General features: G+C 75.0%; 17 protein-coding genes (1 of these 17 running past the window's edge). 15 read left to right on the top strand and 2 right to left on the bottom strand.

Translation table 11 applies throughout. The features are described from left to right. Positions 1 to 101 precede the first annotated feature (101 nt). Together LPU43_RS20945 and LPU43_RS20940 are read right to left on the bottom strand one after the other, a co-directional pair. The gene (locus tag LPU43_RS20945; RefSeq protein ID WP_229402190.1) at positions 102 to 782 is read right to left on the bottom strand and encodes a lytic polysaccharide monooxygenase auxiliary activity family 9 protein; all 681 of its coding nucleotides are present in this window, start codon (positions 780 to 782) and stop codon (positions 102 to 104) included. 155 nt (positions 783 to 937) lie between these two features. After that, the gene (locus LPU43_RS20940; RefSeq protein ID WP_229402189.1) at positions 938 to 1516 is read right to left on the bottom strand and encodes a hypothetical protein; all 579 of its coding nucleotides are present in this window, start codon (positions 1514 to 1516) and stop codon (positions 938 to 940) included. 642 nt (positions 1517 to 2158) lie between these two features. On the opposite strand from LPU43_RS20940, the gene LPU43_RS20935 reads away from it, so the two are divergent. The 15 genes from LPU43_RS20935 to LPU43_RS20860 form a co-directional block, all read left to right on the top strand. After that, entirely contained in the window at positions 2159 to 3082 is a 924-nt protein-coding gene (locus tag LPU43_RS20935; RefSeq protein WP_229402188.1) for a DUF4034 domain-containing protein, read from the top strand. A 235-nt stretch (positions 3083 to 3317) separates the two neighbouring features. Beyond that, entirely contained in the window at positions 3318 to 3872 is a 555-nt protein-coding gene (locus tag LPU43_RS20930) for an RICIN domain-containing protein (RefSeq protein WP_229402187.1), read from the top strand. 323 nt (positions 3873 to 4195) lie between these two features. Then, positions 4196 to 5506, top strand: a complete 1311-nt coding sequence (locus tag LPU43_RS20925; RefSeq protein WP_229402186.1) for an MFS transporter — start codon at positions 4196 to 4198, stop codon at positions 5504 to 5506. Positions 5507 to 5640: 134 nt separating this feature from the next. Continuing rightward, positions 5641 to 6726 carry a prenyltransferase gene (locus tag LPU43_RS20920; protein WP_229402185.1) on the top strand — a complete coding sequence of 362 codons (1086 nt, stop codon included), beginning with the start codon at positions 5641 to 5643 and terminating at the stop codon, positions 6724 to 6726. Between the two features lie 67 nt (positions 6727 to 6793). Further along, complete coding sequence (locus LPU43_RS20915) at positions 6794 to 7249, top strand: Fur family transcriptional regulator (protein WP_229402184.1); 456 nt, start codon at positions 6794 to 6796, stop codon at positions 7247 to 7249. Continuing rightward, positions 7246 to 9522, top strand: a complete 2277-nt coding sequence (gene katG / locus LPU43_RS20910; protein WP_229402183.1) for a catalase/peroxidase HPI — start codon at positions 7246 to 7248, stop codon at positions 9520 to 9522. The genes LPU43_RS20915 and katG overlap by 4 nt, the downstream gene beginning before the upstream one ends. A gap of 149 nt (positions 9523 to 9671) precedes the next feature. Then, positions 9672 to 10895, top strand: coding sequence for a S1 family peptidase (locus LPU43_RS20905; protein WP_229402182.1), 1224 nt, complete (start codon positions 9672 to 9674; stop codon positions 10893 to 10895). Between the two features lie 256 nt (positions 10896 to 11151). Further along, positions 11152 to 11736, top strand: coding sequence for an NADPH-dependent FMN reductase (locus LPU43_RS20900; RefSeq protein ID WP_229402181.1), 585 nt, complete (start codon positions 11152 to 11154; stop codon positions 11734 to 11736). Positions 11737 to 11928: 192 nt separating this feature from the next. Further along, a complete protein-coding gene (locus LPU43_RS20895; RefSeq protein ID WP_229402180.1) occupies positions 11929 to 12912 on the top strand; it encodes a Gfo/Idh/MocA family protein in 984 nt (327 codons plus the stop codon). Continuing rightward, complete coding sequence (locus tag LPU43_RS20890) at positions 12909 to 13868, top strand: Gfo/Idh/MocA family protein (protein WP_229402179.1); 960 nt, start codon at positions 12909 to 12911, stop codon at positions 13866 to 13868. Before LPU43_RS20895 ends, LPU43_RS20890 begins: the two co-directional genes overlap by 4 nt. A gap of 224 nt (positions 13869 to 14092) precedes the next feature. Beyond that, entirely contained in the window at positions 14093 to 14281 is a 189-nt protein-coding gene (locus LPU43_RS20885) for a DUF5988 family protein (protein ID WP_229402178.1), read from the top strand. A 45-nt stretch (positions 14282 to 14326) separates the two neighbouring features. Beyond that, the gene (locus LPU43_RS20880) at positions 14327 to 15520 is read left to right on the top strand and encodes a cytochrome P450 (protein WP_229402177.1); all 1194 of its coding nucleotides are present in this window, start codon (positions 14327 to 14329) and stop codon (positions 15518 to 15520) included. 38 nt (positions 15521 to 15558) lie between these two features. Next, positions 15559 to 30333 (top strand): type I polyketide synthase, encoded by a 14775-nt coding sequence (locus tag LPU43_RS20870; RefSeq protein ID WP_306416157.1) that lies wholly within the window; start codon positions 15559 to 15561, stop codon positions 30331 to 30333. Positions 30334 to 30367: 34 nt separating this feature from the next. Beyond that, positions 30368 to 46168 (top strand): type I polyketide synthase, encoded by a 15801-nt coding sequence (locus LPU43_RS20865; RefSeq protein ID WP_229402176.1) that lies wholly within the window; start codon positions 30368 to 30370, stop codon positions 46166 to 46168. Between the two features lie 45 nt (positions 46169 to 46213). Next, on the top strand, positions 46214 to 48058 hold the beginning of the coding sequence (locus LPU43_RS20860; RefSeq protein WP_373321768.1) for a type I polyketide synthase. It continues 3681 nt past the right edge of the window; the window shows 1845 of its 5526 coding nt (coding positions 1-1845); it begins with the start codon at positions 46214 to 46216; its stop codon lies off the right edge, out of view.

The following is a 48058-nucleotide window of genomic DNA, read 5'->3' as shown; positions in this document are numbered from 1 at the left end:
GCCCTGAAGGCGGGGGTGGCTGGGGAGCGCCCGGAAGGAGAGCCCGGCCCAGGGCGCGGACGCCCTGGGCCGGATCGTGCTGCGGCTGCCGGTCCTGCCGGTCAGACGATGGTGACGTCGCTGCACCACATGTAGGTCTGGTCCATGTGCGACGCCTTCCAGATCACGAAGAGGACGTGGTTGCCGGTGCGTCCGGGGACCGAGACGTTGAACGAGATGTTCTGCGCCGGCGCGTAGCGCCCGGTCGTCGTGACCAGGTCGAGGTTGCCCCAGCCGACGCGCTGGGTGGCCGGGTTGAACCCGGGTTTGGTGACGTAGACCTGGAAGTAGTCGGCGCCGTGGCTGGCCTGGTCGTACATCTGGACCGTGAAGTTGCGGCCGACGGTGGTCGTCTTCCACGCTCCGGGCTGGTTCAGGGCGTCGTTCCTGGAGAGGGCGTTGCTGCACAGTTGTCCGTCCGGGGTGCGGGACTGGTACTGGCCGCCGAGGCCGTCCCGCAGCGCGCTCATCCAGTTCCACATGGTGTCGGGGTTGGCCTGGAACGCCCGCCAGCACATCGGGTCCTGCTGCTGCATGGCCGGGTTCGTGTGCTGGCTGCCCCAGGTCTTCCAGCACTGATAGGCGCGGGTCGCCGGGTTGATGATGGTGCCGTGGGCCTGGGCCGCGCTGGTCCAGGGCAGCGTGGCGGCCACCACGGCGACCAGGAGGACGAGCACCTGGAGGGACTGGCGGCCGGCCGACCGGGATGGTCCGCCAGCATGACTGGGCTTGGGTGAAAGCACGGTTCATCCTCCGTTTCTCGGTACTGGAGATCGAGATGGGAACGCTCCCAAGCAACTATTGCATTTGTAACCTGAAATATCAACATTGATCTATCTATGGTTCGTTTTGGATCCAGTTGACCGGAGCCGCCACCCCGTCCGGCCCTCCGGCCCGGTCACAGCCCGGCTGCGGTGTCGTACCGGCGGCGCAGGTCGGCCATCTCCGACCGCTCCAACGCCTCCCGCTGTGCCAGCTCCGCGTACCTGTCCGGGAACATCTGTCGTAGCCGGTCGACGAACATCACGTCGGCGGTCGCCTCGACCACCTGGATGCCCGGTGGATCGGTGGACATGTCCATGATCAGCGGGCCGGCCAGCTTGACCGCCACGTCCCAGGGGCGTCCCCGCTCGGCGACCCCGCAGAGGTGGAAGCCGTAGACGGTCCGCACGTCGGCGAGCGCGGTGACCTCGGCCGGTTCGTAGCCGTAGACGCGGATCCCACAGACCACCGGCGGCTTCTCGTCCTTGGTGGCCGCCTGCTGAGCGCCGTGCCCGGCGTGCTGGTGCTGCCCCGGGTCCGCCTGTTCGAGCGTGGTGCGCATCCGGGCCACGATCTGTCCTTGCAGGTCCGCCTGCGCCGGCTCGGGAACGGCTCGGTCGGCCAGTACGACCGCCCCGGCCGTCACCGCCAGGACCACCGCCACCCCCGCCAGGCGGTGCCGGTACCACCCCGCGAAGCTCTCTCGAAGAGTCATGGTTGCTTCTCATCTCGTCGCCGGTTCTCGTGCACTGGCAGACCGCATCGGACGTCCCCGGTGTGTCAGACGTCGAGGGCGTCGGCCGTCGCGGTGACACGGGTCCGGGGGATACGTACGGCGGGCAAGGATGCCGGCTCGGCAAGGTGCCCGTCGTCGTGCAGATGGCCCGGCGATGCGGCAGGCGGGCGTCTGCCGAGGCGACGCGCTGCCGGCGTTGCGATGCTCCCGTGCTGGCCGTTCCCAGCACGGTTGCCCCCGTGCTGCGGCGATGTGAGCTATTGCATCACGTCCGGATCCGCTCCGGCAACATCGACGGTCGTCAGTGAAAATTCGGGCCGGTCGGCTGTCGGGAGCAAAGGCGGGCACCCGGACGAGGCCGAGATCGCGGTCCGGCCCCCTCGCGCCACCCATCGGTGGGATCCCCCCGCTCCGCAGCGGGCCCGAGGTGGCAGAGGGCCCACTCGCATCCGACTACGGTCAGCCCGGCAGTGAGGATGCACAGGCGCGGGGCGTGACCAGGGGTGATGCGCGGTGCAGGTCGGCCCCACCGAATTCGATCACCTAGTATCGGCCGCCGGTGGGCGTACAGGATGGGAGTTGGGTTGCGTGTGGCCGTTCAGGAAGCGACCGAAGGACCCGGTGCTGGACCCGACCTACGGTGACCCTCACCGGAAGGCCCTGATCCGGGCGCTGGAGAAGCGCAGGTGGAAGTTCGCCCGGGAGCTGTTCGACATGGCGACCGATCCGGACGAGATGGCCTACCTCATGGAGGCGGCCGGCGGGGTCGACGGGATCCAGGACTGGATCGGCGAGTGGATCGACGCCGAACCCGACTCGACCCTGCCCGTGCTGGTCGCCGGCTGCCACGCCGTGCACTGGGCCTGGGAGGCGCGCGGCGGCAAGCGGGCGAAGTACACCAGCGCCGCCCAGTTCAGGGGCTTCCACGAGCGGTTGCGCTACGCCGAGGCGGTGTTGCACAAGGTGCTCGACCGCGAGCCCGACAACGTGACCGCGCGGGCCTGGCTGGTCACCAGCTCCCGAGGGCTGGGCGTCGGGGCGGTGGAGGCCAGGGAACGCTTCGAGGCGGTGATCCGCCTGCACCCGGGGCACGTGGTGGCGCACGAGCAGCGGTTGCAGTATCTGTGTGACAAGTGGTGCGGCAGCCACGAGGAGATGTTCGACTTCGCCCGGGGCGTCGCGGCGACGGCCGGGCCCAACAGTCTCCTGCACGAGCTGGTGGCCGTCGCCCACCTGGAGAAGTGGCTCACCATCGAGGCGGGGGAGGACAAGGAGTACATGCTCTCCGAGGAGGTCTGCGCCGAACTCCTCGCCGCGGCGGACAACTCGATCTTCCACCCGGACTACGTGCCCGCCGGCCCCGGCTGGGCGCCCCGGCTGGCGACCTTCGCGATGGCGCTGGAGCTGGCCGACGAGTTCGACGCCGCCTGGCGCGCGTTCGCGCTGCTGGACGGAACGGTCACCGAGTGGCCGTGGCAGATGATCGGCGACCCGGTCGAGCGGTTCGTCGCCTCCCGCGACTACGTGAACGACAACCTCGGCTGACGACCCGGGCGGAGTCGGAGGGCGCCAGTTCCGACCGAGGTCCACCAGGCCGCCCTCCCCGGGGGCCGCCGCGCCGCCGCACTCCCGGTAGGCGAGTCGCCGGGGTGCCGCCGAAGGGGTGAGGCCCGGCTCCGTGGCGGACGGACGGGAAGGTGTCCGAAAAATCTCGTTGGCTCGTGAACCTGCCGATTGGCCACAGGCGTGTTAGGGATGTCAGCTACGGGAGGAGAATCGTATGTCCAAGGTGAAGTGGGCCACCGGCGCGGCGGCACTGGGCTGCGCCGGCGTCCTCGCCGGCACCGCCCTGAGCGGGGCCCCGGCCGGCGCAGCCGGTGGCGTCCTCTCCGGCAAGCGCGAGGTCACCATCGTCCGGGTGCAGGCATTCGAGGGGGCGCTGTCCCTCGACGGGGGAGCGCTGGTCGAGGTCGACGACGACAGCGGCCGTCAGCTCTTCGTCCTGACTCCGATCGGCGGTAGGAAGTACCTGATCAAGTCCTACGGCAAGCGTGACGGCCACCCCGCCAACGACGACCCGGCCTGCTGGCAGGTCTACCAGGAGGGCTCCCGACCGCTGACCGTCGAGGGCGCGGTGTGCGACGCGGCCAAGAAGACCCAGCAGTTCTCCATCACGTCCCAGGGCAACGGGACGTACGCGATCAGCAACCGCTCGGCGTACCTCCAGTACTTTCCGGCCCGGGGCCTGATCCTCGAGGAGCTGGGCGACGCCCCGCTGCTGAGCACGTTCCGGCTCATCGACAACGGCCCCGCCCGGCCCCCGATCGGCGGCTGAGCGGCACCGGGAGGCGGCCGACGGGCCGCCTCCCGGTGGTGCCGGTGCTGCGCACGGCCCCCTCAGCGACACCATCCGGTCCGCCGATCAGGGCCGGCCCGCAAGGCAGCCGGCGGCTGAACGGCACCGGCCGCCTTCCGCCGTCGCGGCCCGGGGCGGGTCGACGCCGCGCTCTCCGTGCTCCGCCGCGCCGCAGTTCGACCAGCGCTGTCGTTGGTGGGACGTTGACAATGCCCGATTGATGGGACATTCTTCCTGGTGTCAGGGAAGGTCGATCGTCATTCCATCGGCATGGTCTGCGTCGATTCCACCGTCGAGGGTGCATGTCTGCTGAGCCGGGCCGTCAGACGAAATGGTGGTCGTTCGCTGCCGAACGTCCGAACTTCCTCAGGCTGTGGAGCGCGCAGTCCCTCTCCGTCCTGGGCTCGCAGGTCAGCCTCATCGCGTTTCCCCTGACCGCGCTCTCGGTGCTGGAGGCCAGCGCGTCGGAGGTCGGCATCCTCTCCGCGCTGGAGCGGGCGCCATTTCTGCTGTTCGGCATCTTCGCCGGTGTGCTCATCGACCGCTGGCGATCGCGTCGGGTGCTGGTCATCACGGACTGGATCCGCGCGGTGGCACTGGCGCTGGTGCCGGTTCTGATGCTCCTGGACGCCCTGACCATCGAGTGGATGTTCGCCGTCGCCTTCGTCGTGGGCGCCTGCACCGTCTTCTTCGACATCGCCTACCAGAGCGCCCTCACCTCCCTTGTCCGCCCCGGCGAGCTGCTGACGGCCAACCGGTGGCTCGAAACGAGCCGCTCCGTTGCCAACATCTCCGGGCCCGGCTTCGCCGCGGTTCTGCTCAAGGTCGTGTCCGCCCCTGTCGCGATAGCTGTCGACGCGCTGTCGTTCGTGTCGTCGGCCCTGTTCCTGCACGCGATCCGCGCCCCGGACGACAAGCCTCCGACAGCGGGCGACGCGTCGATCTGGCGAGACCTGAAGACCGGGCTCCGCTTCATCTTCCAGACCGAGTTCCTCCGCTGGAACGCCATTCTCGCCGCGTCCTGGAACCTGCTGCACAACGCCCTGCTAACCATCTTCTTCATCTATCTCGCACGCGACCTGGAACTGAGCAACACCACCATCGCCGTCCTCGTCCTCGTGGGAAGCCTGGGCTCCTTCCTCGGTGTCCTGGTCGTGACCCGCGTCAACCAGTGGCTCGGCCTGGGATGGTGCATCGTGCTCTCCCTGTGCACGGGCGGCGTCGGCGGCATCCTCCTGGCGGCCTCCGGTGGGTCGTCGCTCCTGGCCATCGCCGTCATCACGCTCGGGTACACGCTGATCAACGCCGCCGAGCCGCTCTTCAACATAAACGTGATCAGCATCCGCCAGATGATCACCCCGACGCACCTCATGGCCAGAACGGCGGGCTCCATCCGATTCGTGGTGTGGGGAACCCTGCCCATCGGTGCGCTCGTCGCCGGCTTCATGGGAGACACGCTCGGCGGCCGGACCACGATGGTCGTCATCGGCCTGGGCTTCCTGATTCCGGTGGTGCTGGCGCTCGTCTCCCCCTTCCGGCGCATCCGGACGGTCTCCGATGTCGGCGTCGACGACGGCGCGCACGAGGCCAGGGAGGGAGCGTTGGGTGTCTGACCCTGCCGGTCCGGGCCGACGCCGGCCGGGTCGAGGCCGGATGTCCCATTCGCGACTGACGCGGCCGGGGACGGGTCCGTCCTCCGGGATATAGGCTGCCGTCACGGTCCGACCACGGGGGAGGCGTCCGACCCATGACCTCGATACGGGACTCCCAGCCGATCCCGGCAGCCCGGCGATCCGCCGCCGAGCCCACCGCCGGGCGGGACGCGACGGACTGGCGGGGATTCCTCCGGCTGGCCCGGCTGCGCTTCCTGCTCTACAACGTCCTGCCGGTGGGCCTCGCCGTGGCGGTGTCGGTGCACCAGGGCCACCCGCTCGACCTCACGTGGTACGCCGTCGCGCAACTCTTCGCGTGGACGGTCCACGTGATGACGCACTACTGCAACGAGTACTTCGACCTGGAGGCCGACCGGGCGAACGTCTACTTCACCCCGTGGACGGGCGGCAGCCGGGCGCTCGTGGACGGGTCGGTCGCCCCCGTCGTGTCGCTCGGCACCAGCTTCGTGCTGCTCGGCGCGTCGACGCTGATGGTCGCCGTCATGCCGTCCTGGCAGGCGCGCGTGCTCGCCACCGCGGCCGTGGTGCTGGCCTGGTTCTACACCGCCCCGCCGCTGCGGCTGAACTACCGGGGCGCGGGGGAGGTGACGGTCGCGGCGATCCTCAACGGCCTGTGGCCCGTCGTCGCGGCGGTGCTCCAGGCCGGTGCCGTGCCGGTGCTGCTGCTGGTCGTGCTGGCGCCCACCGCGGTGCTCCAGGTGGCACGGATGATGGTGATGAACCTGGGGGACCGCCGCTCGGACGAGATGGTCGGCAAGCGCACGCTGCCGGTCATCGTCGGCTACCGGCCGGCCGTGCGCCTGATCGTCGGCGCGCAGGTGCTCGCGTACGCGCTGCTCACCGCCCTCGCGCTGCTCGGCTGGCTGCCGTGGCCGGTCTGGGCCGCGATGGCCGCCACCGCGCCGCTGTCGGCCTGGCTCGTCCGTCAGCTCCGGGGCGGCGCGATGCGCGACCTCGACCCCGGGCGGATGACGCCGGTGGTGTTCTGGGCGTCGAACCACGTCTCCCTGATCGTCGCGGCGGCGATGCTGGGCGTGCTCCTGGACGCCGCGCGCCGCTCCGCCGACGCCGGCGCGCTGGCGGTGCTCGGCGCGGTCCTCGCCGGCTACGGGGCGCTGTTCGCCCACCGCCTGTGGTTGGCGCGCCGACTGCCCCGCTGACGCGGCACGCGGCGGGAAATCCAGAGAATTCTTGATCCGTTCCAAAAGACTGGGTTATGTTCGTCCCGTGCCGTCCGACTTCGAGGCTCAGCTACGGGCGGTCTCGTTGCGCGTGACCCGACCCCGGTTGGCGGTGCTCGCCGCGCTGCGCGACCATCCGCACGTCGACACCGACGCGGTGATCGCGTTGGTGCGGGCGGGCCAGCCCACGGTCTCCCACCAGACGGTGTACGACGTGCTGCGGGCGCTCACCGACGCCGGTCTGGTGCGGCGCATCCAGCCGGCCGGCGCCACCGCCCGGTACGAGTCACGGGTGGGGGACAACCACCACCACGTCGTGTGCCGCTCCTGCGGCGCGATCGCCGACGTCGACTGCGCCGTCGGCCGTGCCCCCTGTCTCACCGCCTCCGACGACCACGGCTTCGCGGTCGACGAGGCGGAGGTCGTCTACTGGGGCACCTGCCCCGACTGCGCGACCGACCGCAATCCCCGGCGATCCGCCAGTTCGGAAGGAAGTACATGAGCGACACCCAGGACCACACCTTCTCCAGCGCCCAGGGCGTGGACAGGAAGGAGGCGGCCGGCTGCCCGGTCGCGCACGACTCCGTCACCGCGCAAGGCAGCGAGAGCGAGAACCCGGCGATCGACTCGCCGACGCCGAAGACCGGCGGTCGGCCGCGCACCAACCGGGACTGGTGGCCCAACCAGCTCGACCTGTCGGTGCTGCACGCCCACTCGTCGAAGGCCAACCCGCTGGGGGAGGGCTTCAGCTACGCCAGGGAGTTCGCCAAGCTCGACGTCGAGGCCCTCAAGCGGGACATCGTCGAGGTCCTCACCACCTCGCAGGACTGGTGGCCGGCCGACTTCGGCCACTACGGCGGCCTGATGATCCGGATGAGCTGGCACGCGGCGGGCACCTACCGCATCCACGACGGGCGCGGCGGCGCGGGCGACGGCGGGCAGCGGTTCGCCCCGCTCAACAGCTGGCCGGACAACGCCAACCTGGACAAGGCCCGCCGGCTGCTCTGGCCGGTGAAGCAGAAGTACGGCCAGAAGGTCTCGTGGGCCGACCTGCTCGTGCTCGCCGGCAACGTCGCCCTGGAGTCGATGGGCTTCAGGACCTTCGGCTTCGGCTTCGGCCGGGAGGACGTCTGGGAGCCCGAGGAGATCTTCTGGGGCCCGGAGGACACCTGGCTCGGCGACGAGCGCTACGTCTCCGAGAAGGAGATGGCCCCGGAGGTCGGGGCGACGGAGATGGGCCTGATCTACGTCAACCCGGAGGGCCCGAACGGCAACGCCGACCCGCTCGCGGCGGCGCACTTCATCCGCGAGACCTTCGCCCGGATGGCGATGAACGACGAGGAGACCGTCGCCCTCATCGCCGGCGGCCACACCTTCGGCAAGACCCACGGCGCCGCCGTCGCCGACAACCACGTGGGCCCGGAGCCCGAGGCCGCGCCGCTGGAGGCGCAGGGCCTGGGCTGGCTGAGCACCCACGGCAGCGGCAAGGGCGGGGACACGATCACCAGCGGCCTCGAGGTGACGTGGACCGACGTGCCGACGCAGTGGAGCAACCGCTTCTTCGAGATCCTCTTCGGCTACGAGTGGGAGCTCACCACGAGCCCCGGCGGCGCGAAGCAGTGGGTCGCCAAGGACGCCCCGGAGATCATCCCGGACCCGTTCGACCCGGCGAAGAAGTACAAGCCGACGATGCTCACGACCGACCTGTCGCTGCGCGTCGACCCGGCGTACGAGAAGATCTCGCGCCGCTTCCTGGAGCACCCGGACGAGTTCGCGCTGGCGTTCGCCAAGGCCTGGTACAAGCTGCTGCACCGCGACATGGGCCCGGTCAGCCGCTTCCTCGGGCCGTGGGTGCCGCAGCCCCAGCTCTGGCAGGACCCGGTGCCGGCCGTCGACCACGAGCTCGTGGGTGACGCCGACGTCGCCGCCCTCAAGGAGCGGGTCCTGGCCTCCGGCCTCACCACCGCCCAGCTCGTCTCCACCGCGTGGGCCTCGGCCGCGAGCTACCGGTCCACCGACAAGCGCGGCGGGGCCAACGGCGCGCGCGTCCGTCTCGAGCCGCAGCGGAGCTGGGAGGTCAACCAGCCCGAGCAGCTCGCCACCGTCCTGGAGACCCTGGAGGGCATCCAGCGGGAGTTCAACGCCGCCGGCGGGGCGCGGATCTCGCTGGCGGACCTGATCGTCCTGGCCGGCTCCGCCGCCGTCGAGAAGGCGGCGCGCGACGCCGGCGTCGAGGTGACCGTGCCGTTCCGTCCGGGCCGCACCGACGCCAGCCAGGAGCAGACCGACGTCGAGTCCTTCCGGGTCATGGAGCCGCGCGCCGACGGGTTCCGCAACTACCTGCGCCCCGGCGAGAAGACCCAGCCGGAGGTGCTGCTCGTCGACCGCGCGTACATGCTCAATCTGACCGCGCCCGAGATGACCGTCCTGGTCGGCGGCCTGCGCGCCCTCGGCAACAACGTCGGCGGCACCCGCCACGGCGTCCTCACCGACCGGCCGGGCGTGCTCACCAACGACTTCTTCGCCAACCTGCTCTCCCCGGGCACCCGGTGGAAGGCGTCGGAGTCCGACGAGCACGTGTACGAGATCCGGGACCTGGCGACCGACGAGGTGAAGTGGACCGCCACCGCGGTCGACCTGATCTTCGGCTCCAACTCCCAGCTCCGCGCCCTGGCGGAGGTCTACGCCAGCGCCGACGCGCGCGAGAAGTTCGTCGCCGACTTCGTCGCGGCGTGGACGAAGGTCATGGAGCTCGACCGGTTCGACCTCGCCTGATCCGCCCCTCCCCACGACGGCCCCGGTCGATCCACCAGTGATCGACCGGGGCTCGCCCGTTGCGGGCGAGGAAAGCGGGAGCCGGCTGTATTTTCCCCGACGCCGCCCCCTCCTCTACCGGTAGTCAGCCTTCCAGGGGAGGAACGCGCATGAGAAGAATCCGGCTGTTGACGGGCGCCGTCGTGCTGGTGCTGTCCGCCACGACGCTGGCCGCGCCGGCGTACGCGGCCGATCCGGCCGCCGACACGGGACGGGACGAGTCCTTGGCCGCCGTCCTCGCCTACCGCACCGTGTACCCGACGATCTCGGAGAGCGCCGCCAAGGTCGCGGCCAGCCAGCAGGAGGCCCGCAAGCAACTGCACGACCAGTTGGCGAAGGAGCCCCAGACGTACGGCGGGGGCCACTTCGACCCGCTGTCCGGGGTCACCCACGTGGCCCTGACCACCCAGGCGGGCGCGGACCGCGCGGTCGAGGTCGGGCGGTCGCTCGGGCTCAGCGTCAGCGCCAAGGTGGTGGAGCGCAACTACGACCAGTTGGAGGCGCTCGCCGAGCGGCTGCGCGTCGGCACCGACGAGCTGGCCGTGGCCGCCAAGGGCCGGGTGGGCGTCGAGGTGAGCACCAACACCGTCACCGTCGCCCTGACCGCCCAGGAGGAGGCCGCCCTGTCGAAGGGGGCCGTGCCGAGCTGGGTCACCATCGTCCCGGCCACCACGGACGCCGTCGAGGAGGACGTCTGCACGTCGCGGGCCAACTGCAACGACAGCCTGCGGGCCGGGCTGGTGATCCGACGCACCGGCGGCGGCTGCTCGCTGGGCTTCACGGCCCGCAGCAGCGGCGTGCGCTGGGCGCTGACCGCCGGCCACTGCGGGGGCGGCACGACGACCAACTGGTCCACCGCCGGCACCCCGATCGGCCCGATGAGCGCGGTGAACGCGCTCAACGCCGGTGCGGTCGACGCCGGGGCCATCCAGGTCACCAACTCCACGTACGCGGCGGACACCCTGGGCCGGATCGCCATCTCCGGGTCGAGCTGGGTGCGGGTGAACGGCTGGGCGCAGACGATGTCGGCCATCTGGGTCGGCGACGTGGTCTGCGTCTCGGCCCGGTACGCGGCCCCCGCCACGTCCGGCAACCCGTGCGGCGTGATCACCAGGACCAGCGACGCGGCGGTGCGCGGACTGACCCGGTACGAGGGGTACGACCCCTGCCCCGGCGACAGCGGCGGCGGCGTCTACTGGCTCACGTCACAGGGCAAGCGGTTCGCGTTCGGCCTGCACAGCCGCAGCACGGCGGGGTGCAACGCGTCGCCGCGCCGGGCCTGGTTCAGCGCGCTGCCGAGGTTCTGGCCCGGCCTGTCGTACGACGTGGCCTGACGGTGGGCCGGCTCCTTCCGGCCCGGCCCCTGTCGATTTGACCGGCGACGGTCGTCGACGGGAGCCGCCGGCCGGGCCGGGAGGGCCGCTCACCTGCCGCCGGGCGCGTCCGACGGCGGGCGCGTGAGGGACGTCGGGGACGGACGTTCGTGGGACGTGGGCGATCAACTCTTGACCGCAGCATAGATCGACGTCATAACGTGTGGTGTCGCCGGTGCTCCGCGCCGTGACGACCATCGACGTCGAGAGGACAAGCATGTCGACCGAACCGCTCCGCCTCGCCCTGATCATCGGCAGCACCCGGGAGGGGCGATTCGGCCCGACCGTCGCCCGGTGGTTCCTCGACCGGGTCAAGCAGCGTGACGACTTCGCGGTCGACGTGGTCGACCTCGCCGAGCACGAGCTGCCCTTCGTGATGACGAGCCAGTTGACGCCGGAGGGGGCCCGGGCCCTGGGCGAGGTGACGCCGCGCCTCGAAGCCGCCGAGGCGTTCGTGGTCGTCACGCCGGAGTACAACCACAGCTTCCCGGCGTCGCTGAAGAACCTCGTCGACTGGCACGGCAAGCAGTGGCACGCCAAGCCGGTGGGCTTCGTCTCGTACGGCGGGCTCTCCGGCGGCCTGCGGGCCGTCGAGGCGCTCCGGCCGGTCTTCGCCGAGGTGCACTCGGTCACCGTCCGGGCGACGGTCAGCTTCCACAACGCGTGGGAGCAGTTCGGCCCCGACGGCGAGCCGGTCGACCGGGAGGGCGCCGGCGCGGCGGCGACGTACCTGCTCGACCAGCTCGGCTGGTGGGCCACGACGCTGCGTGCGGGGCGGGAGCGCCGACCGTACGTCTCCTGATCGGCCGGCCGTCACCCGATCCCGGTCGGTGGGCGGCGCGGACGGCGGCGCGCCGGAGGACGAGGGCGCGCCGCCTGCGGGACTACCCACGTTGGTTATGGCCCCTGACGAGTGGCGTGGGCGAACCTGATCAGGCTTGGAGCACCGCTGGGTTCACCCGCTCCGGCATCTGACGAAGGGGCTGGGCACGCCATGCGGCAGCTTGAGGTGGCACTGATCGGCGCGGGTCTGATCGCGCGCCTGCACCTGCAGGCTTGGATCGCCGCCGGGGCGGCGGTGCGCGTCCACTCCGACGACGGCCGGGCCGCCGACCTGGCGCGCGAGTTCGGCGCGACGGCGGTCGGCTCCCTGGCCGAGGCGCTCGACGGCGCGGACGCCGTCGACATCTGCACCCCGACGGGCAGCCACCACGGGATCGCGCTGGCCGCGATCGCGCGGGGCGTCGGCGTGGTGTGCGAGAAGCCGCTGGCGGCCACCACCGCCGAGGCCGAGGAGATCGTCGCGGCGGCGGAGCGGGCCGGGGTGCGGCTCTATCCCGCCCACGACGTGCGGTTCGCCCCGGCGTTCGCGCGGCTCCACGAGCTGGTGGCGGCCGGCCGCCTGGGCGCGGGCTCGGTCGCCCGGTTCCTCGTGTCCGCGTACCACCCGAGGCCCTGGACCGGGCACGCGTCGGCGCGGTCGGGCGGGATCCTCACCGACCAGATGCTGCACGGCGTCGACCTGGCCTACTGGATCTTCGGCGACGTCGTGCGGGTGCACGCCTACTACCAGGGCGAGATCGCCACGCCGGCCCCGCAGGGGGCCGTCGCCGCCGGCACCGTCGTCCTCACCCACGCCAGCGGCGCGCTCAGCCAGGTCGTGGCCCGGTGGACGGCCACGCCGAAGCCGCCGGTCCGGGTGGCGTTCCACGTCTCGGGCACCGGCGGGACCGTCACCTACGACTCCGAGTGGCCCCAGGAGGTCCGGGTGGTCGACGGGGAGGCCGGGAACTTCGGCTACTCCGGGGAGCTGCCCTTCGTCTCGGAGATGCGCGAGTTCGCCGAGGCGTTCGCGGGAGGGCCCGAGCCCCGCCTGGGGGCCCGGGACGCGTTGGCCGCGGTCCGCATCACCCAAGCTGCGGCCGAGTCCGCTTGGACGGGTCGCGCCGTGGAACTGCCTATCAAGGAGGTCTCATGAAGGTCGCCGTACTGTCGTTCGCCCACGAGCGCGCCGAGACCTACGTCCGGCTGCTGCGCGACCTGCCCGGCGTCGACCTGGTCACCGCCGATCCCGACGCCCCGCCCGGTGACCCGGCGCGCGGCCGGGCCCTGGCCGACCGGCTCGGGGTGACCTACCTGGACGACTGGGACGAGGTGTTCGCCTCGATGCCCGACGCCGTGGTGGTCACCAGCGAGGCCGACCGGCACGTCGAACTGATCGAGCGCTCGGGCGAGGCGGAGGCGCACGTGCTGTGCGAGTACCCGCTGGCCACCAGCGCGAAGGACGTCAAGGCCATCATGGACTCCTGCGACATGGGGGGCGTCCGCCTCAGGTTCGCCTCCCCGGCCTACTTCAGCGAGGCGTTCGCCGCCGTGCGCCGGGGCATCGCCGAGGGCGTCGTCGGCACCCTGACGACCGTGCACGGGTCGTACACCACCCGGCCGGGGGCGGGTGGCGGGGCGCTGCGCGCCAACCTGCCGTACCTGCTCGACCTGGTGGACGCGGTGCTCGGCGGCGACCCCGCCGAGCAGGTGTACGCGCAGACCAACGAAGCGCTCAGCGCGGAGCCGGGCGTCGAGAGCGCGGCGGTCGTCGCGGTGCGGTACCGCGGCGGGGTGGTCGCGTCGTTCGACTGCAGCCACAGCCTGGCCGCGGACGGCGGGCCGGCCGTGACCTTCGTCGGCGACCGGGCGAGCGTCGAGTACGACGCCTGCCCGCGCCTGCTCGGCGGGTTCGACGCCGCCACCGGCGACGAACGGCGGGAGCCGGGCGGGGTCGACCTGTACTCGGTGATGGTGAAGGACTTCGTCGCCGCGTTCGAGACCGAGCAGGGCAACGGCCCGGACGGCGCGGCCGGGCTGCGCGCGGCGCGCATCGTCGAGGCCGCCTACGAGTCGGCGCGCACCGGCCAGCCGGTCCATCTCGGCCGGTGAGGGCCCTACCAGCGTGAGGGATGTCGGGTCGTCACGGCTCGTCTAGGCTGAATTTAGGAATAGCGACCTGCATCGTTGCAGGTCAATTGCAAGCCGACTGGTCGTATCTCCTTTCAAGGCAGAGCAAACCATTTCGGGGTGGTCGCGTCGTGCCCGCGTGCCGGGGCGGTGCGGCCCGGCGGGAGTCGGAGATCGTGATGAGCGCGACATCAGTGAGGATCAGGTTGAGCGGCGGTCCGGCCGAGCTGGCGGCGGCGGACCGCAGTGTCCCGGCGGGGGAGCTGGGGCAGACGCTGAAGATTCGCCACGGGGCCGGCTACGAGCATTTCGTCCGCGACGGGGAAAGCGAGACGGTGGACGGCTGCGAGGTCGCGGTGTTTCGGTGGACGTACCGCACGAGAATCGCCGAGTGACGATTTCTCCGCCCGCCCGTAACTGTCCTGAGTGAGAAGGATTCCATGACCGAGGCCATTTCCTTCGAGGTGCCGTGGGCGCGGACCGACAAGTTCGACCCGCCCCCGGTCTTCGACTCGCTGCGCAGGGAGAGCCCGCTCGCGCGGATGGTCTACCCGGACGGGCACGTCGGCTGGATCGTCTCCAGCTACGAGTTGGTGCGCGAGGTCCTCAGCGACCCGCGGTTCAGCCACAGCTGCTCCGTCGGGCACTTCCCCGTCACGCACCAGGGGCAGGTGATCCCGACCCACCCGGAGATCCCCGGGATGTTCATCCACATGGACCCGCCCGGCCACACCCGGTACCGCCGCCTGCTCACCGGCGAGTTCACCGCCCGCCGGGCGGGCCTGCTGGCGGCGCGCGTCGAGTCCTTCGCCGCCGAGCAGGTCGAGGCCATGCGCGCGCACGGCGCCCCGGCGGACCTCGTGCAGACCTTCGCCCAGCCGCTCGTCCTGAGGTCGCTCTCCGAGCTGGTCGGCCTGCCGTACGAGGAACGCGACCGGTACGCGTACGCCCCGGCCCTCTTCCACGACCAGGACGCGGACCCGGCGGAGACCGCCGCCGCCTACGAGGCGGTGGGCGCCTTCTTCGAGGACGTCATCGAGCGCAAGCGCAAGCAGCCGGAGGACGACCTCATCAGCCGCCTCGTCGCCGACGGGGAGCTGACCACGGAGGAGCTGCGCAACCTCGTCACGCTCATGCTCTTCGCCGGCTACGAGACCACGGAGAGCGCGCTCGCCGTCGGCGTCTTCGCGCTGCTGCACCACGCGGACCAACTGGCGGCGCTGCGCGCGGACCCGACGAAGCTCAACGCCGCGATCGAGGAGCTGCTGCGGTACATCACCGTCAACCAGTACGAGATGCACCGCACCGCGCTGGAGGACGTCACGCTGAAGGGCGAGGTGATCAAGAAGGGGGACAGCGTCACGGTCTCGCTCCCCGCGGCCAACCGTGACCCCGCCAAGTTCGGGTGCCCCGCGAAGCTGGACATCGACCGGGACACCTCCGGCCATGTCGCCTTCGGCTTCGGCATCCACCAGTGCCTCGGCCAGAACCTGGCGCGCGTCGAGCTGCGCGCCGGCCTGTCGGCCCTCCTCCAGGCGTTCCCCGACCTCCGGTTGGCCGTACCGGCCGACGACGTGCCGCTACGGCTGCGGGGGTCGGTCTTCGGGGTGAAGAGCCTCCCCGTCGCCTGGTGAGCGTTCCTCTCAGCGAGCAATTCGAAAGGACCCGCGGCATGGTGCGCGCCGATCTCATCAAGCCGCTGCCCGTCGTACTGCAGGAGAACGCGGCCCGTTCTCCCGACAAGGTGGCCTTCGCCGACGACCGGCGGGCGGTGACCTACGGCGACCTCGAGGCGCGGACGCGCCGGCTGGCCGGACACCTGGCGGGCCTCGGCGTCCGGCGCGGGGACCGGGTGGCCATCTGCCTGGGCAACACGGTGGCCGCCGTGGAGTCCTGCCTCGCCATCGTGCGCGCGGGCGGCGTCGGGGTGCCGCTCAACCCCGCCTCGTCGCTGCCCGAACTGGAGTACCTGCTGGCCGACAGCGGCGCCACGGTGGTCGTCACCGACGCCGCGCGGGCCGACCGGCTCCCGTCCGCGCCGCAGCTCACGCTGCTGGTCACGGGCGACGGCCCGATCCCGGCCGGGGCCCACCCGTACGACGAACTGGCCGTGCGCGAGCCGGCCCGGCCCGCCCGCGACGACCTCGGCCTCGACGACGTGGCCTGGATGTTCTACACGTCCGGCACGACCGGCCGGCCCAAGGGCGTCCTGTCGACGCAGCGCAACTGCCTCTGGTCCGTCGCCTCGTGCTACGTGCCGATCCCCGGGCTGACCGAGCGGGACCGGGTGCTCTGGCCCCTCCCGCTGTTCCACAGCCTCTCGCACATCGCGTGCGTCCTCTCCGTCACCGTGGTCGGCGCCACCGCCCGGATCATGGACGGCAGCTCGACGCAGGACGTGCTCAGGGCCCTCCGCGAGGAGGCACCGACCTTCCTGGCCGGCGTGCCCACGACGTACCACCACCTGGTGCAGGCCGCCCGGCAGGCCGAGTTCACCGCGCCGAGCCTGCGGATCGGCCTGGCCGGGGGAGCGGTCCTCGGCTCCGGCCTGCGCCGGGACTTCGAGCAGCTCTTCGGGATTCCACTGATCGACGCCTACGGCAGCACCGAGACGTGCGGGGCCATCACCATGAACCCGCCCGACGGGGCCCGCGTCGACGGCTCCTGCGGCCTGCCCGTGCCGGGCGTCGACGTCCGCATCGTCGACCCCGCCACCGGGGAGGACGCCCCGGTCGGCGCGGAGGGGGAGGTGTGGGTCCGGGGGCCGAACGTCATGGTCGGCTACCACGACAGCCCCGAGGCGACCGCCGCGGCGATCCCCGACGGCTGGTTCCGCACCGGCGACCTGGCCCGGCGCGACGACGCCGGCTACCTCACCATCTGCGGCCGGATCAAGGAACTCGTCATCCGGGGCGGCGAGAACATCCACCCCGCCGAGGTGGAGGCGGTGCTGCGCGCCGTACCGGGCGTCGCCGACGCGGCGGTGGCCGGCGCGCCGCACGACACGCTCGGCGAGGTGCCGGTCGCGTACGTGATCCCCGGCCCCGACGGGTTCGACGTTCAGGCCCTGCTGGCCCGGTGCCGCGAGCAGCTCTCCGCCTACAAGGTGCCCGAACGGGTCCACGAGGTCGAGAGCATCCCCCGGACCGCGTCGGGCAAGATCCGCCGCAACCTCCTGGCCGACCAGCCCGGTCGGCTCGTGTACGCGGCGACCGAGTACCACGACGCCCTCACGCCCCCCGACGAGCCCGACCCGGCCGTCGCGGCGGCGCTGGCCGACCGACTCTCCGGGCTGACCGAGCGCGACCGCACGGCGCTGCTGGAGGAGCTGGTCCGCACGCAGGCCGCCGCCGTGCTCGGCCGCCCGGGACCGGATTCGCTCCCCGCCGACCGCGCCTTCCGCGACCTGGGCCTCACCTCGGCGGCCGTCGTCGAGCTGCGCAACCGGCTGACGGCGAGCACCGGGCTGCGGCTGCCCACCACCGTCGTCTTCGACCACCCCACCCCGGCGGCTCTGGCGGCCCGCCTGCGGGCCGACCTCCTCGGCGACGCCGGGCCGGACGCCGAGCCGGTCCCGGCGGCGGACCCCGACGAGCCCATCGCGATCGTCGGCATGGCCTGCCGGCTGCCCGGCGGCGTGGCGGGGCCCGACGACCTGTGGCGGCTCGTGGCCGACGGGGTCGACGCGGTCTCCGACTTCCCCGACGACCGGGGCTGGGACCTGGACCGCCTCTTCGACCCGGACCCCGGGCGCGCCGGCACCTCGTACACCGACCAGGGCGGCTTCCTGCGCGACGCCGGGATGTTCGACGCCGCGCTGTTCGGGATCTCGCCGCGCGAGGCCCTGGCGATGGACCCGCAGCAGCGGTTGCTGCTGGAGACCTCGTGGGAGGCGCTGGAGCGCGCCGGCATCGCCCCGCTGTCGCTGAGGGGCACCGACGTCGGGGTCTTCACCGGCGTGTTCGGCCACGGCTACGGCGTCGGCGCGGACGCGCCGGAGCTGGAGGGCTTCGGAAGCACGGGGTCGGCGTCGAGCGTGGCGTCGGGCCGGGTGTCGTACGTGTTCGGCCTGGAGGGGCCGGCGGTGACCGTGGACACGGCGTGCTCGTCGTCGCTGGTGGCGGTGCACCTGGCCGCGCAGGCGCTGCGGTCCGGCGAGTGCTCGATGGCGCTGGCCGGCGGCGCGACCGTGATGGCCACCCCCGGGACGTTCCTGGAGTTCTCCCGGCAACGGGCGCTCGCCCCCGACGGGCGGTGCAAGGCGTTCTCGTCCACCGCCGACGGGACGGGCTGGGCCGAGGGCGCGGGCGTCGTCGTGCTGGAGCGGCTGTCGGTGGCCCGCGAGCGCGGGCACCGCGTCCTCGCCGTGCTGCGGGGCAGCGCGATCAACCAGGACGGCGCGTCCAACGGCCTGACCGCGCCGAACGGCAGGGCCCAGCAGCGGGTGATCCGCCGGGCGCTCGCCGCCGCCGGCCTGACGGCGGCCGACGTGGACGCGGTCGAGGCGCACGGCACGGGCACGGTGCTGGGCGACCCGATCGAGGCGCAGGCGTTGTTGGCGACGTACGGGCGGGGGCGGGATTCGGGGCGGCCGTTGTGGTTGGGGTCGTTGAAGTCGAACATCGGGCACACGCAGGCGGCGGCGGGTGTGGCCGGTGTGATCAAGATGGTGCAGGCGTTGCGGCACGGGGTGCTGCCGGCGACTCTGCACGTCGACGCGCCCACGCCGGAGGTGGACTGGTCGGCCGGCGCGGTGGAGCTGCTGACCGAGGCGCGCGAATGGGCGCGTGACGGCCGGCCGCGTCGGGCGGGGGTGTCGTCGTTCGGGGCGAGCGGGACGAACGCCCACGTGATCATCGAGGAGGCGCCCGAGGAACCCGCCGCCGAGGACGCCGTGCCCCCGGGCGTGGTGCCGCTGGTGGTGTCGGCGGGGACCGCCGCGTCCCGGGCCGCGCAGGCGAGCCGCCTCGCGGCGTTCCTCGACGCCGACGCGCCCCTGGCTCAGGTGGCCGGGGCGCTGGTGTCGGGCCGGGCGGTGCTCGGCGAGCGGGCCGTGGTGGTCGCGGCCTCACGCGAGGAGGCCCTGACCGGGCTGGGCGCGCTGGCCGGCGGCGGGACCGCGCCGGGGGTGGTGACCGGCAGCGTGGACGCGCCGGGACGGGTGGTGTGGGTGTTCCCGGGTCAGGGCTCGCAGTGGGTCGGCATGGGTCGGGAGCTGCTGGACTCGTCGCCGGTGTTCGCGGCGCGGATCGCCGAGTGCGCCGAGGCGCTGGGGCCGTGGATCGACTGGTCGCTGGTGGACGTGTTGCGCGGTGAGGTGGATCTGCTGGACCGGGTGGATGTGGTGCAGCCGGCGAGTTTCGCGGTGATGGTGGGTTTGGCGGCGGTGTGGTCGTCGGTGGGTGTGCGGCCGGATGCGGTGGTGGGTCACTCGCAGGGTGAGATCGCGGCGGCGTGCGTGGCCGGCGCGTTGTCCCTGGACGACGCGGCGCGGGTGGTGGCGTTGCGGAGTCGGGCCATCGCGGCGACGTTGTCGGGTCGCGGCGGCATGGCGTCGGTGGCGTTGTCCGAGGAGGACGTGGCCCCCCGGTTGGAACCCTGGGCGGGCCGGGTCGAGGTGGCGGCCGTGAACGGGCCGTCGTCGGTGGTGATCGCGGGCGACGCCGAGGCGTTGGACGAGGCCCTGGACGTCCTGGCGGGCCAGGGTGCGCGGGTGCGGCGGGTCGCCGTGGACTACGCCTCCCACAGCCGGCACGTCGAGGACATCCGCGACACCCTCGCCGAGGCGCTGGCCGGGGTCGAGGCGCGGGCGCCCCGCGTGCCGTTCTACTCCACGGTGGCGGGGGAGTGGGTCGCGGACGCCGGGGTGGTCGACGGTGGGTACTGGTATCGGAACCTGCGCAGTCGGGTGGGGTTCGGGCCGGCGGTGGCGGATCTCGCGCGCCAGGGTTTCGGGGTGTTCGTGGAGGTCAGCGCCCATCCGGTGCTGGTGCAGTCGATCGCCGAGGTCGGTCAGGTGGTGGCGACGGGTTCGCTGCGCCGCGACGACGGTGGGCTGCGGCGGTTGCTGCTGTCGATGGCGGAGCTGTTCGTGCGGGGCGTCGCCGTCGACTGGGCCGCGCTCCTGCCGCCGGTGTCCGCGCGGGTCGACCTGCCGACGTACGCCTTCGACCGCCAGCACTACTGGCTCCTACCCACCCGGTCCGCGACGGACGCCGCGTCGCTGGGACAGGCCGCGGCCGACCACCCCCTGCTGGGCGCGGTCGTCAGCCTGCCGAACTCGGCTGGATTCACCGCCACGTCGCGGTGGTCGCCGCGCTCGCAGCCCTGGCTCGCCGACCACGCCGTGGCCGACGCCGTCCTCGTGCCGAACGCGACCCTGGTCGAGGTGGCCATCCGGCTCGGCGACCTGGCCGCCACCCCCGTCCTCGCCGAGCTGACCGTCGACGCGCCCGTGGTGCTGCCCCGCAGCGGCGGCCGGGACATCCAGGCCGTCGTCGGCGAACCCGACGGGACGCGCCGCCGTGCCGTCGACATCTACTCCCGCGCCACGGACGCCCCCCTGGACGCGCCGTGGACGCGCCACGCGCACGGCACGCTGGCCCCCGCCACCCCTGCGGCCACCCCCGCCGACGCCGGGGCCGCCGCGACCGACGTCGGCCTGGACGACGCCGCCTCCCGCGACGCCGACCGCTACGGGCTGCATCCCGCGCTGCTCGACGCCGCCGCCCGCACCGTCGTCCCCGACGGCACGCTGCCGTCCGTGTGGACCGGGGTGACCCTCCTGGCGTCGGGCGCCACCGCGCTGCGGGTGCGGCCCGGCGCGACGTCGGAGCGGGGCACCGCCCTGGCGCTGACCGACCCCACGGGGCGGCCCGTCATGACCGTCGACGCGGTCCTCGGCACGCCGTTCTCCCCGGAGCAGGCGGGGATCGGCGGCGCGCTGCCGCACGACGCCCTGTTCCGCGTCGAGTGGGCCCCGCTGCCGCTGCCCACCGTGGAGCGCGCCCTCGACATCGTGCCCGTCGCCACCGCCGGGGACGTCGCCGCGTCGGCCGCCGCCGCTCCCGACGTCCTGCTGTACGAGGCCGTCGCCGCAGACCCCCGCGCCTCGGTCGACGCCGCCCTGGCCCTGCTCCAGGCGTGGCTCGGGGAACCGGCCCTGGCGGCCACCCGGCTGGCCGTCGTCACCGGGGACAGCGACGAACTCGCCGCCGCCGCCGTGTGGGGCCTGGTGCGCTCGGCGCAGTCCGAGCACCCGGGCCGGATCGTGCTGGTCGACCTCGACGACGCCGCCCGCCCCGCGCTGCCCGCCGCGCTGGGCAGCGGCGAGCCGCAGCTCCGCCTGCGCGGCGGCGTCGCGGCGGTGCCGCGCCTGGCCCGCGCCGTGCCCGACGTCGCGGGGGAGCGCCGCCCGCTCGACCCCGACGGCACCGTGCTGATCACCGGCGGCACCGGCACGCTCGGCGCGACGACCGCGCGGCACCTCGTCGCCGCGCACGGCGTCCGGCACCTGGTCCTGGTCAGCCGCCGGGGCCACGCCCCGGAGCTGCGCGACGAGCTGACCGCGATGGGGGCGTCCGTCACCGTCACTGCCTGCGACACGGCAGACCGCGCCCAGCTCGAGGCCGTCCTGGCCGCCGTTCCGGCCGCCCACCCGCTCACCGCCGTGGTGCACACCGCCGGCGTCCTCGACGACGGGGTGCTCACCGAACTGACCCCGGAGCGCGTCGACACCGTGCTGCGGCCGAAGGTGGACGCGGCGCTGCACCTGCACGAACTCACCCGGGGCCTGGACCTCGCCGCGTTCGTGCTCTTCTCCAGCGCGGCGGGCGTGCTGGGCAACCCCGGGCAGGGCAACTACGCGGCGGCCAACGCCTGCCTCGACGCGCTCGCGCGGCAGCGGCACCGCCTCGGCCTCCCCGCCGTCTCGCTCGCCTGGGGCTACTGGTCGACGGTCAGCGCCATGACCCGGCACCTGGGCGCCGCCGACCTGCGCCGCAACCGGCGTACGGGCATGACGGGCCTGGCCGCCGCCGAGGGCATGGCCCTCCTCGACGCCACCCTGACCGCCGCCGACACGTTCGTGGCGGCGAAGCTCGACGTGCCCGCCCTGCGGGCGGCAGCGGCGGCCGGCGAGCCCGTCGCCCCCCTGCTGCGTGGCCTGGCCCCGACGCCGCGTCCGGCGGCCGCCGGCGCGCCCGGCCCCGCCCCGCTCGCCGAGCGCCTCGCCGCCCTCGCCGACGCCGAGCGCGCCGAGGCCGTGCTCGACCTGGTGCGGCGGCACGCCGCCGAGGTGCTCGGGCACGCCTCCGCCGACGCAGTCCACCCCGGCAGGAGCTTCAAGGACGCCGGGTTCGACTCGTTGACCGCCGTGGAGCTGCGCAACCGGCTCTCCGCCGCGACCGGGCTCACCCTCTCCCCGACGATGGTCTTCGACTACCCGAAGCCGGCGGCGCTCGCCGAGCACCTGCGCGCCCTGCTCCTCGGCGGCCCGGCCCGCCGCGCGGCCGAGCCCGCCGCCCCCGCCGCGACGCCCGACGAGCCCATCGCGATCGTGGCGATGGCCTGCCGCTTCCCCGCCGGGGTGCGCAGCCCGGAGGACCTGTGGCGGGTGGTGGCCGAGGAGATCGACGCCGTCACCGAGTTCCCCCGCGACCGGGGCTGGGACACCGAGCGGCTCTACCACGCCGACCCCGACCACGCCGGCACCACGTACGTGCGCCACGGCGCCTTCCTCGACGACGCCGCCGGGTTCGACGCCGCCTTCTTCGGCATCTCGCCCAACGAGGCCCTCGCGATGGACCCGCAGCAGCGGCTGCTGCTGGAGACGTCGTGGGAGACGTTCGAGCGGGCCGCGATCGACCCCACGACCCTCGCCGGCGAGGACGTCGGCGTCTTCGTCGGCGTCAACAGCCACGACTACAGCATGCGCACCCACCGGGCGTCCGGCGTCGAGGGCTTCCGCCTCACCGGAAGCTCCGGCAGCGTCATCTCCGGCCGCGTCGCCTACCACTTCGGCTTCGAGGGTCCCGCCATCACGGTCGACACCGCCTGCTCCTCGTCGCTCGTGGCGCTGCACATGGCCGCGCAGGCGCTGAACCGGGGCGAGTGCACGATGGCGCTGGCCGGCGGCGTGATGGTGATGGGCACCGTCGAGACCTTCGTCGAGTTCTCCCGGCAGCGCGGGCTGGCCCCCGACGGCCGGTGCAAGGCGTTCGCGGACGGCGCGGACGGCACCGGCTGGTCCGAGGGCGTCGGCGTGCTGCTGCTGGAGCGGCTGTCGGAGGCCCGCCGCCGGGGCCACCAGGTGCTCGCCGTGGTGCGGGGCTCGGCCGTGAACTCCGACGGCGCGTCCAACGGCCTCACCGCGCCGAACGGCCCGTCGCAGCAGCGGGTCATCCGCCGGGCGCTGGCCGCCGCCGGGCTCGACGCGGCCGACGTGGACGCCGTGGAGGCGCACGGCACGGGCACCACGCTCGGCGACCCGATCGAGGCGCAGGCGCTGCTCGCGACGTACGGGCAGGAGCGGCCCGCCGACCGGCCGCTGTGGCTGGGATCGGTGAAGTCGAACATCGGGCACACGCAGGCGGCGGCGGGCGTCGCGGGCGTGATCAAGATGGTCATGGCCATGCGGTACGGCCTCCTGCCGCGCACCCTGCACGTCGACCGCCCGTCGTCCGCCGTGGACTGGTCGGCCGGCGCGGTGGCGCTGCTGACCGAGGCCCGCGACTGGCCGGAGACCGACCGGCCCCGCCGGGCCGGGGTGTCCTCGTTCGGCATCGGCGGTACCAACGCCCACGTCGTCCTCGAAGCGGCCCCCGAGCCGGCGACCCCGGTCCCCGGGTCGGAGACCGCCGCCCCCGGGCCGGAGACCGTCGAGCCGGAGCCGGAGTCGGCCCGCTTCCCGGTGCCGGTGCTCGTGTCGGCGCGGACCCGCGCCGGGCTGCGCGGCCAGGCGGGCCGGCTCGCCCGGTTCCTCGACGAGCGGCCCGACGTGCGCCTCGCCGACGCCGCCCACGCCCTCGCCACCGCCCGCGCCCACCTCGACCACCGCGCGGTCGTCCTCGCGTCCGACCGGGAACGGCTCCGCGCCGACCTCGACGCCGTCGAGCGGGGCGCGGAGAGCCCCGCCGTCGTCTCCGGCACCCCGGTCACGGGCCGGCTGGCCATCCTCTTCACCGGTCAGGGCAGCCAGTGGGCCGGCATGGGACGCGAACTCGCCGAGACGTTCCCGGTCTTCCGCGACGCGTTCGCCGCCGCCTGCGCCGCCGTGGACGCCCACCTGGACGGGCACGCGGCGCGCCCGCTGCGCGACGTGGTGCTCTCGCCCGACGGCGAACTGCTCGACCAGACCATGTACACGCAGGGCGCCCTGTTCGCCCTGGAGACGGCGCTGTTCCGGCTCGTCGAGTCCTGGGGCGTGCGCCCCGACCTCCTCGCCGGCCACTCGATCGGGGAGATCACCGCCGCGCACGTCGCCGGGGTGCTGGGCCTGGCGGAGGCGGCCAGGCTGGTCGCCGCGCGGGGCCGGCTGATGCAGGCCCTGCCGCCGGGCGGCGCGATGGTCGCCGTCCAGGCGACCGAGGCCGAGGTCGCGCCCCTGCTCGCCCGCGCCGACGGGGTGGTCTGCGTCGCGGCGGTCAACGGCCCCGACGCGGTGGTGCTCTCCGGCGACGCCGACGCGGTGCTCGCCGCCGCCGGGGAGCTGGCCGGCCGGGGCCGCAAGACGAAGCGGCTGCCGGTCAGCCACGCCTTCCACTCGCCGCTCATGGCACCCGTGCTCGACGAGTTCCGCGCCGTCGCGGCGGAGCTGTCGTTCCGGCCCGCCGCCCTGCCCGTCGTCTCCACGCTCACCGGCGCCCTCGCCGAGGACGGGCAGCTCGGCACGCCCGACTACTGGGTCGACCAGGCGCGCGGCGCGGTCCGGTTCGGCGACGCCGTCACCTCGCTGAGCGGGCACGGCGCGACGACGTTCCTGGAGCTGGGCCCGGGCGGGGCCCTCGCCGCGGCGGCGCTCGCCGTGCTCGGCGGGCCCGAACAGAGCTGCGTCGCCACCCTGCGCAGGCACGGCGCGGAGACCACCGACCTGGTGACCGCGCTCGCGGGGCTGCACGTCCGGGGCGTGGCCGTCGACTGGGCGGCCCTGCTCGGCCGGCGGGCCGCCGCGGTGGGTGCCGAGCTGCCCACGTACGCGTTTCAGCACCAGCGGTACTGGGTCGACGCCGACGACGATCCCGCCCCGGGCGGCGGGTCGACGGAGCCGGTCGCCGGGTCGCCGCAGCCCGTCTCCGGGTCGCCGGCCGCGCCGGTCGCCCGGCGCGTGGTGCCGGGCGGCGAGGCGACCGGTGACGCGATCGTCGACCGGCTGGCCGGGAAGGCGGTCGCCGAGCAGCTCCGCGTCCTGATGGAGCTGGTCCGGGAGAGCACCGCCGTCGTCCTCGGTCATCGCGGGTCGGACGGGATCGACGAGGAGCAGCCCTTCAAGACCCTCGGGTTCGACTCGCTGAGCGCCGTCAAGCTCCGCAACCGCCTGCGGGACTTCACGGGCATCGACCTGCCCAGCACCCTGGTCTTCGACTACCCGACGCCCGCCCTGCTCACCGCCCACCTGCGGGCCGAACTGCTCGGCGAGCGACCGGCGGAGCCCGCGCCGACGGCGACGGTCGCCGCCTCCGACGAACCCATCGCGATCGTCGCGATGAGCACCCGGCTGCCCGGCGGCGTGGACAGCCCCGAGGAGCTGTGGAACCTGCTGCTGGAGGGGCGCGACGCGGTCTCCGGCTTCCCGCTCGACCGGGGCTGGGACCTGGACGGGCTCTACCACCCGGACCCGGCCAACCCGGGCACGAGCTACACCCGCTCGGGCGGGTTCCTGTACGACGCCGCGCAGTTCGACGCCGCGCTGTTCGGGATCTCGCCGCGCGAGGCCCTGGCGATGGATCCGCAGCAGCGGTTGCTGCTGGAGACCTCGTGGGAGGCGCTGGAGCGGGCGGGCATCGATCCGCTCTCCGTCCGGGGCGCCGACATCGGGGTCTTCACCGGAATCGTCCACCACGACTACGTGACCCGGCTCCGCCAGGTGCCCGACGAGGTCCAGGGCTACGTCATGACCGGCACGGCGTCGAGCGTGGCGTCGGGCCGGGTGTCGTACGTGTTCGGCTTCGAGGGGCCGGCGGTGACCGTGGACACGGCGTGCTCGTCGTCGCTGGTGGCGATGCACCTCGCGGCGCAGGCGCTGCGGTCCGGCGAGTGCTCGATGGCGCTGGCCGGGGGCGCGACCGTGATGGCCAGCCCGGACGCCTTCGTCGAGTTCGCCCGGCAGCGGGGGCTCTCCGCCGACGGGCGCTGCAAGGCGTACGCCGACGGCGCGGACGGCACCGGCTGGGCCGAGGGCGTCGGCGTGGTGCTCCTCGAACGGCTGTCGGCCGCGCGGGAGCGGGGACACCCGGTGCTGGCCGTGCTGCGCGGCTCGGCCGTGAACCAGGACGGCGCGTCCAACGGCCTCACCGCCCCGAACGGCCCGTCGCAGCAGCGGGTGATCCGCAGCGCGCTGGCGAACGCCGGTCTCTCCCCGGCCGACGTGGACGCCGTGGAGGGGCACGGCACCGGAACGGCCCTCGGCGACCCGATCGAGGCGCAGGCGTTGTTGGCGACGTATGGGCGGGGGCGGGATTCGGGGCGGCCGTTGTGGTTGGGGTCGTTGAAGTCGAACATCGGGCACACGCAGGCGGCGGCGGGTGTGGCCGGTGTGATCAAGATGGTGCAGGCGTTGCGGCACGGGGTGCTGCCGGCGACGCTGCACGTCGCCACCCCGACGGCGCAGGTGGACTGGTCGTCGGGTGCGGTGGAGGTGTTGACCGAGGCGCGTGAGTGGCCGGGCGGCGATCGGCCGCGTCGGGCGGCGGTGTCGTCGTTCGGGGCGAGCGGGACGAACGCCCACGTGATCATCGAGGAGGCGCCGCTCGACGAGGCCGCGCCGGCCCCGGCGGAACCCGTGCCCGCCGGCGTCGTGCCCCTCGTGGTGTCGGCGCGCAGCGGCGGGGCACTGGCCGGGCAGGCCGGACGGCTGGCCGCGTACCTCAAGAACTCCGACGAGGTGCCGCTCGCGGCGGTGGCCGGGGCGCTGGTGTCGGGCCGGGCGGCGCTCGCCGAGCGGGCCGTGGTGGTCGCCGGCTCGGCCGACGAGGCGCTGACCGGCCTGGGCGCGCTGGCGCGCGGCGAGAACACCCCCGCCCTCGTCAGGGGCAGCGTGGACGCGCCGGGACGGGTGGTGTGGGTGTTCCCGGGTCAGGGCTCGCAGTGGGTCGGCATGGGTCGGGAGCTGCTGGACTCGTCGCCGGTGTTCGCGGCGCGGATCGCCGAGTGCGCCGAGGCGCTGGGGCCGTGGATCGACTGGTCGCTGGTGGACGTGCTGCGCGGTGAGGTGGACCTGCTGGACCGGGTGGACGTGGTGCAGCCGGCGAGTTTCGCGGTGATGGTGGGCTTGGCGGCGGTGTGGTCGTCGGTGGGTGTGCGGCCGGATGCGGTGGTGGGTCACTCGCAGGGGGAGATCGCGGCGGCGTGCGTGGCCGGCGCGTTGTCCCTGGACGACGCGGCGCGGGTGGTGGCGTTGCGGAGTCGGGCCATCGCGGGGACGCTGTCGGGTCGCGGTGGGATGGCGTCGGTGGCGTTGTCCGAGGAGGACGTGGCCCCCCGGTTGGAAACCTGGGCGGGCCGGGTCGAGGTGGCGGCCGTGAACGGGCCGTCGTCGGTGGTGATCGCCGGTGACGCCGAGGCGTTGGACGAGGCCCTGAGCGCGTTGGAGGGCCAGGGCGCGCGGGTCCGGCGCGTGGCCGTGGACTACGCCTCGCACAGCCGGCACGTCGAGGACCTCCGCGACACCCTGGCGGAGACGCTGGCGGGGATCTCCGCATCGGCGCCCGAGGTGCCGTTCTACTCCACGGTGACGGGGGAGTGGGTCGCGGACGTTGGGGTGGTCGACGGGGGCTACTGGTATCGGAACCTGCGCAGTCGGGTGGGGTTCGGGCCGGCGGTGGCGGCCCTGGCCGGTCAGGGTTTCGGGGTGTTCGTGGAGGTCAGCGCCCATCCGGTGCTGGTGCAGTCGATCGCCGAGGTCGGTCAGGTGGTGGCGACGGGTTCGCTGCGCCGCGACGACGGTGGGCTGCGGCGGCTGTTGCTGTCGATGGCGGAGCTGTTCGTGCGGGGCGTCGCCGTGGACTGGGCCGCGCTCCTGCCGCCGGTGTCGGCGCGGGTCGACCTGCCCACGTACGCCTTCGACCGCCAGCACTACTGGCTGCACGAGGCCGACGCGACCACCGACCCGGACGGCGAGGGCGCGGACTCCGACTTCTGGGCCGCCGTCGAGCACGCCGACCTGGACTCCCTCGCCGCGCTGCTGGGGACGGCCGCGACCGACCAGCGCGCCGCCCTGGACACCCTCGTCCCCGTGCTCGCGGACTGGCGGGAGAAGCGCCGCGAGAGCTCGACCGCCGAGAAGCTGCGCTACCACGTCACCTGGCAGCCGCTCGACCGCGAGGTGACCGGCGTGCCCGGCGGGCGATGGCTCGTCGTCGTGCCCTCGACGCGGCAGGACGACGCCCTCCTCGCCGAGCTGGCCGAACAGGGGCTCGGCATGGTCCTGCTGGAGGTCGGCGACGAGGACCGCAGCCGGGAACGACTCGCCGAACGGCTGACCGACGTCCTGGCGACGCACGACCTGACCGGCGTGCTCTCCCTGCTCGCCCTGGACGGGCGTACCCAGGACCCGACCGTGGTCGCGGCCACGACGCTCACGCTCGTCCAGGCCCTCGGCGACGGTAACGCCACCGCACCGCTGTGGTGCGTGACCCGGGGCGCGGTGAACATCGGCATCCAGGACGCCCTCACCGCACCCGCCCAGGCGGCGGTGTGGGGCCTGGGTCGCGCCGTCGCGCTGGAGCGCCCCGACCGGTGGGGCGGCCTGGTGGACCTGCCCGCGACGAGCGACCCCCGCACCGCCCAGTACCTGCTCGGCGTGCTCAACGGCGCCGCCGGCGAGGACCAGATCGCGGTCCGCCGGTCCGGCGTCTACGGCAGGCGGCTGGCCCGCAAGCCCGCGCCGGAGCCGGCGGGCGACAGCGGTTGGACCCCCCGGGGCACCGTCCTGGTCACCGGCGGTGCCGAGGGGCTCGGCCGGCACGCCTCGATCTGGCTCGCGCACTCCGGCGCCGAACGACTCGTCGTCACCACCACCGCCCACGCGCCCGGCGACAGCGTGGCGGAGCTGCGCGCCGAGCTGGCCGGGCTCGGCCTCGACACCGCCGTGGAGTCCTGCGCCGACGGCGACCGGGACGCGCTCGCCGCGCTGCTCACCGCGACGCCCCCGGAGCAGCCGCTCACGGCCGTCGTGCACGCCGCCGACATCACGCAGACCAGCTCCGTGGACGACACCGGCGAACGGGATCTCGCCGGAGTGTTCGCGGTCAAGGTCGACACCGCGATGTGGCTCGACGAGCTGTTCGAGGACACCCCGCTCGACGCGTTCGTGGTGTTCTCGTCCATCGCCGGCGTCTGGGGCGGCGGCGGCCAGGGCCCGTCCGGTGCGGCGAACTCGGTGCTCGACGCCCTCGTCGAGTGGCGTCGCGCCCGGGGCCTGCGGGCCACCTCGATCGGGTGGGGCGCGCTGGACGAGGTCGGCGTGGGCATGGACGAGGCCGCGCTGGCCCAGCTCCGCCGCCGGGGCGTCCTGCCGATCGCGCCCCCGCTGGCGGTGACCGCGATGGTGCAGGCGGTGCGGGGCAACGAGAAGTTCGTGGCCGTGGTCGACATGGACTGGGGGGCCTTCATCCCCGCCTTCACCTCGGTCCGCCCCAGCCCGCTCTTCGCCGACCTGCCCGAGGCGAAGGCCGCCCTGGCGGCGTCGCAGCCCGACGGCGAGAACGGCGACACCGCCGCGTCCCTCGCCGACTCCCTGCGGGCGGTCTCCGACAGCGAGCAGAACCGCATCCTGCTCCGGCTGGTCCGGGGGCACGCCTCGACCGTCCTCGGCCACGGCGGCGCGGAGGGCATCGGCCCGCGCCAGGCGTTCCAGGAGGTCGGCTTCGACTCGCTGGCCGCCGTCAACCTCCGCAACAGCCTGCACGCGGCCACCGGGCTGCGCCTGCCCGCCACGCTGATCTTCGACTATCCCACGCCGGAGGCGCTGGTCGGCTACCTGCGCGCCGAGCTTCTCCGGGAGCCCGAGGACGACCTGGCCGGCCGCGAGGACGACCTGCGCCGGGCCCTCGCGTCCGTGCCGATCGCCCGGTTCAAAGAGGCCGGCGTGCTGGAGACCCTGCTCGGCCTGGCCGACGCGGACGGGGCCGCGCCGCAGGCGTCACCACCCGCGGCGGCGGACGACGCGGAACTGATCGACGAACTGGACATCGCCGGGCTCGTGCAACGGGCCCTGGGCAGCGCGAGCTGACCACCAATGGTGAACGAATCGTGGAGGATGACATATGTCGGCGCCAGACGACCAGATCGTCCAGGCACTGCGTGCCTCGCTGAAGGAGAACGCCCGGCTTCAGCAGGAGAACCGGTCCCTCGCCGCCGCAGCCGCGGAGCCCATCGCGATCGTCTCCATGGCCTGCCGCTACGCCGGGGGCATCCGCAACCCTGAGGACCTGTGGCGGGTGGTGACCGAGGGCACCGACGTCTACACCGGCTTCCCCACCGACCGGGGCTGGGACCTGGAGGGGCTCTACCACCCGGACCCGGACAACCCCGGCACCACGTACGTGCGGGAGGGCGCCTTCCTGCACGACGCCGCGCAGTTCGACGCCGCCTTCTTCGGCATCTCGCCGCGCGAGGCCCTGGCGATGGACCCGCAGCAGCGCCAACTGCTCGAGGTGTCCTGGGAGACCTTCGAGCGCGCCGGTATCGACCCGCACTCGGTGCGGGGCAGCGACATCGGGGTCTTCGCCGGCATCGTGCACCAGGACTACGCCCCCGACCTCAGCGGCTTCGAGGGGTTTCTCAGCCTGGAACGTGCCCTGGGCACGGCGGGCGGCGTCGCCTCCGGCCGGGTCGCGTACACCCTCGGGCTCGAAGGCCCGGCGGTCACCGTCGACACGATGTGCTCGTCGTCGCTGGTGGCCATCCACCTGGCCGCGCAGGCGCTACGCCGGGGCGAGTGCTCGATGGCGCTGGCCGGCGGCGCGACGGTCATGGCCACGCCGGGCGGGTTCGTCGGCTTCGCCCGCCAGCGGGGGCTCGCCTTCGACGGGCGCTGCAAGTCCTACGCGGCGGGCGCCGACGGCTCCAGCTGGGCCGAGGGCGTGGGTGTGCTGCTGCTGGAGCGCCTGTCGGTGGCCCGGGAGCGCGGGCACCAGGTGCTGGCGGTGATCCGGGGCAGCGCGGTGAACCAGGACGGCGCGTCCAACGGCCTGACCGCCCCGAACGGGCCGTCGCAGCGGCGGGTCATCGGCAACGCGCTGGCCGCCGCGGGGCTGTCGCCGGCGGAGGTGGACGCGGTCGAGGGGCACGGCACGGGCACGGTGCTGGGCGACCCGATCGAGGCGCAGGCGCTGCTGGCCACGTACGGGCAGGGCCGCGACCCGCAGCAGCCGCTGTGGCTCGGCTCGGTCAAGTCGATCATCGGGCACACGCAGGCGGCCTCCGGCGTCGCCGGCGTGATCAAGACGGTGCAGGCGCTGCGGCACGAGGTCCTCCCGGCCACCCGGCACATCGACGCGCCCACCCCGCAGGTGGACTGGACCGCCGGCGCGGTGGAGCTGTTGACCGAGGCCCGGCCGTGGCGGCGCAACGGTCGCCCGCGCCGGGCCGGGGTGTCCGCGTTCGGCGCCAGCGGCACGAACGCGCACCTGATCCTGGAGGAGGCCCCGCAGGACGAGGCGGCCCCGGCCCCGGCGGAGTCGACCCCCACCGGGGTCGTACCGCTGGTGGTGTCGGCCGGCACCGCCACGTCCCTGGCCGCGCAGGCGGGCCGGCTCGCGGCGTTCCTCGACGACGCCACCGACGTGCCCCTGGCCCACGTGGCGGGGACGCTGGCGTCGGGCCGGGCGGTGCTCGGCGAGCGGGCCGTGGTGGTCGCGGCCTCCGCCGAGGAGGCGTCGACCGGGCTGGGCGCGCTGGCGCGCGGCGAGACCGCGCCCGGCCTGGTCACCGGCTCGGGCGTGCCCGGCAAGGTCGTCTGGGTGTTCCCGGGCCAGGGCACGCAGTGGGTCGGCATGGGCCGGGAGCTGCTGGACTCCTCGCCGGTTTTCGCGGAGCGGATCGCCGAGTGCGCCGACGCCCTGGGGCGGTGGGTCGACTGGTCGCTGGTGGACGTGCTGCGTGGCGACGCCGAGCCCGACCTGCTGGAGCGGGTCGACGTGGTGCAGCCGGCGAGCTTCGCGGTGATGGTGGGCCTGGCGGCGGTCTGGTCGTCGGTGGGCGTGGTTCCCGACGCGGTGGTGGGTCACTCGCAGGGTGAGATCGCGGCGGCGTGCGTGGCGGGCGCGCTGTCGTTGCAGGACGCGGCGCGGGTGGTGGCGCTGCGCAGCCAGGCCATCGCCGCGACGCTGTCCGGTCGCGGCGGGATGGCGTCGGTGGCGCTGCCCGAGGACGAGGCGGCCGAGCGGCTGGCGCGGTGGGCGGGCCGGGTCGAGGTCGCGGCGGTCAACGGGCCGTCGTCGGTGGTGATCGCCGGCGACGCCGAGGCGCTGGACGAGGCCCTCGACGCGCTGGACGACCAGGGCGTGCGGGTGCGGCGGGTCGCGGTGGACTACGCCTCCCACAGCCGGCACGTCGAGGACATCCGCGACGCGCTCGCCGAGGCGCTGGCCGGCCTCGACGCGAAGGCCCCGCAGGTGCCCTTCTACTCCACCGTCACGGGGGAGTGGATCGGCGAGGCCGGGGTGGTCGACGGCGGTTACTGGTACCGGAACCTGCGCGGCCAGGTGCGGTTCGGGCCGGCGATCGCGGAGCTGATCGACCAGGGGCACGGGGTGTTCGTGGAGGTCAGCGCCCACCCGGTGCTGGTCCAGCCGATCGCCGGAATCGTCGACCACAGCGGTGCCGACGTCGTGGCGACCGGGTCGCTGCGCCGCGACGACGGCGGGCTGCGGCGGCTGCTGACGTCCATGGCCGAGCTGTTCGTCCGGGGCGTCGCCGTCGACTGGGCCGCGGTCCTGCCCGCCGGGGCGGCCTCGGCGCGCGTCGACCTGCCGACGTACGCGTTCGACCACCAGCACTACTGGCTGCACATGGGCGACTCGGTCACCGACGCGGCGTCGTTGGGCCTGGTCGGGGCCGACCACCCGCTGCTGGGCGCCGTGGTGCCGCTGCCGCAGTCCGACGGGCTGGTCTTCACCTCGCGGCTGTCGCTGCGCACGCACCCGTGGCTCGCCGACCACGCGATCGGCGGCGTGGTGCTCATCCCCGGCACCGTCTACGTCGACCTCGCCATCCGGGCGGGTGACGAGTTCGGCTTCGGCGTCCTGGAAGAACTCGTGATCGAGGCGCCGCTGGTGCTGCCCGAGCGCGGCGGCGTGCGGCTCCAGGTCGCCGTCGGCGCACCGGGGGCCACCGGGTCGCGCCCGGTGGCCGTGTACTCGCTGCGCGAGGACGAGGCGGAGGTGTGGACGCGGCACGCCGCCGGTCTCCTGGCGACCACCCCGGCGACGTCGACGGGGGCGGCATTCGACTTCACCGCGTGGCCGCCGCAGGGCGTGCGGCAGGTCGACATCGAGGGCTTCTACGCCGACCTCGTCGAGCGCGGCTACGCCTACGGGCCCGCGTTCCAGGGGCTGCGCGCGGTGTGGCGGCGCGGCGACGAGGTGTTCGCCGAGGTCTCGCTCCCCGACGACCACCGGGAGGACGCCGGCAGCTTCGGCCTGCACCCGGCGCTGCTGGACGCCGCCCTGCACACCAACGCCTTCGCCAACCCCGACGACGACCGCCAGGTGCTGCCGTTCGCGTGGAACGGGTTGGTGCTGCACGCCGTGGGCGCGTCGGCGCTGCGCGTGCGGGTCGCGCCGGCCGGGCCGGACGCGTTGTCGTTCCAGGCCGCCGACGATACCGGCGCCCCGGTCGTGACGATGGACTCGCTGGTGTCGCTGCCGGTCTCCGCCGAACAGCTCGAGACGGCGGCGGCGGAGAGCCGCGACTCGCTGTTCCGGGTGGAGTGGGCCGAGCTGCCCCCGGCCACGGGCGAGCCGACGGCGTCGTGGGCGGCGGTGGCCACGGCGGACGACGTGGCGGCCCTGACCCGCAACGCCCCCGCGCCCGCCACGGCCGTGCTGCACGCCGTCGGCGACGACGACGGCCCGCTGGCACTGACCACCCGGGTGCTGGCGGTCGTGCAGGCGTGGCTGACCGGGGACGGGCTGGCCGACTCCCGGCTGGTGGTCGTCACCCGGGGCGCGGCGCCCGCGGGCGACGGCGCGGTGCGCGACCCCGCCGGCGCGGCGGTCTGGGGGCTGGTGCGGGCCGCCCAGGCCGAGAACCCGGAGCGGATCGTCCTGGTCGACACCGACCCCGCCGGCACCGACCCGATGCTGGGCGCGGCGCTGGCCACCGGCGAACCGCAGATCGCCGTACGCGGCACGGCCCTCCTCGCGCCCCGCCTGGCCCACGCCGGCGGCCAGGCGCCGGACGCGCCCGCCGTGTTCCGCCCGGACGGGACGGTGCTGGTCACGGGCGGCACGGGGTCGCTGGGCGCGGTGCTCGCCCGGCACCTGGTCTCCCGGCACGGGGTGCGGCGGCTGGTGCTGGCAGGCCGGCGCGGCGTGGCCGCCGAGGGCGTGGCGGAACTGGTCGCCGAGCTGGCCGGCAGCGGCGCGGACGTGGCGGTGGCGGCCTGCGACGTCTCCGACCGGGAGCAGGTCGCGGCCCTGCTGGCCGCGCACCGCCCCACCGCCGTCGTGCACCTGGCGGGTGTCCTCGACGACGGCGTGATCGGCGCGCTGACCCCCGAGCGGCTGGCCGGGGTCTTCGCGCCGAAGGTCGACGCGGTGCGGCACCTTGACGAGCTGACCCGCGACACGGACCTGGACGCCTTCGTGGTGTTCTCGTCGGCCGCCGCGCTCATGGGCTCCGCCGGCCAGGGCAACTACGCCGCCGCGAACGCGTACCTGGACGGGCTGATGGCGCAGCGCCGGGCGGCCGGGCTGCCCGGCCTGTCGCTGGCGTGGGGCCTGTGGGAGCAGGCCACCGGCCTGACCGCCCACCTCAGCGCCGTCGACCAGGCGCGGATGAGCCGGGGCGGCGTCCTCGCGATGACCCCCGACGAGGGCGTCGCCCTGTTCGACGTCGGCCTGCACGCCGACCAGGCGCTGCTGGTGCCGATCAAGCTGGACCTCAGGACGATGCGCACCCAGGCGGCGGCCGGCGGTGACGTCCCGCACCTGCTGCGCGGCCTGGTCCGAGTCGGGCGGCGCACGGCGCGCGCGTCGGCCGGCGACAGCGGCTCCCTGGTGCGCCGGCTCGCCGGGCTGGCCCCGGAGGAGCAGGAGAAGCTCCTGGTGGGCATCGTCCAGGCCGAGGCGACCGCCGTGCTGGGCTTCAGCGGCCCCGAGCTGGCGCAGGGCACCCGCAAGTTCACCGAGATCGGCTTCGACTCGCTGACCGCCGTCGAGCTGCGCAACCGGCTGAGCGCGGCGACCGGCGTGAAGCTGCCCGCCACGCTGGTCTTCGACTATCCCACCCCGGTCGCGCTGGCCGGCTACCTGCGCGACGAGCTGGGCGACACGGTCGCGGACGCCCCGGCCACCGTGGCCGTGGCCGCGGACCCCGACGAGCCCATCGCGATCGTCGGCATGGCGTGCCGGCTGCCCGGCGGCGTCACCGACCCCGACGACCTGTGGCGCATGGTGGCCGAGGGGCGCGAGGGGATGTCGCCGTTCCCCGACGACCGGGGCTGGGACCTGGACGGCCTGTTCGACCCCGACCCGGACCGACCGGGCACGTCGTACACCCGGCAGGGCGGCTTCCTCCAGGGCGCGGGCCTCTTCGACGCCGGGTTCTTCGGGATCTCGCCGCGCGAGGCCCTGGCCATGGACCCGCAGCAGCGGCTGCTGCTCGAAGCCTCGTGGGAGGCCCTGGAGCGGGCGGGCGTCGACCCGACCACGGCGCACGGCGGCGACGTCGGCGTCTTCTCCGGCGTCTCCATCCACGACTACCTCGAGTCCCTGAGCAACATGCCGGCCGAGCTGGAGGGCTTCGTCACCACGGCCACGGCCGGCAGCGTGGCGTCGGGCCGGGTGTCGTACGTGTTCGGCTTCGAGGGCCCCGCGATGACGGTCGACACGGCGTGCTCGTCGTCGCTGGTGGCGATGCACCTGGCGGCGCAGGCGCTGCGGTCCGGCGAGTGCTCGCTGGCGCTGGCCGGCGGCGTCGCCGTGATGGGCTCGCCGATCGGCGTGCTCGGCATGTCCCGGCAGCGGGGCCTGGCCGAGGACGGGCGGTGCAAGGCGTTCTCCTCCGACGCGGACGGCACGGTGCTCTCCGAGGGCGTCGCCGTGGTGGTCCTCGAACGGCTGTCGGTGGCCCGGGAGCGGGGCCACCGGGTGCTGGCCGTGATCCGGGGCAGCGCGGTGAACCAGGACGGCGCGTCCAACGGCCTGACCGCCCCGAACGGGCCGTCGCAGCAGCGGGTGATCCGCGCCGCGCTGGCCAACGCCGGGCTCACCCCGGCCGACGTGGACGCGGTCGAGGCCCACGGCACGGGCACCGCCCTGGGCGACCCGATCGAGGCGCAGGCGCTGCTGGCCACCTACGGCCGGGGCCGCGACGCGGAACGGCCGCTCTGGCTGGGCTCGCTGAAGTCCAACATCGGCCACACCCAGGCGGCGGCGGGCGCGGCCAGCGTGATCAAGATGGTGCAGGCGCTGCGGCACGACGTGCTGCCGCCCACGCTGCACGTGGCGGCGCCGACCGACCAGGTCGACTGGTCCGCCGGCGCGGTCGAGCTGCTGACTGAGGCGCGGGACTGGGCGCGCGACGGCCGCCCGCGCCGGGTGGGCGTGTCCTCGTTCGGCATCAGCGGCACGAACGCGCACATGATCATCGAGGAGGCGCCGGCCGAGGACGCCCCGGTCGTACCGGCGCAGGACGGGCCGGACGGCGTGGTGCCGCTGGTGGTGTCGGCCCGCAGCGCCGCCTCCCTGGCCGGGCAGGCGGGCCGGCTGGCGGAGTTCCTCACGGACGCCGGCGAGGTGCCGCTGCGGCGCGTGGCGGGCGCCCTGCTGTCGACGCGGGCGCTGCTCGGCGACCGCGCCGTGGTGGTGGCCGGCGCGACCGAGGAGGCCCTCGCCGGGCTCGGCGCGCTGGCGCGCGGCGAGCGCGGGGCCGGCGTGGTGACCGGCAGCGTGGGCGCGCCGGGGCGGCTGGTCTGGGTGTTCCCGGGCCAGGGCACGCAGTGGGTCGGCATGGGCCGGGAGTTGCTGGACTCGTCCCCGGTGTTCGCCGAGCGGATCGCCGAGTGCGCCGCCGCCCTGGAGCCGTTCGTGGACTGGTCCCTGGTGGACGTGCTGCGCGGCGACGCCGAGGCGGATCTGACCGACCGGGTCGACGTGCTCCAGCCGGCCAGCTTCGCCGTGATGGTGGGCCTGGCCGCCGTCTGGGCGTCGGTGGGCGTCGTGCCCGACGCCGTCGTCGGCCACTCGCAGGGTGAGATCGCCGCCGCCTGCGTGGCGGGTGCGCTGCCGCTGGCGGACGCGGCCCGGGTCGTGGCGCTGCGCAGCCAGGCCATCGCGGCGCGGCTGTCCGGGCGCGGCGGCATGGCGTCGGTCGCCCTGAGCCCCGACGAGGCGGAGGCGCGGCTGGCCCCGTGGGGCGGCCGGGTCGAGGTCGCCGCCGTCAACGGGCCCTCCTCCGTGGTGATCGCCGGGGACGCCGAGGCGCTGGCCGAGGCCGTGGAGGCCCTGGGCGGCCGGCGGGTGGCGGTGGACTACGCCTCGCACACCCGGCACGTGGAGGACATCCGCGACACCCTGGCCGAGGCGCTGACCGGGATCGACGCGCAGGCGCCGGTGGTGCCCTTCTACTCCACCGTGACGGGCGAGTGGGTCCGCGACGCCGGCGTCGTCGACGGCGACTACTGGTACCGCAACCTGCGCAACCAGGTGCGGTTCGGCCCGGCCGTCGCCGACCTGATCGCCCAGGGGCACGGGGTGTTCGTGGAGGTCAGCGCCCACCCGGTGCTGGTCCAGCCGATCACCGACGTGGTCGACGGCGCGGAGGCCGACGCCGTGGTCACCGGCACGCTGCGGCGCGACGACGGCGGCCTGCGCCGGCTGCTGACGTCGATGGCCGAGCTGTTCGTCCGGGGCGTGGCCGTGGACTGGAGCGGCGTGCTGCCGCCGGTCACCGGGCGGGTGGACCTGCCCACGTACGCGTTCGACCACGAGCACTACTGGCTGCGCCCGCCCGTGGCGGCGGACGCGCCGTCGCTGGGGCTGGCCGGCGTCGACCATCCGCTGCTCGGCGCGGTCGTGCCGCTGCCGCAGTCCGACGGCCTCGTCGTCACCTCGCGGATGTCGGTGCGCACGCACCCGTGGCTGGCCGAGCACGCCGTCGGCGGCGTCGTGGTCGTCCCCGGCGCGGGGCTGGTCGAGCTGGCCGTGCGCGCCGGTGACGAGGCCGGCTGCCCGGTCCTCGACGAGCTGGTCGTCGGCACGCCGCTCGTCCTCCCCGCGCACGGCGGGGTGCGGGTGCAGATCGCCCTGAGCGGGCCCGCCGAGAACGGCACGCGCACCGTGGACGTCTACTCGCGGCGCGAGGACGCCGCCGGGGACGGGTGGACCCGGCACGCCACCGGCGTGCTGTCGGCCACGTCGCCGGCGGCGGAGCCGGTCGACCTCGCGGCCTGGCCGCCGCCGGGCGCCCGCCCCGTCGACACCGGGGAGCTCTACGCCGAGCTGGCCGAGCGCGGCCACGCGTACGGGCCGTCGTTCCGGGCGGTGCGGGCGGCGTGGCGGCGCGGCGAGGAGGTCTTCGTCGAGGTCGCCCTGCCCGAGGAGCGGGGCGCGGAGGCGGCCGGGTTCGGCATCCACCCGGTGCTGCTGGACGCGGCCCTGCACCCGGCCCTGCTCGCCACCGACGACGACGGGCGGGCCCCCCGGCAACCGCTGGACTGGCACGGGCTGGCGCTGCACGCCGTGGGCGCGTCCGCGCTGCGGGTGCGGCTGGCGTCCGCCGGTGCCGACGCCGTGTCGCTGGTCGCGGCCGACGACACCGGCGGCCTGGTGGTGACGGCCGACTCGCTCGGGCTCCGGGCGCTGCCCGCCGGGCCGTCCGACGCCGCCGGCACGGGCCCGGCGCTCGCCGACTCCCTGTTCCGGGTGGACTGGGCCGAGCTGCCCGCCGGCCCGGCGGCCCCCGCCCCGTCGTGGGTGGCGGTCGACACCGCCGACGACGTGGCCGCGCTGACCGACGCGCCGACGGCGGTCGTGCTGGAGGCGGCCGGCGAGACCGACGCGCTGGCCGCGACGTCGCGGGTGCTGGCGGTCGTCCAGACCTGGCTGGCCGGGGCGGCGTCGGAGGAGTCGCGGCTGGTGGTCGTAACCCGGGGCGCGGTGCCCGCCGGCGACGGCGCGGTGACCGACCCGGCCGCGGCGGCCGTGTGGGGCCTGGTGCGGGCCGCGCAGGGCGAGAACCCGGACCGCATCGTCCTGCTCGACCTGGACCCGGCCGCCGCCGAGGGCCCGGAGGTCGTGCTGGGCGCGGCGCTGGCCACCGACGAGCCGCAGATCGCGGTACGCGGCGCGACCCTCTCCGTTCCCCGCCTGGCCCGCGCCACCCCGGCCGCCGACGCGCCCGCCGCGTTCGGCCCGGACTCCACGGTCCTGGTCTCGGGTGCCGGCGCGCTGGGCGCGCTGGTGGCCCGGCGCCTGGTGGCCCGGCACGGGGTACGCCGGCTGGTGCTGTCCAGCCGGCGGGGCCCGGCCGCCGAGGGTGCGGCGGAGCTGGTCGCCGAGCTGACCGGGCAGGGCGCGGAGGTGACGGTGGTGGCGTGCGACGCCGCCTACCGCGACCAGGTCGCCGCCCTGCTCGCCGAGCACCGCCCGACCGCCGTCGTGCACACGGCCGGCGTCATCGACGCGGGCGTCATCGAGACGGTGACCCCGGAGAAGCTGGCCCGGGTGTTCGCGCCGAAGGTCGACGCGGTGCGGCACCTCGACGAGCTGACCCGCGAGGTGGATCTCACGGCCTTCGTCGTCTACTCCTCGGTGTCGGCGGTGTTCATGGGCGCGGGCAGCGGCAGCTACGCGGCGGCGAACGCCTTCCTGGACGGGTTGATGGCCCACCGCCGGTCCCTGGGCCTGCCGGGCCTCTCGCTGGCCTGGGGCCTGTGGGACCAGAGCACCGGCATGGCGGCCAACACCGACGAGCTGACCCGGGCCCGGATGAACCGGCGCGGCGGCCTCCAGCTCATGACGCAGGCCGAGGGCATGGAGCTCTTCGACGCCGCCCTCGGCGCGGAGCAGGCGTTGCTGGTGCCCGCCAAGCTGGACCTGCGCGGCGTGCGCGCCGACGCCTCGGCGGGCGGGGCCGTGCCGCACATGCTGCGCGGCCTGGTCCGCGCCGGCCGGCGGCAGGCGCGCTCCGGCGGCGTCGGCGGCGGACGCGGCCGGCTCGCCGAGCGGCTGGCCGGGCTCACCCCGGCCGACCAGCTCACGCTCCTGCTGGACCTCGTGCGCGGCCAGGTCGCGGCCGTGCTCGGGCATTCCGGGGCGGGGGCCGTCCGGGCGGACGCGGCGTTCAAGGACGCCGGGTTCGACTCGCTGACCTCGGTGGAGCTGCGCAACCGGCTGCGCGAGGCGACGGGCCTGAAGCTGCCCGCCACGCTGGTCTTCGACCACCCGAACCCGCAGGCCCTCGCCCGCCACCTGCGCGACGAGCTGGGCGACGCCGCGCCGGCCACGACCGCGCCGACGGTGACGGCCGCCGACCCCGACGAGCCCATCGCCATCGTGGGCATGGCGTGCCGGCTGCCCGGCGGGGTGGCCGGACCGGAGGACCTGTGGCGGCTGGTCGCCGAACGCCGGGACGCGGTGTCCGGGTTCCCCACCGACCGGGGCTGGGACCTGGAGGGCCTCTTCGACCCCGACCCGGAGCGCCCCGGCACCTCGTACACCGACCGGGGTGGCTTCCTGCACGAGGCCGGGCTCTTCGACGCGGGCTTCTTCGGCATCTCCCCGCGCGAGGCCCTGGCGATGGACCCGCAGCAGCGGCTGCTGCTGGAGACGTCGTGGGAGGCGCTGGAGGCCACCGGCGTCGACGCGACCTCGCTCAAGGGCAGCGACGTCGGCGTGTTCACCGGCGTCTTCGGTCAGGGCTACGTCGCGCCGGGGGCCAGCGTGGTCACCCCGGAGCTGGAGGGCTTCGCGGGCACCGGCGGGTCGTCGAGCGTGGCCTCGGGCCGGGTGTCGTACGTGTTCGGCTTCGAGGGGCCCGCCATCACGATCGACACGGCCTGCTCGTCGTCGCTGGTCGCCATCCACCTCGCCGCGCAGGCGCTGCGCTCCGGCGAGTGCTCGATGGCGCTGGCCGGCGGCGCGACCGTCATGGCGAACCCCGGGGCCTTCGTCGAGTTCTCCCGGCAGCGGGGCCTGGCCGTCGACGGGCGCTGCAAGGCGTTCGCCGCCGCCGCCGACGGCACCGGCTGGGCCGAGGGCGTCGGCGTGGTCGTCCTCGAACGGCTGTCGGTGGCGCGGGAGCGGGGGCACACGATCCTGGCCGTGCTGCGGGGCAGCGCGGTCAACCAGGACGGCGCGTCCAACGGCCTCACGGCCCCGAACGGGCCGTCGCAGCAGCGGGTCATCCGCCGCGCGCTGGCCAACGCCGGCCTGGCCCCGTCCGAGGTGGACGTGGTGGAGGCCCACGGCACGGGCACCGCCCTGGGCGACCCGATCGAGGCGCAGGCGCTGCTGGCCGCGTACGGCCAGGACCGCGAGCCCGGCAGGCCGCTGTGGCTGGGGTCGCTGAAGTCGAACATCGGCCACGCGCAGGCCGCCGCCGGCGTCGCCGGCGTGATCAAGGTGGTGCAGGCGCTGCGGCACGGGGTGCTGCCGGCGACGCTGCACGTGGACGCGCCCACCCCCGAGGTCGACTGGTCCGCCGGCGCGGTCGAGCTGCTGACCGAGGCGCGGGACTGGCCGCGCGAGGGCCGCCCGCGCCGGGCCGGGGTGTCCGCGTTCGGCGTCAGCGGCACCAACGCGCACCTGATCCTGGAGGAGGCGCCGCCGCAGGACGTCGCGCCCGAGCCGGGCGAAGACGACTCGCCGGACGTGCTGCCCGTCGTGGTCTCCGCGCGCAGCACCGCCTCGCTGGCGGCGCAGGCCGGCCGGCTCGCCGCGTACCTCGACGGCGACGACGAGGTGCCGCTGGCGCGCGTGGCCGGGGCGCTGGTCTCCGGCCGGGCCGCCCTCACCGAGCGCGCCGTCGTGGTGGCGGGCTCCCGGGCCGAGGCGACGACCGGGCTCGCGGCGCTGGCGCGCGGCGAGGGCGCGGCCGGCGTGGTCACCGGCCGGGCGGGCTCGCCCGGCAAGGTCGTCTGGGTCTTCCCGGGCCAGGGCACGCAGTGGGTCGGGATGGGCCGGGAACTGCTGGAGACCTCCCCGGTGTTCGCCGAGCGGATCGCCGAGTGCGCCGCCGCGCTCGCGCCCTGGGTGGACTGGTCGCTCATCGAGGTGCTGCGCGGCGAGGCCGGGCCCGAGCTGCTGGACCGGGTGGACGTGCTCCAGCCGGCCAGCTTCGCCATGATGGTCGGCCTGGCCGCCGTGTGGCGCTCGTACGGGCTGCGGCCGGACGCCGTCGTCGGCCACTCCCAGGGCGAGATCGCCGCCGCCTGCGTGGCCGGCGCGCTGTCGCTGCCGGACGCGGCCCGGGTCGTGGCGCTGCGCAGCCAGGCCATCGGCCGGGTGCTGTCGGGGCGCGGCGGCATGGCCTCGGTCGCCCTCGGCGAGGACGAGGCGGTCCCCCGGCTGACGCCGTGGGCCGACCGGGTGCAGGTCGCCGCCGTCAACAGCCCCGGCTCCGTGGTGGTCGCGGGCGAGGCCCGGGCGCTGGACGAGGCCCTGGAGGCGCTGGCGGGCGACGGCGTCCGGGTGCGGCGGGTGGCGGTGGACTACGGCTCGCACACCAGCGAGGTCGAGGCGATCCACGACCTGCTCGCCGAGACGCTGGCGGGGGTGCGCGCCCAGGCGCCGACCGTGCCGTTCTACTCGACGGTGACCCGCGAGTGGATCCGGGACGCCGGGGTCGTCGACGGCGGGTACTGGTACCGGAACCTGCGCGGCCAGGTGCGGTTCGGCCCGGCCGTCGCCGACCTGGTCGCCCAGGACCACGGCGTGTTCGTGGAGGTCAGCGCCCACCCGGTGCTGGTCCAGCCGATCAGCGAGATCGTCGACGACGCCGAGGCCGTGGTGACCTGCACCCTGCGCCGCGACGACGGCGGCCTGCGGCGGCTGCTGACCTCGATGGCCGAGCTGTACGTCCGGGGCGTGGCCGTGGACCTCGGCGGCGTGCTGCCCCCGGTGACCGGGCACGTGGACCTGCCCACGTACGCCTTCGACCACCGGCACTACTGGCTGCGCCAGCCCACCGACTCCGTCACCGACGCGGCGTCGCTGGGCCAGGCCGCGGCCGACCACCCGCTGCTGGGCGCGGTGGTGCACCTGCCGCAGTCGGACGGCCTGGTCTTCACGTCGCTGCTGTCGCTGCGGTCGCACCCGTGGCTCGCCGACCACGCGGTCGGCGGGGTCGTCATCCTCCCTGGCAGCGGGCTGGTGGAGCTGGCGGTGCGGGCCGGCGACGAGGCGGGGTGCTCGGTGCTGGACGAGCTGGTGATCGAGGCCCCGCTGGTGGTGCCGGAGTCCGGCGGCGTGCGGGTGCAGGTCGCCCTGGGCGGGCCGGGCGAGCACGGCGCGCGCACCGTGGAGGTGTACTCCCGGCGCGACGGCGGCACCGGCGCGTGGACCCGGAACGCCACCGGCCTGCTGTCGGCGACGCCGGGCGGCGGCACGGAGTTCGACTTCACCGCCTGGCCGCCCCGGGACGCGGAGCCGGTCGACGTCGGGACCTTCTACACCGACCTGGCCGAGCGCGGCTACGGCTACGGCCCCGCGTTCCAGGGCCTGCGCGCGGTCTGGCGGCGGGGCGACGAGGTGTACGCCGAGGCCGCCCTGCCCGAGGAACTGCGCGCCGAGGCGGGCCGCTTCGGCGTCCACCCGGCGCTGCTGGACGCCGCGCTACAGGCCGCCACAGCCGGCGCGGACGCGCGGGAGCCGGGCGAGGCGGTGCTGGCGTTCGCCTGGAACGGCTTCGCGCTGCACGCCGCCGGTGCCACGGCCCTGCGGGTGCGGCTCGCGCCGCACGGGCCGGAGGCGCTGCGCGTCGAGGCCGCCGACGGCACCGGCGGGCCGGTGCTGACGATGGACTCGCTGGTGTCCCGCCCGGTGTCGGCGGCGCAGCTCGGGGCCGCGGCGACCGACGTCCGCGACGCGGTGTACCGCGTCGACTGGACCGAGCTGCCCGCGACCGCCGCCGAGCCCGTGCCGTCGTGGGCGGCGGTGGCGACGGCCGACGACGTGGCGGCGCTGACCCTGGGCGACGAGGTGCCGCCGGTGGCGGTCGTCGACGCCGTCGGCGACGACGGCCCGCTCGCGGTGACGTCCCGCGTGCTGGACGTCGCGCGGGCGTGGCTGGCCGCGCCCCGGCTCGACGAGTCGCGCCTGGTCGTGCGGACCCGGGGCGCCGTGCCCGCCGGCGGCGACCACCTGCTGACCGATCCGGCCGCCGCGGCGGTGTGGGGCCTCGTGCGCTCCGCCCAGGCCGAGAACCCGGACCGGATCGTCCTGCTGGACGTCGACCCGACCGCCGAGGCCGGCGCGGAGCCGGTGCTCGCCGCCGGTGAGCCGCAGCTCGCCGTACGCGGGGCGACCCTCTCCGTTCCGCGCCTGGCCCGCGCCACCGGCCGGCTGCGGGACGAGCCGGTCGTCTTCCGCGCCGGCGGAACGGTCCTGGTCTCGGGCGCCGGCGCGCTGGGCGTGCTGGTGGCCCGGCACCTGGTGGCCCGGCACGGGGTGCGGCGGCTGGTGCTCTCCAGCCGGCGGGGCCCGGCCGCCGAGGGTGCGGCGGAGCTGGTCGCCGAGCTGACCGGCAGCGGCGCGGAGGTGACGGTGGTGGCCTGCGACATGTCCGACCGGGACCAGGTCGCCGCACTGCTCGCCGAGCACCGCCCGACCGCCGTCGTGCACACGGCCGGCGTGTTCGACGACGGGGTGATCGGCGGGCTGACCCCGCAGCGCCTGGCCGGGGTGTTCGCGCCCAAGGTCGACGCGGTGCGGCACCTCGACGAGCTGACCCGGGGCACCGACCTGGACGCGTTCGTCGTGTTCTCGTCCGTCGCGGGCGTGGTCGGCGGCGGCGGACAGGGCAGCTACGCGGCGGCGAACGCCTACCTGGACGCGGCGATGTCCCACCGGCGCGCGGCGGGCCTGCCCGGGCTGTCGCTGGCCTGGGGCCTGTGGGAACGGAGCACCGGCATGGCCGCCCACCTCAGCGTCGTCGACCACGCGCGAGCCAGCCGGGGCGGCGTCCTGGAGCTGACCCGGGCCGAGGGCCTGGACATGTTCGACCTCGCGCTGCGCGCCGACGAGGCGCTGCTGGTGCCGATCAAGCTGGACCCGGCGGTGATGCGGGCGGACGTCGCGGCCGGCGGCGCGGTGCCGTCGCTGCTGCGCGGCCTGGTGCGCCCCGGCCGGCAGCAGGCACGGGCGGCGGCGGCCCCGGACGACGGCCTGGCGCGCCGGCTCGCGGGGCTCGCCCCCGTCGACCAGGAGGCGCTGCTCCTGGACGTGGTCCGCGCCCAGGTCGCGGTCGTGCTCGGCCACGCCAGCCCGGAGGACGTGCGCCCGGACATGGCGTTCAAGGACGTCGGCTTCGACTCGCTGACCTCGGTGGAGCTGCGCAACCGGCTGCGCGAGGCGACCGGGCTGAAGCTGCCGCCCACGCTGGTCTTCGACTACCCGAACCCGCTGGTGCTCGCCGGCCACCTGCGCGCGCAACTGCGACCCGACGACGCCGCGCCCGCCGCCGGCAACGGCACCGCCGCCGACGAGGCGCGGCTGCGGCAGGCCCTCGCGTCGGTCCCCCTGGACCGGCTGCGCGCGGCGGGGCTGGTCGACGCCCTGCTCGAACTCGCCGACACCGGCGCACCCGACGACGGCGACGGCAACGGGGCCGGCGACGAGCGGGCGATCGCCGACCTCGACGTCGACGATCTCGTGGAACTGGCGCTCGGCGGTGAGTAGTCGCGTGCGGCCCGGCATCTGCTACGAAGTGATTGGGGGCGCCCGGTGAGTGCGTCGTATGAGAAGGTCGTCGAGGCGCTGCGCAGGTCGGTGGCCGAGGTCGGCGAGCTGAAGAAGCGCAACCGGCAGCTCCTCGGCGCGTCCCGCGAGCCCATCGCCATCGTCGGGATGGCCTGCCGGCTGCCCGGCGGCGTCGCCGGGCCCGACGACCTGTGGCGGCTGGTGGCCGAGGGGCACGACGCCGTGTCGGGCTTCCCGACCGACCGGGGTTGGGACCTGGAGAATCTCTTCGACCCCGACCCGGACCACCCGGACACCTCGTACGTGAGCCAGGGCGGCTTCCTGCACGAGGCGGGGCTCTTCGACGCCGGGTTCTTCGGGATCTCGCCGCGCGAGGCCCTGGCGATGGACCCGCAGCAGCGGCTGCTGCTGGAGGCGTCGTGGGAGGCGTTCGAGAACGCGGCCGTCGACCCGACGTCACTCAAGGGCGACGACGTCGGCGTCTTCGTCGGCTCCGCCCCGCAGGGCTACGGCTCCGGTCCGATCGGGCCGGAGATGCAGAGCTTCGCCGGCACCGGGATGGCGTCGAGCGTGGCCTCGGGCCGGGTGTCGTACGTGTTCGGCTTCGAGGGCCCGGCGGTCACCATCGACACGGCCTGCTCGTCGTCGCTGGTGGCGATGCACCTCGCGGCGCAGGCCCTGCGGTCCGGCGAGTGCACGATGGCGCTGGCCGGCGGGGCGATGGTGATGTCCAGCCCCAACTCGTTCGTCGTGTTCTCCCGGCAGCGGGGGCTGGCCGCCGACGGGCGGTGCAAGCCGTACGCCGACGGCGCGGACGGGATGGGCCTGGCCGAGGGCGTCGCCATCGTGCTGCTCGAACGCCTGTCGGTGGCGCGCGAGCGCGGGCACCGCGTCCTGGCCGTGCTGCGCGGCAGCGCCGTCAACCAGGACGGCGCGTCGAACGGGCTGACCGCGCCGAACGGCCCGTCCCAGCAGCGGGTGATCCGCGCCGCGCTCGCCAACGCCGGGCTGTCGCCGTCCGAGATCGACGTCGTGGAGGGGCACGGGACCGGGACGTCCCTCGGCGACCCGATCGAGGCGCAGGCGCTGCTGGCCACCTACGGGCAGGACCGCGACCCCGACAGGCCGCTGTGGCTGGGGTCGCTGAAGTCGAACGTCGGCCACGCGCAGGCGGCGGCGGGCGTGGCCAGCGTGATCAAGGTGGTGCAGGCGCTGCGGCACGGCGTCATGCCGCCCAGCCTGCACGTCGACGCGCCCACCACCGCCGTGGACTGGTCCGAGGGGTCGGTGGAGCTGCTGACCGAGCCGCGGGAGTGGCCGCGCGCCGGGCACCCGCGCCGGGCCGGCGTGTCGTCGTTCGGGGTCAGCGGCACGAACGCCCACCTGATCATCGAGGAGGCGCCCGAGGAGCCCGCCGGCGAGGCGCCGACCCACGGCGTGCTGCCGCTCGTCGTGACCGCGCGCAGCGCGGCGTCGCTGGCCGGTCAGGCGCAGCGGCTGGCCGCGTTCGTCGAGACGGCCGGCGCGCCGCTCGCGGGCGTGGCCGGCGCGCTGGTGGCGGGCCGGGCGGTGCTCGACGAGCGCGCCGTGGTGGTGGCCGGTACCGCCGAGCAGGCCCTCGCCGGGCTCGGCGCGCTCGCCCGGGGCGAGGACGCCCCCGGCGTGGTGACCGGCGGCGGCCGTGCCCCCGGCAAGGTGGCCTGGGTGTTCCCGGGCCAGGGCTCGCAGTGGGTCGGCATGGGCCGCGAGCTGCTGGACACCTCGACCGTCTTCGCGGCGCGGATCGCCGAGTGCGCCGAGGCGCTGAAGCCGTTCGTCGACTGGTCTTTGGTGGACGTGCTGCGCGGCGACGCCGCCCCCGACCTGGTC

Origin of the sequence: Micromonospora okii, assembly GCF_020884795.1 — a bacterium.
GTDB lineage: Bacteria > Actinomycetota > Actinomycetes > Mycobacteriales > Micromonosporaceae > Micromonospora > Micromonospora okii.
Note: the sequence above shows the minus strand (reverse complement) of the source record. Positions and strands in the feature narration are given on the sequence as shown.

Bases quoted from the DNA above. Each gene is read 5' to 3' on its own strand.
- LPU43_RS20940 (WP_229402189.1), bottom strand. From the start codon at position 1,516: ATGACTCTTCGAGAGAGCTTCGCGGGGTGGTACCGGCACCGCCTGGCG.
- LPU43_RS20930 (WP_229402187.1), top strand. From the start codon at position 3,318: ATGTCCAAGGTGAAGTGGGCCACCGGCGCGGCGGCACTGGGCTGCGCC.
- LPU43_RS20925 (WP_229402186.1), top strand. From the start codon at position 4,196: ATGTCTGCTGAGCCGGGCCGTCAGACGAAATGGTGGTCGTTCGCTGCC.
- LPU43_RS20920 (WP_229402185.1), top strand. From the start codon at position 5,641: ATGACCTCGATACGGGACTCCCAGCCGATCCCGGCAGCCCGGCGATCC.
- katG (WP_229402183.1), top strand. From the start codon at position 7,246: ATGAGCGACACCCAGGACCACACCTTCTCCAGCGCCCAGGGCGTGGAC.
- LPU43_RS20905 (WP_229402182.1), top strand. From the start codon at position 9,672: ATGAGAAGAATCCGGCTGTTGACGGGCGCCGTCGTGCTGGTGCTGTCC.
- LPU43_RS20900 (WP_229402181.1), top strand. From the start codon at position 11,152: ATGTCGACCGAACCGCTCCGCCTCGCCCTGATCATCGGCAGCACCCGG.
- LPU43_RS20895 (WP_229402180.1), top strand. From the start codon at position 11,929: ATGCGGCAGCTTGAGGTGGCACTGATCGGCGCGGGTCTGATCGCGCGC.
- LPU43_RS20890 (WP_229402179.1), top strand. From the start codon at position 12,909: ATGAAGGTCGCCGTACTGTCGTTCGCCCACGAGCGCGCCGAGACCTAC.
- LPU43_RS20880 (WP_229402177.1), top strand. From the start codon at position 14,327: ATGACCGAGGCCATTTCCTTCGAGGTGCCGTGGGCGCGGACCGACAAG.
- LPU43_RS20870 (WP_306416157.1), top strand. From the start codon at position 15,559: ATGGTGCGCGCCGATCTCATCAAGCCGCTGCCCGTCGTACTGCAGGAG.
- LPU43_RS20865 (WP_229402176.1), top strand. From the start codon at position 30,368: ATGTCGGCGCCAGACGACCAGATCGTCCAGGCACTGCGTGCCTCGCTG.